This is a genomic window from Janthinobacterium sp. FW305-129 (assembly GCF_020858115.1).
GTDB lineage: Bacteria > Pseudomonadota > Gammaproteobacteria > Burkholderiales > Burkholderiaceae_D > Janthinobacterium.
On the sequence record NZ_JACYMM010000002.1, the window covers coordinates 1 to 55,736 of the forward strand.

Sequence of the window (55,736 nt, forward strand, 5' to 3'; positions counted from 1 at the left end):
CAATCCGAAGATCGGCGCTGCACTACATCAAATGTCCACACTTATCGACTGTTAATTGTTAAAGAACTGTATTCGGTTACTGCTTTCGCGCTATCGACAAAGCGTTGTGTTTGTCAGCTGCGAAGAAGGAAGAGTATGAAGCGTTTCGGCTAATTCGTCAACCTTCTTTTTTCACCCTGCTTTACTCGGCATTTACATGCGTCGTTCAGCGAGGGGGCGAATTATAGCCCTGCCCTGCGCGCGCCGCAAGGGCTATTTTGCAGCGCCATCCGAACAACTCTCCGCCCAGCAGGCAAAGCACTCACTTCAAGCGCCCTTTTGTGCAGCCTGTCGCAAGGGGCTGGCGTCGGGCCATGGCTTTAGGCACAGTGGCAACATCAGACTCTGACACGGCGCAACAACAGGTTAAACTTGTCCGCCGCGTCGATTAACTCTTGTATCTTGTATTTGAAAGCGTCCACATGCTCCCGATTTCCAGCCTGCCTCAACTGTTGAAGACCATCCTCGCCTGGTTGCAGCGGGCATTCGACGCGACGACGACCTGGGTCACCCAGCTGTCCTGGTGGAAATTTTTCCTGTTCGCTGCACTGGCCCTGATCGCCGGCTCCATTTTGCAAGATGAACTGTTCTCGTCCAGTCCGGACGAAGAAGTGGTCATCAAGTCGCACAAACGCAGCAATAAGGGCTCGGGGGAAACCAATATCCTGATCGACGATACGGGCATCCATTTTAATCCCCGCAACAGCAAGAATCGGCGTGGCAGCGCCACCGATGCGGCCAGCGAACCAGCCGATGCCGCTGAGGCGGACGAGCACGCAAACGCGGTGCCGCCGGCACCGCCCGAACCGCCAGCCGCCCCCGCCAAGCCCAGCTATCCGGTGACCACCAATGCTTCGGGAGAAGAAGTCCATATCGAACTGCCCCCGCAAATCGGCGAAGAGTTGTCGAATGCCATCGAAGAAGCGGTCGATGATGCTGCGGAGCAAAAGGTTTCGCGCTACCACCAGCAAGCTTCCACCTGGTTCAAGAGCTTCGTCTCGCTGCTGGTATTGGCCCTGTTCGCCATGAAAGCCCTGGTCGGCGGCAAGAAACGCGCCGAAGCGGAAACCGTCACGGCGAATGAAGCGGCCGAGCGCGAATCCATGCAGCGCCAGCTCAGCGAAGCGAAGATGCAGATGATGCAGGCGCAAGTCGAGCCGCACTTCCTGTTCAATACGCTTGCTTCCGTCGAGCACCTGATCCAGGTCGACCCGCCGCGCGCGGCCAAGATGCAACGCAGCCTGATCCAGTATCTGCGTGCGGTGCTGCCGCAAATGCGCGACAACGCCCTGATTACCAACCTGGGCCGCGAAGCGGACATGGTGCAAGCGTACCTGAACCTGCTGAAAATGCGCATGGAAGAACGCCTGACCGTCGACTTCCAGATTCCTGACGGCCTGCGCAGCGCAGCCTTCCCGCCCATGATGCTGCAATCGATGGTGGAAAATGCCATCAAACACGGCCTGGAAGTCAAGCCGGAAGGCGGCACCTTGCGCATCGTGGCTGAAGTGGCGCACAGCAAGCTGCGTGTCACCGTCACCGATGACGGCCTCGGCTTTGGCGTCGTGCCCAGCGATGGCACGGGCCTGGGCTTGCCCACCATCCGCGAACGCCTGAAACTGTTGCATGGTGACCAAGGCAGCCTGACCATTACGCCAAATCAACCCTCCGGCGTGTGCGCCGTGATCGAAGTGCCGTATCAGCTGTCCAAATAAGACAGTTGATAAAAACGCTAAATCATTGAATAATCAATCTTCGCCCGTTCACACTTGAGACTTATGCCTACCGCTATTATTGCCGACGACGAAAGACTGATGCGCGACCAGCTGCGCCTGCGCCTGGGCCAAACCTGGCCCGAACTGGAAATCATCGGCGAAGCCAAGAATGGCGACGAAGCGATCGAACTGGTGGAACAACTCAAGCCTGACTTTGCCTTCCTCGATATCCGCATGCCCGGCAAGACGGGAATGGAAGCGGCGCAGGTAATAGGCAGCAAGACCCATATCGTCTTCGTCACGGCCTATGATAGCCACGCCGTCGAAGCGTTCGAACGGGGCGCCGTCGACTACGTACTCAAGCCGCCCGAGCATGAGCGCCTGCTGGTGACGGTGGAACGCCTGAAAACGCACTTGAACAAGCCGGCGCTGGACGTCAACAGCAGCGTCACGGCCATGCTGTCGCAGCTGGCGGAGAAAATCACGGCCAAACCCACGTATTTGCAATGGATACAGGCCAGCATCGGCCAGGACTTGCGCATGATCCCCGTGGAAGAGATTTTATTTTTCCGTTCTGACGAGAAATACACCTGCGTGCAGACAGCCAAGTATGAGGCGCTGATCCGCAAGCCCGTGCGCGACCTGGCCGAAGAGCTCGACCCTTCGCTGTTCTGGCAAATCCACCGCGCCACCCTGGTCAACGTGAATGCCATCGAAGGCGTGACGCGCGACATCCGCGGCCGCCACCTGGTGCTCATCAAGGGCAAATCCGACAAGCTCGAAGTGAGCCGCAGTTTCCTGCACCTGTTCAAGCAAATGTAAATCGCCCGCCGCCGCCCGGCCTTGCCGGCGCGGCGTATTGATCTCTTCCGCTCCCCTTCCTGCGCCACATCAAGCCACGCCGCGCCAACAGGCATAGGCTAGATAGAGTCCTGCCCGCCATCCCTGTCTTGCCTGCCTTCGTACACATTGCAAGGAGAACCCCATGCCCGACCGAGGCAGTCCTGCACTGCTGCGCATCTTGCCGCTGGGCATGGCGGCGGCGCTTTTGCTGTGCTTGTTTCCTCCACTGAAGGCGCGCCGGCAACGGCAGGCGCGCGGACAAGCCATCATCGACAGCGCCAGCGACGCCATCATCAGCATCGACAGCCGGCAAATCATCCTGCATGCGAACGCGGCGGCAGCCAGGCTGTTCGACGACACGCCGGCCGGCATGCGCGGCATGCGCCTGGGCCACTATATCCTGCGCGACTTGCGCAGCCTGGGCAGGCATGAAGGCGATCCGCCGTTCGATGACATCAGCCAGGAGCTGCGCCTGACGGGCCGGCGCGCCACCGATTACACCTTGACGGGCCGGCGCAGCGATGGCGCCATGTTTCCCCTTGAAGGTTCGCTCTCGGCCATGCAGGAAAACGGCCAGAGCGTGTTTACCATCATCGTGCGCGACATTACCGCGCGCCAGCAGATGCATGAACAGCTGGCCCGCTCCTTTTCGCAACTGCGTGAATTGTCGAGCGCGCTGCAATCCATCCGCGAAGAAGAGCGCAAGCATATCGCGCGCGAGCTGCATGATGACCTGGGACAATTGCTGGCCACCTTGCGCGTCGACCTGACCCTGGTGCGCCAGCACACGGACACCACCGTGCCCCTGCAAGCGTTGCTGCAAAACATGGACGGCTTGCTGGTGACAGCCATCACCTCGCTGCGGCGCATCGCCAGCAACCTGCGTCCGCGCGCACTCGACGAAGGGGGCTTGTATTTTGCACTGCAAAAACTGCGCCACGACTTCCTGCTGCGCCGCGCCATCCATTTCGACTTGCTGGCCGACGAGGCCGACCTGGTGCTCGACGATGCGCGCAGCACGGCCATCTACCGCATCGTGCAGGAAGCACTGACGAATATCGCGCGCCATGCCGAAGCGAACCACATCACCATCGCCCTGCACCGCATCGATTCCTCGCTGGCCATCACCATCCAGGATGACGGCCGCGGCATTGCCGAGCAAGACCTGGAAAAAGCCACGGCACTGGGGTTGCTGGGCATGCGCGAACGGGTGTGGGGCTTGAACGGCAGCATCCATATCGGCGCCGATAGCGAACTGGGCGGCACACGCATCGACATCTCGCTGCCCATGCATAAGGAAGTGCCAGCAGCGGCGATGCAATAAAAAAGGCGCCCGCAGGCGCCTTTGCTTCGTTACAGCGAATGCTGCTTAGAACTTGTGTGCCAGACCGATCTGGTACGAGGTCAGCGACTTGACGCGCTCGCGGCCAGCGTAAGCGTACACGTCGGTGCGCTTCGACAGATGGTAGTCGTAACCGACGCCGAATTCCTTGATGGTGTCCTGATCCTTGAACTTGTTGTTGCTTTGCTCTTGCTTGCCATACGACACTTTGGCATCGCCGCCGCCAACCGTGTAGTTCAGGCCGATCAGGTAGGACTTGAATTCGCCAGTCGTGGCAACCTTGGTGTCGCCTTTCGAGTAAGCGGCCGTGATCTTGGCTGGGCCGAATTTATAGCCGCCACCGATGGACCACAGGTCAGGCTTGGCTGCCGTTGCCGTTGCCTGCACGGCTTTTTCGTAGCCGGCGTGCAAGCTGATCGGGCCATTGTCGTAGGTAGCCAGGCCAATCACGCCTGCGTCAGCGCTGTTGACTTCGCTCAACACGTATTGCAGGCTGCCCACGAAACCGTCAAAGCTTGGGCTGTTGTAGGTCACGGCATTGTTGACGCGCGACGTGCCGACGCCCGAACGCAGCAGGGTTTCATTGTTCTTGCCGACCACGCCGTAGGTGTTGAATGGGTCGACGCGGGCGATGGTGCCATCGACCAGATTCTTGGTGCGGCCCAGGATGGCGGTACCAAACGCGCCTTTCAAGCCCACATACGCTTGACGGTCGAACAACACGCCTTTTTGCGCGCCGGTGTCGGCCAGGAATTCACTTTCCAGGTTGAAAATTGCGGACAGGCCGCCACCCAGATCTTCCGTACCCTTGAAACCGAGGCGCGACGCATTGTTTTCGCGTTGTACCGTCGGCTGGCCAGTGGTCTTGGCAATGCCGAGGTCAACCAGGCCGTACACGGTGACGTTCGATTGTGCTTGTGCCGTAGCTGCTGCGAAGGTGCCGATGATCAATGCTGCCAGAGTAATTTTTTTCACTTGAGATTCTCTACATTAGGTTGGACAAGTTGAGCTGCTGCTGAGCTGCCTAGCTGCTGAACCGAATCATGCCCACGAAATACTTCAACAATATGACATCGACAAGATGTTGCTTTCTGGCACAACATCGTGTCAGATAAAAACAACAGACGAAAAAAAACCGCCCGCAGGCGGTTTGTCTTGCCGTGCCGGCCTTACTTCAGGCGGCAGCTCAGCAGCCAGTAGTATTCCAGGCGCTTCATGCGGATTTCACGGGCCGAGTGGGCGAACTTCTTGCGCAGATGACTATCCGATGGGAAGTTCTTCAACACTTCATAGCGCTCGCCCGCCTCCGTCGTGCGGAACTGGTGCGTATTGCCTTCCAGGTCGGTGCGCGCGATCACGGTGCTGCTGCCATCGACATAGGAATTGTCGATCAGTACCAGCAGGATGTCCTTGCCCAGCTTGCTGCGCAATTGCTTCAGGTATTTGTCCTGGTCTTCGCGCTTGACGTGCGACCACCAGAAGCCGGCGAACACGGCCGTGAACTTGCCCAGCAGGTCGTCGGGCAAGTTGAATGCGTCGAGCTTGGCAAACGTGACGTTGTCGGGCAAGCCACGGGCCTGGGCCAGCGCCAGCATTTCATCGTTGATATCGGTGGCCAGCACGGACTCGGCCGACTCGGCGACCACTTCCGTCCAGTAGCCCGTGCCGCAAGCCAGTTCCAGCACGGTGTGGCCTTCCAGCACGTCGGCGACCTTGTCGCGCAACACTTCCAGATCTTCCTGGCGTTCGGGCTTGTCATAGACGCGCTCGTACTGCTGCGCGATGGTGGCGTAATATTTGGCAAGCTGATCGGTAATCATTGTTTCTTCTCTTCTTAAATAATCTTGGCCAGGCACATCGCCCGGCCGACTTCATGCATTGTTATAGTTCGTAGTGCTCTTTATCACCGCTCATCGCCTGCTCGATGAGCTTGCGATTCAGGGTCGGCGTCAGCAACTCGATAAAGGTATAAATATAGCTGCGCAAATACGCGCCCTGCTTGACGGCCACGCGCGACACATTCATGCCGAACAGGTGGCCGACAGGGATGGCGCGCAAGCCTTTGTCGCGCTCGGCATCGAAGGCCATACCCGCTATGATACCAATCCCCATGCCCAACTCCACATAAGTCTTGATCACGTCCGCGTCGATGGCCTCCAGCAAGATGTCCGGTTTCAGGCCGCGCAGCACGAAAGCGTGGTCGATCTTGTTGCGTCCGGCAAACGCGCTGTCATAGGTAATCAGGGGGAAGGCGGCAATTTCTTCCAGGGTCACGGACTTCGACTTGAGCAGCGGATGGTCGACGGGCACCACCACCACGTGTTCCCATTGATAGCAGGGCAAGGTAATTAAACCATCGATGGCGGCGATCGATTCCGTGGCGATGGCGAGATCCGCCTGGTCGCGCTGCACCATTTCGGCGATCTGACGCGGATTTCCTTGCAGCAATGACAATCTGACCTTCGGGAACTTCAGCATGAAGGCTTGCACGACCTTGGGCAAGGTGTAGCGCGCCTGCGTATGCGTGGTGGCAATGGTAAAACTGCCGCTGTCCTGCGCCGCGAATTCCTTGCCGATGCGCTTCATGCTGTCGATTTCCTGCATGATCAGCTCGACGGACTCCAGCACCAGGCGGCCCGGCTCCGTCAAGCCGCGGATGCGCTTGCCGTGGCGCGTGAAAATATCCACGCCCAGTTCCTCTTCCAGCTCGATGATGGCTTTCGATACGCCCGGTTGCGACGTAAATAATGCCTTGGCGGCGTCCGTCAGGTTGTAGTTCTGCCGGACCGCTTCGCGCACGAAGCGCAGTTGATGGAGATTCATTGCTGGTTTGCCCTAGATTGCCGTGATTTGCCGAGTTTCCGCCCCACCCATGATTTTGCATGCATGCATATACGCATATCGCATATAAGCAAATGCGTACTTAGTAGTTTGGAATAAACACTAAGTTTATTACTATTGCGAGTACTTTGGGGGTGCAAGCATGACTTTGTCTTATATAGTCTCAGGATTTGCCGTAGGATTACTCGTAGGAATGACCGGCGTGGGCGGCGGTTCGCTGATGACGCCGCTGTTAACCTTGCTGTTTGGCGTGCCGCCCTCCGTGGCCGTGGGCACGGACCTGGCCTTCGCCTCGATCACCAAGAGCGCGGGCACCCTGACGCACCGCCTGCGCGGCACCATCCGCTGGGATATCGTCAAGCGCCTGTGCATGGGCGCCCTGCCCGCCGCCGTCATCGCGACCCTGGCGCTGAAATCGTTCGGCACCCTGTCGCCGGAAATCGGCCAGATCATCCGTTACTCGATCGCCGGCTCCGTGCTGCTGACCGTCGTGGCACTCATTTTCAAGGGCCGCATGCTGGCCTGGATCAATGCGCACCCCGAGAAACAATTGCAAGGCAACAAGCTTGCCGCCGCGACCATCATCGCCGGCGCCGTGCTGGGCGTGCTGGTGACGGTCTCGTCGATCGGCGCCGGCGCCATCGGCGCGACCCTGCTGGTGATGCTGTATCCACGCATGAGCTCGGCCGAAGTGGCGGGCACCGACATCGCCTACGCCGTGCCCCTGACGGCCATCGCTGCCCTCGGCCACTGGTGGCTCGGCTCCATCCACTGGGAATTGCTGGCTTCCTTGCTGGTCGGCTCTCTGCCTGGCATCACCCTCGGCTCCTGGGTCGCCCGCTCCGTGCCGGAAAAGTTTTTAAGAGTCTTGCTGGCGATGACCTTGACCGGCGTGGCAGTGAAGCTAATCTATTAATGACCGAACAAGTGACAAGAGCAGTATCAAGAACATAATCCCAGGCAATCTTCCAGCACCCCGGCTTTTTTAGGAATTGATATGTACCATTACGATCAGTACGACCACCTCATCATCAAAGAACGCATCGCCCAGTACCGAGACCAGGTTGCGCGCCGTATCGCCAATGAACTGACGGAAGAGGAATTCATTCCGCTGCGCCTGCAAAACGGCCTGTACATGCAACGCCACGCCTACATGCTGCGCATCGCCGTGCCGTACGGCTTGCTGTCGGCTAAGCAGATGCGCATGTTCGCGCACATCGCGCGCAAGTATGACCGCGGCTATGGCCACTTCACCACGCGCCAGAACATCCAGTTCAACTGGATCGAGCTGGAACAGACGCCCGATATCCTGACGGACCTGGCGTCCGTGGAAATGCACGCGATCCAAACTTCCGGCAACTGTATCCGTAATACAACATCGGACCCGTTCGCCGGCGTGGCCGCCGATGAAATCATCGATCCGCGCCCGTACGCGGAAGTATTGCGCCAGTGGAGCACCTTCCACCCCGAATTCATCGCCCTGCCACGTAAATTCAAGGTCGCCATCAATGGCGCCGAGGAAGACCGCGCCGCCATCGCCGTGCACGACATCGGCTTGACGGCCGTGCGCAACGCAGCTGGCGAAGTGGGCTTCAAGGTGATGGCGGGCGGCGGCATGGGCCGCACGCCTATCCTGGGCAGCGTCGTGCGCGACTTCCTGCCATGGCAGCATTTGCTGACGTACATCCAGGCCATCATGCGCGTGTACAACCTGCACGGCCGCCGCGACAACAAATACAAGGCGCGCATCAAGATCTTGCTGAAAGCCATCGGCGTGGAAGAATTCACGCGCCAGGTGGAAGCGGAATGGGTCGACCTGAAGGACGGTCCGGAAACCTTGACGGCCGAGGAAATGCAGCGCGTGGCGGACTTTTTCAATCCGCCCGCCTATCTGGCCCTGCCGGAACTCGACTACAAGACGGAACATGCGGACAACAAGGCCTATGTGAACTGGCTGGCGCGCAACGTCAAGCCGCACCAGCGCCCCGGCTACGTGGCCGTGGTACTGTCCCTGAAGAAAACGGGCGTGCCGCCAGGCGACGCGACGGCCGAGCAGATCGACTTCGTGGCCGACCTGGCCGACCGCTACAGCTTTGGCGAACTGCGCGTGACGCACGAGCAAAACCTGGTGCTGGCCGATGTGGAGCAGTCGAAACTGTTCGCACTGTGGCAGGAAGCCAAGGCGCATGGCCTGGCCACGCCGAACATCGGCTTGCTGACGGACATGATCTGCTGCCCGGGCGGCGATTTCTGCTCACTGGCGAACGCCAAGTCGCTGCCGATCGCGGCCGCCATCGCCGAGCGCTTCGACAGCATCGACTTCCAGCACGACATCGGCGAGATCGAACTGAATATTTCCGGCTGCATCAATGCCTGCGGCCACCATCACGTGGGCAGCATCGGCATCCTCGGCGTCGACAAGGATGGCAGCGAATGGTATCAAGTGTCGATCGGCGGCGCGCAAGGCAACAACGCGGCCATCGGCAAGATCATCGGACCATCGTTCTCTTCCCTGCAGATGCCTGAAGTCATCGGCCGCCTGCTGCACGTCTACGTGCGCGACCGCCATGAAGGCGAGCGCTTCGTCGACACGGCCCAGCGCCTGGGCCTGGCGCCGTTCAAGGAACACGTATATGCAACGCCGATCACGGTCGGCAACCTGGTGGGAGAAGACGAATATGTTTGAAGTACGCGAAGAAATCATCAAGAACGCCGCCGTGGTGCCAAATACCTGGGGCTTGCTGCGCCTCGATGAGACCGACACGCCGGAAACGGTCGTCGTGCCTGCAGGCAAGGTCATCGTCCCCTTGCTCGTTTGGCAAGCCCAGCGCGAGACTCTGGCCGCGCGCCTGCCCGATATCGGCGTCTGGCTGGCCAGCGACGAGCGCCCGGAAGAACTGGCGGCCGACGTGGATGTGTTACCCGTCATCGGCGTGGATTTTCCGAAATTCACGGATGGCCGCGGCTATTCCATCGCCTTCAACCTGCGCGCCCGCCTGGGTTTCCGCGGAGAATTACGCGCCATCGGCGACGTGCTGCGCGACCAGCTGTTTTCCATGCACCGGGTCGGCTTTGACGCGTATGCGACGCGCCCGGACCGCAGCATCCATGACGCCCTGAAAGGTTTGTCGGTCTTTTCGGAAACCTACCAGGCGTCGTGGGACCAGAAATCGCCGCTGTTCCGCCGCCACCACCGCGAAGGCCAGAATCCTGACCTCGACAACGCGGCCGGCATCTGAGGACCAATCATGAGCGATCTGACTTCTTTGATTCACGCCACCGAGCAAACGCTGACACGCATCGCCGCGGATTTTTCGCCGGCCGTGTTCGCGTCCAGCCTGGCAGCCGAAGACATGGTGCTGACCGACATGATTCTCAAGGCAAAGCTGCCCATCGGCATCTTTTCCCTGGAAACGGGCCGGCTGCACCAGGAAACCCTGGCCGTGCTCGACAAGGTCAAAACCCGCTACGGCCACGACATCACCCTGTACCGCCCGCAGCCGGAGCTTGTTGCCGCCTACGTGGAACAGAACGGCCTGAACGCTTTCTACAATAGTGTCGAGATGCGCCGCGAATGCTGCCGCATCCGCAAGGTCGAGCCGCTGGGCCGCGCCCTGGCCGGCAACAAGGCCTGGGTCACGGGCCAGCGCCGCGCCCAGTCCGCCACGCGCGCCGAATTGCACGTGCAGGAAGACGATGCGGCGCACGCGATGACGAAATTCAATCCGCTGGCCGACTGGTCGGAAGAAGACGTGTGGGACTATATCCGTGCCAACGACGTGCCCTACAATGCGCTGCACGACCAGGGCTACCCGTCCATCGGCTGCGAACCGTGCACGCGGGCCGTGCAGCCGGGCGAAGACGTGCGCGCCGGACGCTGGTGGTGGGAAAATCCCGATTCCAAGGAATGCGGCCTGCACATGGTGGACGGCAAGTTGATCCGCATCAAATCCGTGGCAGCCTGAACAGACACACAGAACAAGAAAGCATCCAATATGAGCAATATTTTGAACCAGCGTCACCTCGACAGCCTTGAATCGGAAGCCATCCACATCATGCGCGAAGTGGCGGCCGAATCGGCCAACCCCGCGCTGCTGTTTTCCGGCGGCAAGGATTCCGTCGTCCTGCTGCGTTTGGCCGAGAAGGCCTTCCGTCCAGGCAAGTTCCCGTTTCCCCTCGTGCATATCGACACGGGCCATAACTTTCCGGAAGTCATCACTTTCCGTGATAAAAAGGTGGCGCAACTGGGCGAACGCCTGATCGTCGGCTCCGTGGAAGATTCGATCAAGCGCGGCACCGTGCGCCTGCGCAACCCGGCCACGGATTCGCGCAATGCGGCCCAAGCCGTGACCTTGCTGGAAACCATCGCCGAACACGGTTTTGACGCCTGCATCGGCGGCGCCCGCCGCGACGAAGAGAAGGCCCGCGCCAAGGAACGCATCTTTTCCTTCCGCGACGAATTCGGCGCCTGGGACCCGAAAGCCCAGCGTCCCGAGCTGTGGGACTTGTATAACACCCGCGTGCATCCCGGTGAAAACATGCGCGTGTTTCCCATCTCGAACTGGACGGAGCTGGACGTGTGGCAATACATCGCCCGCGAGCAACTGGAATTGCCGCCGATCTACTTCGCGCACGAGCGCCAGGTGATCCCGCGCAATGGTTTATTGGTGCCGCTGACGGACTTGACGCCGCCGCGCGAAGGTGAAACGGTGGAAACGCAAGTCGTGCGCTTCCGCACGGTGGGCGATATTTCGTGCACCTGCCCCGTCTCGTCCGATGCGGCCACCGTCGACGCCATCATCGCTGAAACGGCAATCACGCAAATCACGGAACGGGGCGCCACCCGCATGGATGACCAGACTTCCGAAGCCTCGATGGAAAAACGCAAGAAAGCAGGGTATTTCTAATGAACGCAGCAATCCAGAACACCAACCTCACCGATAGCGTTGAACGCGGCATGTTGCGCTTCATCACGGCCGGTTCCGTCGATGACGGCAAGAGCACCCTGATCGGCCGTTTGCTGTTCGACAGCAAGGGCATCTTCGCCGACCAGCTCGACGCCATGTCACGCTCCAAGCACAAGCGCACGGTGGGCGACACGGTCGACCTGTCGCTGCTGACCGACGGCCTGGAAGCGGAACGCGAGCAAGGCATCACCATCGACGTGGCTTACCGCTACTTTGCCACGCCGAAACGCAAATTCATCATCGCCGACACGCCGGGCCATGAACAGTACACGCGCAACATGGTCACGGGGGCGTCCACGGCCGACGCCGTCATCATTTTGATCGACGTGTCGAAAGTTAAACTCGGTGACGATGGCAGCGTGGAACTGTTGATCCAGACCAAACGTCATTCGACGATTGCCCATTTGCTGCAGATCGAGCACGTGGTCGTCGCCGTCAACAAGATGGACCTGGTCGACTACGATGAGACGGTGTACAACCGCATCGTCGCCGCCTACCGCGAATTTGCCCAGTCGCTGGGTCTGAAGGACATCACGCCGATTCCATTGTCCGCCTTGACGGGCGACAACGTCGTCGAACGCGGCGACAAGCTGGGCTGGTACACGGGCCCGACCCTGATCGAGCTGCTGGAGTCCTTGTCCGTCTACGACGAATCGCACGACACGCCATTCCGCTTCCCCGTGCAACTGGTGGCGCGCCACAATGGCCACGAAGCGAACGACTTCCGCGGCTACATGGGCCGCATCGAGGCGGGCAAGGTCAGCATCGGCGACACCCTGGTGGTGCAGCCATCGGGCCAGACGGCAACAGTCAAAGATATCGTCACCCTGGACGGTTCGCTGCCGACGGCCGTGGTGGGCCAGTCCGTGACCTTGTTGCTGAATGAATACCTCGACATCTCGCGCGGCGACTTGCTGGCCAGCAGCGAGCGCCCTGCCACCCTGCTGAAACAGGTGGTGGCCGACGTGTGCTGGCTGTCGGAAGACGCGCTGGACCTGCGCCGCAAGTACTGGATCAAGCACGGCACGAAACAGACAGCGGCCAAGGTGACGGCGATCGAATCGATCCTCGACATCAATACGCAGCAGCGCCATCCGGCCGAAGGCTTGAAGCTGAACGACATCGCCCGCATCAGCCTGAACGTGCAGCAAGCGCTGGCGGCCGACGCGTATGCCGATATCCGCGCCACCGGTGCGTTTATCCTGATCGATGAAGTCACCCACCAGACGGTCGCGGCCGGCATGGTCCGGCTCTAACCCCGCTTCGTCCAGGAAAGGCAGCCACATGCACAGCTCCCCATCTCTCCCCGGCAAGGTCTACCTGATCGGCGCCGGCCCCGGCGCGCAAGACTTGATGACCTTGCGCGGCGCCCGCCTGCTGGCACAGGCTGACGTCGTGCTGCACGACGCGCTGGTCACCGAGGAAATGCTGGAGTTGTGCCCCCAGGCGCAAAAGATTCTGGTCGGCAAGCGCTGCGGCCAGCTGTCGACGGCGCAAGCGTTCATCAACAAGCAGCTGGTCGACAACGCCCGCAAGCACGCCGTCGTCGTGCGCCTGAAAGGGGGCGACCCCATGCTGTTCGGCCGCGCCGACGAGGAATTGCGGGCGCTGGAAGAAGCGGGCATCGCCGTGGAAGTGGTACCTGGCATTACCACGGCCCTGGCGGCGGCGGCGGCCACCTTGCAGCCGCTGACCAAGCGGGGCGTGTCGCGCAGCGTGGCCTTTTTCACCTCCAGCACGGCGCCGGGCGAACCGGAGCAGACGCGCATCCCGGACTGCGATACCCTGGTGCAATACATGGGCGGGCGCGAAGCCATCGCCACGGCGCAGCGCCTGCTGGCCCTGGGCCGCCGGGCCGATACCCCCGTGGTGGTGATTGAAAACTGCAGCCGCCCGGATCAGCGCATCGTGCGCCTGACGCTGAGCGCCCTGGCGCACGGCCTGGGCGACACCCATGGCCCCGTGCTGGTGATGCTGGGCGACGCCATGGCCGCGCGCGCGCACCAGGCCATTGCAGAAACGGCGGCCATGCTGGCGCGCCATGCCTGAATAAATACACCGTATTTTACCGACTTTAAAGTCAGTAACCGACGTCCTCAGAGAAAACATGATACGATGCTCACGCATCTTTTCTCGAGAAGTTGTTGCGTGATAGCAATAAAATCACACTACACCCCGCCATAATAGCGCTTGCCGCGCGGTCTTCCGGCTGACGGAGGCCACCCGGCGATCTCCCCGAAAAAAGCTGCGCCCGCAGGCTGCAATACCGCGCCGCGCAACTTTAGCCTTACGACCACACATGAATTTCACCTCCATGCGCGAAGCCCTGACTTCGCTCAGCCGCAGCAATGTCGGCGTCGCCAGCGCTGTGCTGTTCAGCATGCTCGCCTCCATCGCCCTGTGGACGGTGTTCCCGAATATCGACGATGAAAACCATTTATTGGAATGGCTGCAGGCGCTGTTCCTGGCCCTGGCCTGCACGGTGCACGGCGTGCGCGCGTGGCAGGAGCCGGACCGCCAGTCCCTGCGCTTTCTGATGCATGCGGGCTTGTCGGCCCTGCTGTTCGGTTTCCTGCTGCGCGAACTCGATATCGACCAGTTCGGCACGGCGCCCGCCTGGGCGCAGCTGGAAAAAGCCCTGCGCGTGGTGGAATTGCTGATCCTGATACGCGTGCTGATCTTTTTCGCGCCGCGTGCGCGCAAGGTGTTTGCCCATGCGGGCCTGATTTTCAGCATGCGCATCACCATCCTGACGGCCATTGGCGGCTTGCTGATGGTGGCCGGCTGGCCCTTCGACAAGAAGGTCTTCCATGGCATGCCGGACGCCTATGCGCTGCTGGGCGAGGAAGTCTTCGAACTGGGCGCCTATTTGCTGCTGTTCCTCGCTTCGCTGTCCGACAGCGCGGCCGCCGCCCGCATCAGCCTGGCGCCAAAAAAGAAATCGGCTTAAGCGTTTTCAAATGAAGATGGCAGCGGCAGCAGCCGCTGCAAGGTAGCGGCCACGCGCAGCAGGCGCGGATCGTCATCCTCGGCCTCGTCGCAGGTATCGTTGATGCAGAAAAACGGCAAGCTGCCGAAACGCGCCGCCAGCTCCTCCAGCTGCTGCGGCGCCTGCGCATCGCCGCTGGCGATATGCAGCGGGTCGAGCATGCGCGAGCGCGCAATCCCCTGATGCACCATCCAGCGCGGCACCAGGTCGGGCAGCAGTGCCGGCACCTGCCACGAGCGGAACACCGTCGCGCGCACGCCGGCAAACATGGCCGGCGCCAGCCTTTCCAGGTCATGCAGCGCGCTTTTCAGCATGGGCCGCGGCGCATGCGCATACAGGCGCGGTTCATGCAGGTAGTCAGCGTACTGCGCCGACAGCCATTGCCGCGACAGGGTGGCGCAATTGACGGGCGCCGCCACGTCGGCGCGCAAGCCCGGCATGTCGTCCTGCGGCGCACTTTCCGTAAACACGCTCAAACGCCGGTCCCCTTCCCCCCCGAACCAGAATGCGGACTCGAACGGCGCGCCAAAGAATACGTCGTCGTTCAAATACAAGAAGCGTTCGGACAGGCCCGGAATATGGTGCAGATACGATTCGATATGGCCGGAGTCGAACACTGGCAGCGATGCGCCGGGCATCAGGCTGGCATGGTCGATCACCGTCAGGCGCGGTGAAGCGCGCAGCCAGGACGGCACCTGGCGGTCCGTCAGCAGGTAGACATGGCCATGGCCGGGAAAGAAGCGCTCGAGCGCGCGCAGGTTGTAGCGCAGTTCGCCGTTGTCGCGGTAGCGGCCCGCCACGTTGCCGTGCAAGGCCAGCTCACCGGGATGCGCCTGCTCCCAGGCCGCATATGCGTGCTGCCGGCGCGCGCGCCAGGCGGGATCGGCGCCGTCTACCCACAGGTAGACGATGTCGATGCCGCTCAAGGCAGAGGACTGGAGCCTGGCGCCGCCACGCAATAGTCGGCCATGGCGGCCAGCACGCTGGCGTTCTCGCCGACCGCCTCGACCACTTTCAGGCGCAGTGCCGGATGCTGCTGGCGCAATTCTTCCAGCAGCAGCGGCAAATCGCGCAGCACATGCCCGCCCTGCCCCAGGAACACGGGCACCACGGTGATGTCCAGGATGGCGCCGGCGGGCAGCTCGGCCAGCAGGGTCGCCACCAGCTCGGGCAGGCGCGGCGTCATCAGCTCCAGGAACGCCAGGTGCACGCTGGTGCCGGGCATGCGCGCCTGGGTCAGGTCGCGCAGGCGCTCGAAGGGCGCAGCCCACGATGCGGCGCGCGCGCCATGGGCAAACAAGATCAGTGCCTGTTTCACGTTCGTCTCCATCAGTGCCGCTCCACCCACCACAGGGCGCCCAGCGCCAGCAGCAGATACAGGGCGCTCGGCGCCACTGCCGTCAGGAAGGCCGGCCAGGTACTGAGCAATCCAAGATGCGAGAACAGCGTATTGACCAGCATGAAGCTCACGCCGATCATGATGCCGATGAAGATCTTCAGGCTGATGCCGCCGCTGCGCGTATGCATGTAGGCGAACGGCAGCGCCAGCGCCATCAGCACGAAAATGGCCAGCGGATCGATCAGCTTTTTCCAGAAGGCGATGCGGAAGCGCTCCGTTTCCTGCTTGTTCTCGGCCAGGTGGCGCGTGTACACGGCCAGTTCGCTGGCCGACATGCGCTCGGGATCGGAAGCCGACACCGTCAGGATCTTCGGCGTCACTTCCGACGTCATGTCCTTGCTGGCGCTTTGCACCGTACGCACCATGCTCGTTTCCTGCGCATAGTAGTTTTCCAGCTTCGGCTCGAAGCCGGGCGAGGTCGCCGCGCTGTTCGAGAACGAGGTTTCCGTCACGTCGGTCAGGCGCCAGATATTATTGCCCTGATATGTCGCCCCTTTGGCCACGGTCAAGGTGCGCAAGCGCATATCGGTGTCAAATTCATACAGCTTGACGTTTTTCAGCTGGCCATCCGGACGCGCTTCGCCGACATTGAAAAAGCGCGAACCGGTGACGGTGCCCGTCAGCCCCTCGCTCTTGACCATGTCCTTGGTCCACAGGCCGGAGCGAAATTCGCTCGACACGGCCGCGCCGCGCGAGGTCAGCTTGAGGCGTTCAGCCAGCGGCTCCGTGCGCGGCGTGATCAACTCGCCGAAGATGAAGGTGATGACGACGAATACGATACCGATGCGGAACAGGAAACCGGCCGCCATCGCCGTCGACATGCTTGAAGCGCGCATGATGGTAAATTCGGAACTGGCGGCAAACTGCGCCATCGTGTAGATGGTGCCGATCAGCGCCGCGATCGGCATCACCTCGTACACGTGGCCCGGCACCAGCACCAGCACATACAGGAAGGCATACTGGATGGTGTAGCCGTTGCGGCCCACCTTGGGCAGCTCGCCCGTCAGGTCGATGAAGGCTTGCAAAGCCAGAAAGGCCAGCAGCACGAACAGCACCGCCTGGAATATCGAGACGGCAAAATAGCGCTGTAAAATCTTCATTTCGATACCGCTTTACTTGGTTTGCCGGCGCGGCGCGCGCGCTTGAAAGCCGCCAGCAGGACCAGCGGATGATAGCGGTGATTCACATTCAGGCGCCAGGCAAACAGCGCCACCACGGCCAGCGCCGCCAGCAGGTGCAGCGGCCACCAGGCCATGCCAAAACTCAGGCGCCCCTGTTTCACGCTCGCTTCGATGACCTTGATAAGGTTGCTGTACGTAAAGAAAATCAGCAGGGCGATGATCAGGTTGGTCGAACTGCCGGCACGCGGATTGACAAAGCCCAGCGGAATGGCCAGCAGGATCAGCATCAGGCCAATCAGGGGCGCACTGACCCGCCACAGTAATTCGGCCATGGTGTAGGGATTCGGCTCGGCGACCAGCGCCATGGTGCTCATGGCGCGCACGCCCAGTTCCGCACCCAGCGCCTGCTGCTTGCTCTCGATGCGCATGATGTACTGCTCGAATTCCATGGTCTGGAAGTCGGCCTGCGTGGGTATGCCCTGGTAGCGGCGGCCGCTCTTGAGCACCAGGAAGCGTTCGCCCTTGGCGTCGGTATTGATCACGCCTTCCCTGGCGACGACGACGACGGCGCTGCCTTTTTCATCGACGGTATTGACGAAGACGTTCTGCACCACGTTCTTTTCGCCGCTGACGCCCTCGACGAAGAAGATGCGGTTGCTGCCTGCCGATTCGCGGAACTGGCCCGGCGTGACTTTCTGCAGGTCTTCGCGCTTTTCGAAGCGCGCCACATATTCATCGCTTTTCTTTTGCGCCCACGGCGTGGCATACAGGCTCAGGATGCCGGTGGCCAGCACCAGCGGCAGGCCGAAGCTGAGCACGGGCCAGATCCAGCGCGACAGGCTCAGGCCGGAAGCGAACCACACCACCATCTCCGACTCCTTGTAGCTGCGCGTGACGACCATCAGCACCGAAATGAAACCGGTGAGGATGATGATGGTCGGCAGCTGCATCAGGGCGGAAAAGACCATCAGGGACATGACGTCGGACGACGCGATCTTGCCGCCCGCCGCCTTGCCGAGAATACCGATCAGCATCCAGGTGAGCAGGATGCTGAACAAAACAGTGAAGGTGGCCCCGGCGGCACTAGCCAATTCACGTCGAAGGGCGCGTTGAAAGATCATTCGGAGTTTATAATTCGGGTCAGTTAGTTGAGTAACACGTTACTAGTAAATGAAAACGGAGAACCAAATGGACTTTAGCATAAAAGCATTCGATACCAAGAGCACCCTCGGCACGGCCAAAAGCGGATGCATCGCGGTTGCGGTATTCGAAAACAAAAAACTGTCGCCAGCGGCAAAATCGCTGGACAGCAAGGGTGCGATTTCGGCTGCGCTGAAGTCCGGCGACATCAGCGGCAAGCCTGGCAGCACGTTGCTGCTGCGCGCAGTCGATGGCGTCGCCGCCGAACGTGTTCTGCTGGTAGGCATGGGCAGCGATGAAACTGTCAGCGAAAAAAGCTTCACGACCGGCGTACAGGCCGCACTCAAGGCCTTCGGCTCGCTGGGCGCTGCGGACGCCATTATCGCATTACCGCTGGCCGAAGTGAAAGAGCGCGACGTAAATTGGGCAATCCGTTGCGTGGTGCAAGCCGCCCACGACAGCGAATACCGCTGCGACTCGCAAAAAAGCAAAAAAGATCCGGCGCCAGCGGGCGTGCGCAAGATCGTCCTGTCGGCGCCAGCAACGGCAGCCACGCGCGGCGCGCTGGCGCAAGCCATCGCCATCGCCAACGGTTCCGACCTGACGCGCAACCTGGGCGACCTGCCGGCAAACATCGCCAATCCGACCTACCTGGCCAACACGGCCAAGCAGCTGGCCAAGGATTACAAGTTCGAAGTCGAAGTGCTGGACCGCAAACAGCTCGAAGCGCTGAAAATGGGCAGCTTCCTGTCCGTCACCAACGGCAGCGAGCAGCCGCCGAAGTTCATCGTCCTGAAGCACATGGGCGGCAAGGCCAAGGATGCGCCGGTGGTCCTGGTCGGCAAGGGCATCACCTTCGACACGGGCGGCATTTCGATCAAGGCCGGTCCCGGCATGGATGAAATGAAGTACGACATGTGCGGCGCCGCTTCGGTGCTGGGCACCTTCCGCGCCATCGGCGAAATGAACCTGAAGCTGAACGTCATCGGCGTCATCGCCGCATGCGAAAACATGCCGTCGGGCCGCGCCACCAAGCCGGGCGACATCGTCACCTCGATGAACGGCCTGACCATCGAAGTGCTGAATACGGACGCCGAAGGCCGCCTGGTACTGTGCGACGCGCTGACCTACGCCGAACGCTTCAAGCCGGCAGCCGTGGTCGACATCGCCACGCTGACGGGCGCTTGCGTCGTCGCCCTGGGCCACCACAACAGCGGCCTGTTTACGCGCAGCGATGCGGCGCATGACCAGCTGGCCAATGAACTGCTGGCAGCGGGCAAGCAATCGAGCGACACGGCATGGCGCATGCCGATCGAAGAGGCATACAACGAGCAGCTGAAGTCGAATTTCGCCGACCTGGCCAACATCGGCACGCCGGGCGGCGGTTCGGTGACGGCAGCGGCCTTCCTGGAAAACTTCACCAAGAAGTACACCTGGGCGCATCTGGACATCGCCGGCACGGCATGGAAATCGGGCGGCTCGAAGGGCGCGACCGGCCGTCCGGTGCCCTTGCTGACGACGTTCCTGATCAACCGCGTGTAAGAGAACGCCAGACCAAACCTGCTGCGCGGGGCTATTGGCGGCCGGCGATGCTCGCTGTACATAAAGTACAGCTGCGCTTCTCGGCCACCACTAGCTCCCGCTCGCTACGGTTTTGTCAGGCGTCGCTACGTAAGAAGGCAGCCGCCACGGTCACTGACCCTGGCGGTTTTTTCATGCGTGGGATATTAATCAGTAGACGACAGGATTGGGCAACGGCGACGGCGCCACCTTCGGCTGCACCACCGTTTCCGCCACGGCGGCCGGGGGCGCCGGCGCGGCAACCGGTGCGGGCGGAGGCGCCAGGCGCGCGGGGTCCTGCATGACGATGGTCAAAATGGACGGGTAGTCGAAGCCGGCGCCCGTATTGCGGTCGACGAAATAGCCGACGCCCAGGGTCAGGATGACATTGCCCCAGACGCTGCCATTGAGCTTGGGATCGATGTGGTCGTCCGTCGCGATGGCAGGCGAACCGTGCTTGCGGCAGTCGACTTTCAACGGTTCCTGGCTCTTGCGGATGGTGATGCGCCCGGGCGTGGTGACGAACCACTTGCCCACGTCGTTGCTGAGGATGCAGCCGGCGCCAGTCAGTTCGCGGTTGTCCTGGATGGTCTGCACCAGCACCATCTGCTCGGTATTGCCCGTCAGGGTGGCGCAGCCGCCCAGGCCGAACAGCAGCAGCGTCCCGGCGGCAAAGGCGGCAAGGGGGGCAGACAGCGGCACGCGCATGGGAAGCTCGCTTAACGGACGGGAATCGGCTGGTCGCCAGGCACGGCGACGGCGGTGACGCTGTTTTTCGGGCTGCCTTCGATCAGGCGGTCGGAATATACGAGGTAGACGAGCGCATTGCGCTTGCTGTCGACCATGCGCACGACGCGCACGTGCTTGAAGAAGATCGAGGCGCGCTCGGTAAACACTTCTTCCTGGCGCGGCAGCTTGCCCTTGAATTGCAGCGGCCCCACCTGGCGGCAAGCCACGGCCGCATCGGCCTTGTCTTCGGCCAGGCCGACGGCACCCTTGATGCCGCCCGTCTTGGCGCGCGACAGATAGCAGCTGACGCCGGCGACGCGCGGGTCGTCATACGCTTCGACGACGATTTTATGGTCAGGGCCGATCAGTTTGAACACCGTGTCGACCGAACCGATGGTTTCGGCATGCGCCGCGGCGCAGGCAAAGGCCAGCACCAGGGCGGCAGGCAGCAATTTACGCATGAAGAAAATCCCGGGCACGCACGCAGGCGGCCATCAGTTGATGGGGGCGAAACGCTGGACCATGACGCCTTCGACCTCGATCAGCTGAAAGAACACGTCTTTCGGCCGGGTCCAGATGGAACCGTCGGCGGCGCGATACACGATCATCGGCGTCAGATCCGCTTCCAGCGTGGCTTCGCACACCAGTTCATAAATGCCGCCCTTGTAGTGCCGATAACGCATCGCCGCCCCCTCAAGCCGTGGAATCTTCGCTCTTGTCGTCGGCCAGCGCCTTCTGCTTCATCTTCAGGCCCTGGATCACTTTCAGTATGCCTTCCATGCCGGCAGCGCCATCGGCGCCGCTGAAGGCGTCGAGCACCTCATTGAGCACCTTGTTGCGCACGGTTGCCTCGTCGGACGACATTTCCAGCGCGCGCTGGGCTTTCGCCGCCTTTTCGGCCGCGCTCACGCGCGGCTTGGCAGCCGTCTTGCCATGCGTCAGAGCCGCCTGCCAGATAACCCAGCGGCGCTGGGTCTCGAAAATCAGGTACTCATCCGGTTTATCTTCTCTTCGCCGCACAATGTGGCCGTCACGCTGCGCCCACGCTTCAAATGCAGTTCGCATTTTCTTCCTTTGCAAATGCTACGCGCAAGTCTCACTATTAAAACTGCAACATTTCAAAATAGTACCATCTATTGATGTCGCAAAACAGTCTCATAGATATAGTACTGCAATTTATATAACAAGTCTGGCGGCGCCAGGGACGGAATTGACGTTCCGCCCCGGGCACAGTGGTCATGTAATCGGAATAGCAATTACAACTAATTACAACTGCTTCCTGTTCGGTTCTTAACTTGGCTGTAACAAAGCCGTGTGACACAGTTGTTACATTGTGCCATTTTAGTAGTTTTTATCGCGTTTTAGCGAGAAACTTTACACCTTTGTCGCGTTAAACGGCGAGACGCAGCCTGCCATGCCAGCCACTTATGCCAAATCAAACATAGGGGTTGATCAATGATACACAAAAACATAATATTCATGCGCCACGATTGGTTAAATATAAATACTTTATTAATATCTTTTTCCCTGTGAGCAAATAAAGGCGGTGCGCAACAAGCGCGACAGGACGCCGTCGACGCGCATGCGGTAAGATTCGCGCCTATCGACACCCCATCGTCACCTATTCAAGCAAGGATTTTTCCCATGAAACTCGCCACCTGGAACGTCAACTCGCTCAAAGTGCGCCTGCCGCAAGTGCTGCAGTGGCTGACCGACAACCCGGTCGACATACTCTGCCTGCAAGAGACCAAGCTCACGGACGACAAGTTCCCCGTCGCCGAGATCGAGGCGGCCGGCTACCAGGTGGTCTTCAGCGGCCAGAAAACGTATAACGGCGTAGCCATCCTGTCGAAGCTGCCGATCACCGACGTAGTGAAAAACAACCCGCGCTATGAGGATGCGCAGCAGCGCATCCTGGCCGCCACCATCGGTGGCGTGCGCGTCGTCTGCGCCTACGTGCCGAACGGCCAGAGCGTCGACTCGGACAAATACGAATACAAGCTGGGCTGGCTGTCCGCCCTGCACGACTGGCTGGCCGAAGAAGCGCAGCAGCACCCGCAACTGGCAGTCGTCGGCGACTATAATATCGCGCCCGACGACCGCGACGTGCACGACCCCGTCGCCTGGGAAGGCCAGGTACTGGTCTCGGACAAGGAACGCGCCGCCCTGCAGCGCCTGTTCGACATCGGCCTGACGGACGCCTTCCGCCTGTTCGAGCAGGCGGAAAAATCGTTCAGCTGGTGGGATTACCGCCAGCTGGGCTTCCGCCTGAACAAGGGCCTGCGCATCGACCATATTCTGCTCTCGCCCGCCCTCGCCGCCCGCTGTACGGCCTGCGTGATCGACCGCGTGCCCCGCAAGTGGGAGCAGCCGTCCGACCATGCGCCGGTTGTCGCCACCATCGACTAACCAGATACGCGTTCCAATAACACCTGCGCATTCGCTGCAGGTACCGGCGCGGAAAACAGATAGCCCTGCGCATAGCGGCAGCCATGCGCCTGCAGCAGGGCGAACTGCTCCTCCGTCTCCACGCCCTCTGCCACGGCCGACAATTGCAGGCTATCGGCCAGGGCGATGATGGCGGCCACGATGGCGCGGTCTTCCGCGCTGTGTTCCAGGTCCTTGATGAAGGCGCGGTCGATCTTGACCTTCTTCACGGGGAAGCGCTTCAGGTAGGCCAGGCTGGAATAGCCGGTGCCGAAATCGTCGATCGACAGGCGCAAGCCCATGCCATTGATCTGGCGCAAAATCTCCAGGGTATGCTCGCCGTGCTGCATCAGCGCCGTCTCGGTGATCTCGAACTCCAGCAGCGCCGGATCGATGCCCGTTTCCCGCACCACGGCGCCAATGGCCGCCACCAGACCCTTGTGCATGAACTGGCGCGGCGACAGATTCACCGCCAGCGGCACCGGCTGCAAGCCCTGGCGCTGCCAGGCCATGCTTTGCTCGCACGCCTGGCGCATGACCCACTCGCCCACCGGCACGATCAAGCCGTTTTCCTCCATGATGGGAATGAAGCGGTCGGGCAGCACCAGGCCGTGGCCCGGGCGGCGCCAGCGCAGCAGCACTTCCATGCCGTGCAGGCGGCGCGTGGCGATATCGATGATCGGCTGGTAAAACAGTTCGAACTGCTGCAGCGCCAGCGCCGTGCGCAAGCTGCTTTCCAGGTCGAAGTGCAGGGCCGCCGCCTGGTTCATCGTCTGCGTGAAGAACTGGTAGTTGTTGCGGCCATTGCCCTTGGCGTGGTACATGGCCGCATCGGCATGGCGCATCAGGGCGTCGACGTCGCCGCCATCGTCCGGATACACGCAGATGCCGATCGATGGCGTCACATGCAGCACATGGCCGTCGAGCGGAAAGGCGGGCGTCAGCGCCTCGATGATCTTCTCGGCCACGCGCGCCGCTTCCTCGCCGCCGCGGATGCCCGGCACCAGCACGACGAATTCATCGCCGCCCAGGCGCGCCACCGTGTCGCTGGCGCGCACGGCGCCGCACAGCCGCGCGGCGACTTCCTTGAGCAGCAGATCGCCCGTCATGTGGCCCAGCGAATCGTTGATGGTCTTGAAGCGGTCCAGGTCGATGAACATCACGGCCAGCTTGCGCCCGGAGCGCTGCGCGGCCAGCATGGCCCGTTCCAGCCGGTCCGACAGCAGCGCGCGGTTCGGCAAGCCCGTCAGGTTGTCGTGGTAGGCCATGTGGTGCACCCGCGCCTCGGCCTGGCGCCGCTCGGCGATCTCGCCCTGCAGCAGCAGATTGGCGCCGGCCAGTTCGGCCGTGCGTTCCTGCACCCGCAATTCCAGCTCGTCGCGCGCGCGGCGCACCGCCTCGGCCGCCTCGCGGCGCGCCGTCACGTCGTCGACCAGCCACACGGAACGGCCATGCGCATGCGCCAGATCAAACGGCCGGCCCGACAGGCGCGCCCAGAAGCGGCTGCCATCCTTGCGCACCAGCTGGTACTCCGACATGTGCACCCTGCCCGCCTCGAAATCGCGCGCCGTTTCGCCGCGCGCCGCCTTCCATGCCGCCACGTCCGGGTACAGGGCCCGCACCGACAGGCCGTTGATCTCGCCGGGCCCATAGCCGAACAGCTCTTCCATCTTGCTGTTGGCGCGCAAATTGTGGCCGCCCTCCACCACCGAGATGCCCAGCACGGCGCTGTCGAGGATGGCCTGGTTTTCCAGCAGCGCGTTGCGCAGCGATTCTTCGGCGCGCTTCGCTTCCGTGCGGTCCTCGATGATCCAGATGGTGCCGGCGGCGGGATCGTCCGGATTGACGACGTAGGCGATCAGCTGCGCCCACAGGGTGCTGCCGTCGCGGCGCTGCATTTCCACCTCCGTCTGGAAGGGCTTGGCCACCGACAGGAAGGGGAAGGCCGCCGCGCCCAGCAGCTCGTAGGATTGCTGCGACACGTACAGCGCGCGCCCGGGCAAGCCCAGCGCCTCGTCGCCGCTATAGCCGAACATCGCGGCAAAGCCCAGGTTGTAGCGCGTGATCTGGCGGTTCTTGGTATACAGGATGCTCACCGAGGCATTCGTCATGATGGCCGCCACTTCCATCTGCGCCTGGCGGCTGGCGGTGATGTCTTCGAGGATCCAGATGGCGCCCTGCTCGCTGTGCGTCTGGTCGACGGCCTTGGCGCGGATGCGGCACCAGAACAGGCTGCCGTCGCGGCGGCGGAACAGCGATTCGTCCTGCTCGTACGGCAAGCCCTGTCCCAGCAGCGGCGTGGCCTGCACGCCAAACTCCTCGTAGGCGGCGGGCGAGGGAAACAGCCCGGCGGCGGGCATGCCCGTCATCTCGTCCTGCGCGTAGCCGAACATTTCGGCGAAGCGGGGATTGCAGCGCAGGATCAGGCGCGAACGCGAAAACAGGATGCCGACGGAGGCATTGTCGAGGATGGCCTGCTGCTCCAGCATCAGCTGGCGCGTGGCCTCCTCGGCCGCCTTCTGCGCGCTGCGGTCGTCGAACAGCCAGATCGTGTCGCGCAGGCCGCGGTCGGTCTGGTTCTCCGGATTGAGGACATAGCCATACGCCAGCGCCCAGAACGTCGAGCCGTCGCGCCGGCGCATCTCCATCTCGCCCTGGAACGGCAGGCCGCGCCGCAGCAGGGGCGCGGCCTGCCGCACGACATTGTCATACGCCGCGCGCGACGGGTACAGGTCGGCGACGGCCATGCCCACGCCGCTGTCGCCGTCGAAGCCGAAGCATTCGGCAAAGCGCCGGTTGTAGCGCAGCACGCCCTTGTCGCGCTGAAAACCGATGGCCAGGGGCGCGTTGTCCATCACGGCCTGCATTTCCAGCATGGCGCGGCGCAATTGATCTTCGTCACGCCGGTGGTCGCTGATATCTTCGATAATCCATACCGTGCCGTCATGCGTATTCAAGGGATCGACGGCGCGCCCGTGCAGGCGGCTCCAGAACAGGGTGCCATCCTGGCGCCGCAATTCCAGCTCCGTGCGGTAGGGCTTGCCCTTCGAGAGCAGCGGCGCCGCTTCCAGCCCCAGGGCGCGGCAATGTTCGGCCGAGCGGTACAGCACCGCGCCCGGCATGCCCGTCAGCTGGTGGCGCGCATAGCCGAGCATTTCGGCGGCGCGGATATTGCACTCTTCGATGAAGCCGCCCTTGGAAAACACGATGCCGACGGCGGCGCTTTCCAGGATGGCCTGCTGTTCCAGCAAGGTCTTGCGCAAGGCTTGCTGGTCGCGCTGCTGCACGCTGATGTCGGCAAACACGAGGGTCGCGCCCGGCAAGCCGTCGCCGACCAGCAGGGGCCTGGCCCACACCTGCACGGCGATGGCGCCCGTGTCCCCTTCGAGGCTGCTGTCCCACTGCCGCTCGCGCCCGGCCGCACCGAGCGCGCCGCGCAGCATGCTGCTGCTCGACGCGCGGTAGGCGTCCGTAAAACAGTCGGCCAGCAGGCGGCCCGACACGTCCCTGCCCAGCAAGGCGCCCAGGGCGCCATTTGCGGCCACCACCATGCCGCAGGCATCGCAGGCGCAAGCGGGCAAGGCGATCAGCTGCAAGGCATCGGCGATGAAATCGGGACTGGTTGGTACGCGGTTCATGGACACCATGGATGGTTAACGGCAAAGTGAACATGCGCCTGGGAAACATATTCTTCCAAGCATCATGGTGCTGCTAGATCATAAACCAGTTTCCGGCGGTTTTTTCATATTCCTTATTGGCAATATCTGAAACACCACAGAGCACGTGCAACACGCCCGTTGCAACGGCGTTGCATGGCAAGAAAATGAAACAAATCGTTTAGAATAAAGCATGCGCCGCCCTCCCCAACCTCCGCTCGACCACCGCGACAAACCCGTCATCTGGACCGTCTCCGTCTCGCGGCTGTTCGACCTGTTCCGCGACATCACGCTCGAATATGACGACCTGGCGACGATCGAACCGATCAACCTGGGCTTCGACGACGCCGTGCGCCACATCCGCGAACGCATGGCCACGGAGCGCTGCGACGCCGTCATCGCGGCCGGCTCGAACGGCGCCTACCTGAAAGGCCGGCTGTCGGTGCCCGTCATCATCGCCAAGGCCAGCGGCTACGACGTGATGCAGGCGCTGGCGCGCGCGCGGCGCATCTCGCCGCACATCGGCGTCGTCACCTACCAGGACCCGATGCCTGAACTGGGCGAATTTGCCGCCACCTTCGGCTTCCAGATCGCGCAGCGCACCTACGCCACCGAGGAAGACGCGCGCGCGCAGATCAATGAACTGAAGGCGGCCGGCGTCAAAGCCGTCGTCGGCGCGGGGCTCGTCACCGACCTGGCCGAAGAGGCGGGCCTGTCCGCCGTCTTCGTGTATTCGGCCACGGCCATCCGGCGCGCCTTCGACGACGCGCTGGAGCTGGCGCGCCTGACGCAGATCGAATCGAACCGGGGACGGCGCGCGGTGGTGGCCGACACCCTGCGCGCGCGCCACGGCCTGCACGATTTGCGCGGCGAATCGGAGGTGATGGAATCGCTGCGCCAGTCGGTGGTGCTGTATGCCCGCTCGCCGGCGACGGTGCTGATCCAGGGCGAGACGGGCAGCGGCAAGGAACTCGTGGCGCAGGCCATTCACCGCGAAAGCCCGCGCAGCCTGGGCGCGAACCGGCCCTTCATCGCCATCAATTGCGGCGCCATCGCCGAGTCCCTGCTGGAATCGGAGCTGTTCGGCCACGAGGACGGGGCGTTTACGGGGGCACGCCGGGGCGGCCATGCGGGCCTGTTCGAAGCGGCCAACCACGGCACCCTGTTCCTTGACGAAATCGGCGAAATGCCGCTGGCCCTGCAAACGCGGCTGCTGCGCGTGCTGGAAGAGCGCGAAGTGGTGCGCGTGGGCGGCACGCGGCCCATCGCCATCAACGTGCGCATCATCAGCGCCACGCACTGCGACCTGGAGCAGCGCATCCGCGAAGGACGCTTCCGCGCCGACCTGTTCTACCGCCTGGCCGTGCTGCGCCTGCATTTGCCCGCCTTGCGCGAACGCGCCAGCGACATTCCGGGCCTGGCCGAATGGTCGCTGAAAAACGCGCTGGCCGCGCTGGGCGCCCGTCCGCACCCCAACCTGCACGCGGAAATCATCGCCTGCGCGCCGCTGCTGCGCCGCTACGACTGGCCCGGCAACGTGCGCGAGCTGCGCAACCTGGCCGAGCGCCTGGCGCTGTTCCTGGCCGCCGAGCCGCTGCAGGCGCTCACCCCCGCCTTCGTGCTGGGCGTGGCGCCGGAACTGGGCAACGCTGCCGGCACGGCGGCGCTGCCGCCGGCGCCGGCCGTCGCCATCGCGCCGCGCCCGGAAGACGAAAGCGCCAGCGCGGTGCTGGCGCGCTTCGGCGGGCGCCGCGACGCCGCCGCCCAATACCTCGGCATCAGCCGCACCACGCTATGGCGCCGCCTGCGCGCCGGCTGATTTTTTCACCCGGACGAAAACACCATGGACGACTGGCCTCACCTGCACGACTTATGGCAACGCTGCACGGGACACGCTGGCGCGACGGGCAAGCAGGGGCTGGCGCGCGACCACGGGGACCTCCAGGCGCTGTACGCGCGCGGCATTTCCATGGAAGACACGCTGCACTTCCTGTATCAGCAACGCCCGACCCTGCAAGCCTACACGGACTGGATCGCCGCGCGCACGCGCCCACGCCCGGCGCATGCCGCCAGCGCGCACCAGGACGTGCTGTCCGCCGCCGAGCTGCGCCATTTCGAAGAACACGGCTATCTGGTGCTGCGCGGCGCCGTGCCGCGCGCGCAGTGCGCCGCCGCCCGAACGGCCATCTGGGACTACCTGGGCGCCTCGCCCGACGAGCCGGCGTCGTGGTACCAGCCGCACCCTGGCAAGCGGGGCCTGATGCTGCAGTTTTCCGACCATCCGGCCCTCGAGGAAAACCGCCACAGCACGCACGTGCGCCACGCCTGCCAGCAGCTATATGACAGCGGCACAGGCGCCGGCACCGGCATCTACGCCAGCATCGACAAGGTGAGCTTCAACCCGCCGGAAACGCCGCAGCACCGCTTCCTCGGCAGCGCACTGCACTGGGACGTCAGCCTGCAACAGCCGATTCCGTTCAAGCTGCAAGGCATGCTGTACCTGAGCGACTGTCCCGCGCAGCACGGCGCCTTTCACTGCGTGCCCGGCTTCCAGCGGCACGTGGCCGGCTGGCTGCGGCAAGTGCCGCCGGGCCGCCAGCCGCGCGAATGGGCCGTCGAGGCCTTGCGGCCCGTGCCCGTCGACGGCATGGCCGGCGATTTCATCATCTGGCACCAGGCCCTGCCCCACTGCGCCACGCCCAACCGCGGCCCGGCGCCGCGCATGGTGCAATACCTGACCTACCTTCCCGAGCACAGCCAGGACCAGGATGAATGGATCTGAACCGCTCATCCCGCCCTGGCGCCGCTCATCCCGCGGCGCTGGCTGCGGGGCGCCCGCGCCGCTAGCATGGTCGTCAAGGAGGAGTACCCCATGAAACGAACACTGCAAACATTGATCTTGCTCAGTACCGCGCTGCTGGCCAGCGCCAGCCAGGCCGCTGCACCTGCCGCATTCACGGTCGAGGTCACCGGACAAGGCCGCCCCCTGATCCTGATTCCCGGCCTGGCGTCGTCGGGCGAAGTCTGGCAAGGCACGGTGGCGCGCCTGTGCGCGCCGCACACCGCGCGTCAATGCCACGTGCTGACCCTGGCCGGCTTTGCCGGCGTGGCGCCCGTCGATGGCGACTTGCTGGCGCAGGCGGAGCAGCAGCTGGCCGACTACATCACAGTGAATAAACTGGGACAACCGGCCATCATCGGGCATAGCCTGGGCGGCTTTCTGGCCCTGAAAATGGCCATCGACCATCCGGCCCGGACGGGCAAGCTGGTGATCGTCGACTCGCTGCCCGCGCTGGGCGCGACGCAACTGCCGTCCATTACGCCGCCGCAGCTGCAAGCCATGGCAACGCAGATGCAATCGGCCATGCGCGCGCAGGATGACGCCACCTACGCCGCCAGCCAGCGCCGCGCGGTCACCAGCATGGCCAGCGCGCCAGCCGACGTGGAGCGCATCATCGGCTGGGGCCAGCGCTCCGACCGCGAGACGGTGATCAAGGCCATGGGCACGCTGATGGCCAGCGACCTGCGCCAGGACGTGGCGAAAGTGCAGTCGCCCGCCCTGGTGCTGGGCACCTGGATCGCCTACAAGGACTATACGCCGCGCGCCGCCATCGAAGCCACCTTCCAGCAGCAGTACGCGCAGCTGCCGGGCGTGCAGATCGCGCTGGCCGACACGGCGCGCCATTTCATCATGTACGACCAGCCGGACTGGATGCTCGGCCGCATCGGGCAATTCCTCGACTGACAGGCAGCCATGACACAAGCGCCCCGTTCCTGGCTGACCCGTTTGAACTGGTACTGGACCTTCCAGCTGGCCGGCTGGAATGGGGCCGCCCTGCTGGCGCTGCTGAGCCTGAGCCGCGCCCCCATGAGCTGGCCCATTCTTGGCGTCTGCTGGTGGGGCGGCGCCAGCGGCCTGCTGCTGTCCATGGCGTGGCGGCGCCTCCTGCGGCGGCGCGGCTGGATCGACGGCCGCTTCGCCTGGCAGCGCATCCTCCCCGTGCTTCCTCTGCTGGGCCTGATCCAGAGCCTGAGCGCGGGCGCCGGCTACGCCTTGCTGCAGCCGTTCGGCCCCGTCACCAGCCTGGCCTGGCTGCCGCCGGCGCTCGTCACCTGGAGCGCCATCTTCCTGATCTGGACCGTGCTGTACTCGATGGTGCAGTCGCTGCGCCGCGCCAGCCGCTTCGAGGCCGAGGCGCTGCGCCTGGAAGTACTGGCCAAGGACGCCCAGTTGCGCGCCTTGCAGGCGCAGGTGAACCCGCATTTCTTCTTCAACAGCCTCAATAGCGTGCGCGCGCTGATCTTCGAAGACCGCGAGGCGGCCGCGCACATGATCGACCAGCTGGCCGGCCTGATGCGCCATGCGCTGCAGTCTGGCCAGCATGCGACGGTGCCGCTGGCGGCCGAACTGGACGCCGTGCGCGCCTACCTGGCGATCGAACAGATACGCTTCGAGGAGCGCCTGCGCGTCAACTTTGCGATCGGGATCAGCGCCCCCGGCCTGGAACAGGTGCGCGTGCCGCCCATGGCCCTGCAAACGCTGGTGGAAAACGCCGTCAAGTATGGCGTGGAAACGAGCGCCGACGGCGGCGACATTCGCATCGCGGCGCGGCGCCACAGCGGCGCGGATGGCGCGGCCATGCTGCAGATCGAGGTCGCCAACACGGGCGCCTTGCGCGCACCGGGCAACTCCACCTGCGTCGGCCTGCGCAATGCGCGCCAGCGCTTGCAGCTGGCCTGCGGCGAGCGCGCCAGCCTGGAATTGCGCCAGCAGGCGGGCTGGGTATTTGCCACCATCGACCTGCCGGAGCAGGCATGAACGCTCGGCCGCTCAAGGTACTGCTGGTCGACGACGAACGCCTGGCGCGCGCCGAGCTGCGGCGCCTGCTGGCGCCGCATGTGCGGCAAGGTGCCGTCGACATCATCGGCGAGGCGGCCAGCGCGGCCGACGCCGTCGCGCAGATCGCCAAGCTGCGCCCCGACCTGCTGCTGCTCGACGTGCAGATGCCGGGCGGCTCCGGCTTCGACCTGCTGGCGTCGCTCGACGACGCGCCCGACGTCATCTTTTGCACGGCCTTCGACCAGTACGCACTGCAGGCCTTCGAGGTCAGCGCCCTCGACTACCTGCAAAAACCCGTGCAGGCGGCGCGCCTGGCCACGGCCCTGGCACGCGCCGGCGCGCGGGCGCAAGCCGTGCCGCCGCCCGCGCCGCGCAAGGTCTTCATCAAGGATGGGGAGCGCTGCTGGTTCGTGGCGTTTGCCGATATCCGCCTGCTGGAGTCGGAAGGCAACTACACGCGCGTGCATTTCGCGGCGCAGCAGCCGCTGATGCTGCGCTCATTGAGCCAGCTGGAAGAACGGCTTGATCCTGCGCAATTCTTCCGCGCCAACCGGCGCCAGATCGTCAACCTGGCGCAGGTGGCGCAAGTGGCGCCGAATGCGGCCGACGGCCTCGACCTGCGCCTGCTGGACGGCAGCGTGGTCGAGGTGTCGCGCCGCCGCGCACTGCAATTCAAGGCCGCCACCGGCCTGTAGCCAGATTACTTGAGCGCGGGGATAGGCTGCGCCTGGAAGGCGGGGCGCGGCTGCTCTTTGAGTTTTTTCGCCAGCATGTCGAGCGCCACGTCCAGCTGGCGGTCGCCGCCATTGAAGGTGGCGTGCGGCGGATTGTCCACCTCGACGTCCGGCACCACGCCCACGCCTTCGATCAGCCACTGGCCATCGATGCCGAACTGGCCGTTTTCCGCCACGCGCGCCATGCCGTTGTCGGCCAGACGCGTATTGTCGCTGAGCCAGACGCCGGCGCCTGCCGTGCGCTTGCCCACCAGCGGCGCCAGTTTCAATGCCTTGATGCCTGCGGCGAAGGTCTCGCCATCGGAATACGTCAGTTCATCGACCAGCACCACCAGGTGGCCGCGGAAGGTGTTCTGCATGTTCGTCGACGGCTGCACGCCCGGCGGCGCCCAGTAGGCCCAGGCCTTGCGCAGCAGTTTTTCGATGATCCAGCTGTCGATATTGCCGCCGTTGTTGCGCCGCACGTCGATGATCAGGCCTTCGCGGTTGATGTTCGCATAAAAATCGCGCGCGAACGAGGCGATGTCGTTGGCCCCCATGGCGCGCAGGTGCAGGTAGCCGATGCGTCCCTGCGAGACGGTGGCCACCTGCTCGGCGCGGCTCAGTTCCCAGTCGCCATAGCGCAGCGCCGTCTGTTTCGCCATGTTGACGGGCGTGACGATGACGGCGCGCGGCGCGCCCTTGCCATGACCGCGTTTGACCTGCAACAAGACCTGCTTGTCGGCCTGGTTCAGCAGCAAATCGCTGATGTCGCGCGCGGCCAGGACGTCTTTGCCGTTGACGGCCGTGATCACGTCGCCCGCGTTGACGTCCACTTCGGGGCGCGCCAGCGGCGCGCGCGCCGACGGCAATTCCGCCTCGCTGCGGTAGACGTGTTCGACCCGGTAGCCCTCGCTGGTGCGCGCCAGCACGGCACCGAGGCCGGCCGGCGCGCCTTCCTGCTCCGTGCGGCGCAATTCGCCGGGACGGATCTGCGAATGCAGGGCGCCCACTTCGGCCACCATCATGCCGAGTAAATCATTGAGTTCGGCGCGGTCCGTGACCCGCTCGACCAGCGGCGCATATTTGTCGCGCGCCGCCTTCCAGTCCACGCCGCGCATCTTCGCGTCGTACAGGAAGTCGCGGTGCAAGCGCCACGCGTCGTTGAACATCTGCTTCCATTCCAGGCGCGGGTTCGACACAAACGTCCAGTCGTCGACTTTTACTTTCGCCTTCGACAAGTCGGACGGCAGCTTGGCGCCCGCCTCGATCACCAGCATCTCGCCCGGCCCCGTGGCCGCTGCGCTGGTTGCTGTCCTGTAGTACAAATGCTTTTTATCCTGCGCCAGGTCGAATTCGCGCACATTGGCCACCAGCAATTCCGGCTTGGAGCCGGTATTGCCTATGGCCAGCGTTTTCAGACTGAACTTGTTCTCGCCGCTGTCGCGCTCGAGAAAATACAGGCGCTTGTCGTCCATGGCCAGCGCGCCGTAATTGCCCGCCGCCAGCGGTACTTCATACAGGCGCCCGGCCAGGCCCTTGAAGACGACGTCCGGCAGCGCGGCCGGCGCCTTTTTCACGGCCGTCTTGCCGCCGGCCTTTTCCAATGCCTTTTCCGCCGCCGATTCGGCCGCCTTTTCATCATCGGTCTCGGCCGGCTTCACTCCCGGGCGGCTCAGCTCATCATCGGGCTGGAACGGGAAGCGGTTGCCCGGCTGCAGCGCCAGCGCATACACGCCGATGCGCTTGTCGAACACGGGCCCCATGTTGCGGTCGCCCCACGGCGACCCATTGGCCAGCTGGAAATTGCGTGCCGACATGAAATACAGCCAGCGCCCGTCCGGCGAAAACACGGGCGAAGCGGAGGTATAACGGTCGCTGGTAACGAATTGCAACTGCTTCGACGCCAGGTTGTACAGGCCGATCTGCTCGCGCTGCTCGTTGCTGGCCACGCGCACGATGGCCAGGTTGCGGCTGTCGGGCGACCATTGCACTTCGTCGTGCTTGTCCACGCCCGCCTTGCCCGCGTCGTCGATCAGCTGGTTGCCCCTGGTCGCCAGGTCCAGCAGCCAGAAGCGGCCCTTCTTATCCGTGTGCGCCAGCCAGCGTCCGTCCGGCGACGGGTACAGCTTCCAGCGGTGATTATCTCCCTGCGTCGTCAGCTGCTCGCCCTTGCCCGAACCGTCGGCCGCGTACTTCCAGATTTCGTTCTCTCCGCTCGTGTCGACGATGGCGAACACGGATTTCTCGTCGCTGGAAAAGACGGCGTCGCGCGCCCGCGCCCCTTCGGGAATGGCGATGTCGACGCGGCGCAAGCTGCCCGTGCCGGCGATGCTCACGCGGCCCCTGGCAGTGAGAATGATGCGCTCATCCTTGCCGGACACCTGGACATTGCTCAAGGTATCGAGCGGCGAGCGGATCTGGCGCGCGCGCTGCTGGTCGAAATCGGAGACAAGGCTGATCGGCAATGGCGATGAGTCCGTCCCTGCGGCCAGGTCCAGTACCCGCAGGTCTGCGCCCAATTGATACACAATCTTGCCGTCGCCCAGCTGCGCATTGCGCACATCCCACTGCGTGTGGCGGGTCAGGGCGCGGCGGTCCGAACCGTCGGGCAGCATGCTCCACAGATTGTCGCTGCCGCCCGCGTCGCTGATGTAGTAGACGCGGCCCTGCCACCACATGGGGCGCTTGTTGTTGCCCGCCAACACACCAGCATCCGTATGCATGGGCACGGCCTCGCCCTTGCCATCGAGATCATAGCGCCACAAGGTGGCATGCGCGCCGCCCCGGTAGTTGCGCACATTGTCGTTCGTCATGGCCAGGCCGAAACGCGTGAAGAACAGCGTCTTGCCAGCGTCGTCGAGCACGGCGTCGTTGGCGTCGGCCACGGGAAACACGCGCCGCGTCTGTTTCACGGGATCGATGGCGGCGACGATGCGGCGCGAGGCGGGACCGTCCGTATTTTGCGTGCTGACCAGCACTTCGCCCTGCGCCGTCCAGCCCAGCACCAGCACGCCGCCATTGTCAAAGGAAATACGGCGCGGCAAACCGCCCGCCAGCGGCATCACATACGCTTCCTGCGCCCCTTCGTAGGCGGCGGAAAACGCCAGCCACTGGCCGTCGCGCGAAATTGCCGCGTTCGTTTCATAGCCGGGATGCGTGGTCAGCCGCTGCGCCGCGCCGCCGCGTAGATTGCTTTTCCACAAGTCGCCTTCTGCCGTGAAGACGACGGTATCGCCGCGCACGGCGGGAAAACGGAAATAACTGCCAGCGGACGCGGCAGCGGCGGCGTTGCCCAGCAGGCCGGCGGACAACAGGAGGAAGGCGAGAGTGCGGGAAATTTTCATTAAGCAATCTTTCAAGAGCCAGGGAAGCGGAACGATGCGGGGCATGGCCGGCATCGGGATCCTGATTCTTGCATAGCTTTCGCAAAAGCAATACTTATTTTTAAACAAGGATATTTACACAACAGTTTCCATTCCTGCGGCCAGGACGTAAAAAAACCCGCGCCACTTGTGTGGGCGGGTTTTTTGATCGCGCGGAAGCGAAGGGGCCGATTACTCGACTTCCACCGTTTCCGGTGCTGCCGTCGGCGCCGCGTCTGGCGGTTCCGGGAATTCCAGCAAGACCTGGTCCTTGTCGTCGAGGTCGACGGTGACCCGTCCACCCGTGACCAGGCGGCCGAACAGCAGTTCGTCGGCCAGGGCCTTGCGGATCATGTCCTGGATCAAACGCGCCATCGGCCGCGCGCCCATGAGCGGATCGAAACCTTTCTTGCCGAGGAAAGCACGCAGCTTCTCGGTAAACACGGCTTCGACCTTTTTCTCGTGCAACTGCTCTTCCAGCTGCATCAGGAACTTGTCGACCACGCGCAGGATGATTTCCTGGTCCAGCGCGCGGAAGCTGATGGTCGCGTCGATGCGGTTGCGGAACTCCGGCGTGAACATGCGCTTGATGTCGGCCATCTCGTCGCCGGCCTGCTTCGAATTGGTGAAGCCGATCGACGTCTTTTGCAGGCTTTCCGCGCCCGCATTGGTCGTCATGATGATGATCACGTTGCGGAAATCGGCTTTGCGGCCATTGTTGTCCGTCAAGGTGCCATGGTCCATGACTTGCAGCAGGATATTGAAAATGTCCGGATGGGCTTTTTCAATTTCATCGAGCAGCAAGACCGCATGCGGCTTCTTGGTGATCGCTTCCGTCAGCAAGCCGCCCTGGTCGAAACCGACGTAGCCCGGCGGCGCGCCGATCAGGCGGCTGACGGCGTGGCGTTCCATGTATTCCGACATGTCGAAACGGATCAGCTCGATACCGAGGATGAAGGCCAGCTGTTTCGCCACCTCGGTCTTGCCGACGCCGGTAGGACCGGAGAACAGGAAGGAGCCGATCGGCTTGTCCGTCTTGCCCAGGCCGGCACGGGCCATCTTGATGGCCGAGGCCAGCGCGTCGATGGCGGGATCTTGCCCAAACACAACATTGCGCAAGTCGCGGTCGATCGTCTGCAGCTTGCTGCGGTCGTCCTGGTTGACCGTTTGCGGCGGGATGCGCGCGATCTTGGCGATAATGTCCTCGATCTCGGCTTTGCCGATGGTTTTCTTTTGCTTCGACTTCGGCAGGATGCGCTGCGCCGCGCCCGCTTCATCGATGACGTCGATCGCCTTGTCGGGCAGATGGCGGTCGTTGATGAAGCGCGCCGCCAGTTCGGCCGCCGTCGACAGGGCCGAGGCCGAGTATTTCACGCCGTGGTGCTCTTCGAAGCGCGACTTGAGGCCGCGCAAGATCTGCACGGTTTGCTCGACGGTCGGCTCGTTGACGTCCACTTTCTGGAAACGGCGGCTCAAGGCATGATCTTTCTCAAACACGCCGCGGAATTCCGTGTACGTGGTCGCGCCGATGCATTTCAGCTGACCATTCGCCAGTGCCGGTTTCAGCAGGTTGGATGCATCCAGCGTGCCGCCCGACGCCGAGCCCGCACCGATGATGGTGTGGATCTCGTCGATGAATAGGATGCCGTTCGGATTGTCCTTCAATTGCTTGAGCACGGCTTTCAGGCGCTGTTCGAAGTCGCCGCGGTACTTGGTACCGGCCAGCAAGGCGCCCATGTCCAGCGAATACACGACGGCATTCTGCAGGATTTCCGGCACATCGCTTTGCGTGATGCGGTAAGCCAGGCCTTCGGCGATGGCCGTCTTGCCCACGCCCGCCTCGCCGACCAGCAGCGGATTGTTCTTGCGGCGGCGGCACAGGATCTGGATCACGCGGTCGACTTCTTCCTCGCGGCCGATCAGCGGGTCGATCTTGCCTTCGGCAGCGGCCTTGTTCAGGTTTTGCGTGAACTGGTCGAGCGGGCTTTCCTTCGGCTGGCCGTCGACTGGCGCTTCTTCCACGCCTTCGGAGGCTTTCGCGCTTTCCGTCGACTGGTCCTTGCGCACGCCGTGCGAAATGAAATTGACCACGTCCAGGCGCGTCACGCCCTGCTGATGCAGGTAGTAGACGGCATGCGAATCCTTTTCGCCGAAGATGGCCACGAGCACATTGGCGCCCGTGACTTCCTTCTTGCCATTCGAGGCGGACTGGACGTGCATGATGGCGCGCTGGATCACGCGCTGGAAACCAAGCGTCGGCTGGGTGTCGACTTCGCCCGTGCCAGGCACGGTCGGCGTGTTATCGCCGATGAAATTGGTGAGGGTCTTGCGCAGGTCTTCAATATTGACCGCGCAGGCACGCAACACCTCGGCAGCGGAGGGATTGTCCAGCAGTGCCAGCAATAAATGCTCAACCGTGATGAATTCGTGCCGTGCCTGCCGAGCTTCGACAAACGCCATGTGCAAACTTACTTCTAATTCCTGCGCAATCATACTTCCTCCATCACGCACTGCAGGGGGTGCCCCGCCTTGCGCGCATGCGTTAAAACGAACTCCACTTTGGTACACGCTATATCTTTAGAGAACACGCCGCACACTCCTTTGCCGTAGCGATGAACACTGAGCATGATTTGCGTCGCCGTTTCACGGTCCTTGTTGAAATACTCCTGAATGATGGCCACCACAAATTCCATCGGGGTGTAGTCGTCATTGAGCAAGGCCACCTGGTAGAGCGGTGGCGGCTTCAGCACTTGCCGCTCCAGCAGGGTTTCTGTGTCGTGCTTGGTTGCCATACGCTTATTCTAATGCTTTCACAGTGGTTGTCATGCGCAATATCTACGCCTTTCCAATTGTTTTCAATCTTACGCGTTTTCTTAATATTGCGCAGATGGCGACCTTGCTGTCAAAATCAAGAGTTGCTTTTTTGGTTGTCGTGAAGAATTTGGCAATATCGATGGAAAAGCGCTTGACTTCATTATTTATTCCGCCAACAATGCTGTATCGACTGTTGCAGTAATGTACAGCTTGATAAGAAGTGAGACGTCGAGGAGGGGGCAAGAAGCTTCTTGCTTTTATGGCTCGTGTGATTTGTTTTAATTTTGAAAGTTCTTTTTATGGCAACAGGTACAGTTAAGTGGTTCAATGATTCCAAAGGTTTTGGCTTCATCACTCCAGATGATGGCGGCGAAGATTTGTTTGCTCATTTCTCCGCAATCAACATGAACGGTTTCAAGACCCTCAAAGAAGGTCAAAAAGTTCAATTCGAAGTCACGCAAGGCCCTAAAGGCAAGCAAGCTTCCAACATCCAAGCAGCCTAAGCATCGCCGGCCCTCAGATGTGAAAAACCCCGTTTCCTTGAAGCGGGGTTTTTTTTCGTCCGCAGGGTGCGCTGCACCCTGCCCCACCGCTCTTGTTACATGTGCTCGATCATGACCTCGCCGAAACCGGAGCACGACACTTGCGTGGCGCCTTCCATCAGACGGGCGAAATCGTAGGTGACGCGCTTCGAGGCGATCGACTTTTGCATCGAAGAAATAATCAGGTCGGCCGCTTCCAGCCAGCCCATGTGGCGCAGCATCATTTCCGCCGACAGGATCAGCGAACCGGGGTTCACGTAATCCTTGCCCGCGTACTTCGGCGCCGTGCCGTGCGTCGCTTCGAACATGGCGACGGAATCGGACAGGTTGGCGCCCGGCGCGATGCCGATGCCGCCCACTTGCGCCGCCAGCGCGTCGGAAATGTAATCGCCGTTCAGATTCAGGGTGGCGATGACACTGTATTCGGCCGGACGCAGCAAGATCTGTTGCAGGAACGCGTCAGCGATGGAATCCTTGACGATGATGTCGCGGCCCGTCTTCGGATTCTTGAACTTGCACCAGGGGCCGCCATCGATCAGCTCGGCGCCGAATTCCTTTTGCGCCAGCGCATACGCCCAGTCGCGGAAGCCGCCTTCCGTGTACTTCATGATGTTGCCTTTGTGCACAATCGTCACGGAAGGCTTGTCATTGTCGATCGCGTACTGGATGGCCTTGCGCACCAGGCGCTGCGTGCCTTCGATGGACACGGGCTTGATGCCCAGGCCCGAGGTGGCCGGGAAGCGGATTTTCGTCACGCCCATTTCATTGATCAGGAAATCCATCAATTTCCTGGCTTCGGGCGAGCCTTGCTGGTATTCGATGCCGGCGTAGATGTCTTCCGAGTTTTCGCGGAAAATCACCATATCCGTCTTTTCCGGCTCTTTCACGGGCGACGGCACGCCCGTGAAATAGCGCACGGGACGCAGGCAGACGTACAGGTCGAGCTGCTGGCGCAGTGCCACGTTCAGCGAGCGGATGCCGCCGCCGACGGGCGTCGTCAGCGGGCCCTTGATGGAGACCACGTAATCTTTCAGCACTTGCAAGGTTTCTTCCGGCAACCACACATCGGGGCCGTACACATTCGTCGATTTTTCGCCCGCGTAGATTTCCATCCAGCTGATCTTGCGCGCGCCGCCGTAGGCCTTGGCCACGGCCGCGTCGATCACCTTGATCATGACCGGGCTGATATCGATGCCCGTGCCATCGCCTTCAATGAAGGGAACGATGGGATTATCTGGTACATTCAGCGAAAAATCGGCGTTGACGGTGATTTTTTGGCCGTCAGCAGGTACAGTGATATGTTGATACATCGTGATCTCCGAAGTGGGACACACCGCTGGCGGGCAACACGGGCCGGCGACGCGCTCTGCGGTTGCAGAGTTTACAAAAACAAGTCCGAACATGGCGGCAACAACGCACTTTAGCAGGGAAAGAACACCCGGGCCATTCACGGCGCCAAAGAACCTCGTTGCCATACCGCCTATGTCTTCTATAAGACATAAGACTTACGTTTCACATTATGCACCAGTATCTTACAGGGCGCCACGCTTTTGCGGCGCCAACCAGCAGCCACCATCGTTTGCATCAATTCCTCTACCAGCATGCCACTCATCCTCTTCAATAAACCGTTCCAGGTCCTGTGCCAGTTTTCGCCGCAGGACGGCCGCACCACTCTGGCCGACCACCTCACCATTCCCGGCATCTACCCGGCCGGCCGGCTCGACGCCGACAGCGAAGGCTTGCTGCTGCTGACGGACGACGGCCGCCTGCAGCACGAGATCAGCCACCCGGACCGCAAGGAAGCGAAAACCTATCTGGTGCAGGTCGATGGCGTGCCCGATGCGGCCAGCCTGGCGCGCCTGCAGGCGCCGCTGGACCTGGGCGACTTCATCACCAAACCGTGCAAGGCCGTGCGCATCGCCGAGCCGGACTGGCTGTGGCCGCGCAATCCGCCCATCCGCGCGCGCGCCGACAAGCCCACCTCGTGGCTGGCGATCACCTTAAAAGAGGGAAAAAACCGGCAAGTGCGGCGCATGACGGCCGCCGTCGGCCTGCCCACCCTGCGCCTGGTGCGCAGCGCCATCGGCCCGTTCTCGCTGGCCAGCCACCCCTTGCTGCCAGGAGAATGGTGCGAAGTGCCGGCCGAGAACATCGGAAAAACGTGAGCGGGACAAGAAAAAACAGCCTCGGCATTGAATTTTGCCAATAAGCACTATTTATTTTTAGATAATGCATTAAAATCATCCCACCTTAACATGACTGAAAAGGAAAGATGATGACAAAAGTAATCCTGGCCCTGGCCGCTTCCCTGCTCGCTGGCGCTGCACTGGCGCAATCGGGCGCCAAGGTGCACGCTTCCGCCGCGACCGATGCCGTCAAGCCGCCACCCGCCTCGGCCGCCAGCCACGCCTCGGCCGCCACCGACGCCGTCAAGCCGGTGCCGCCGGCGTCGGCCACCGTCAACGCGTCGGCCGCGACGGATGCGGCACGTTCGGGCGCATCAACCAAGGCCTCGGCCGCCACCGATGCGCCGCGCCTGGTTCCCCAGTCCCGCAAGTCGAAGCAGCCGGCCGCTGAAGCAGGCAAGCCCGTGAAGTAAGCGCAATCCCCGGGGTTACGGCAGCGACTATGTTGCTGTAACCCCACGCTTTCGGCGCGGACAGGCAGCATGCTTGACCAGGCAGCCGCCAGCATGGCTTAATCGCCGCTTCGCAGCCACCATCCCGCCCCATGAAAAATTCCCTACGCCGTCTCGGCCTGTCCATCGCCTTGTTATCTTGCGCCAGCATGGCCCAGGCGCAAACCAGGGGCGTGCAACTGTCGGCCGGCATGCATCTGATCCAGGCGGAAGTGGCCGCCACGGAAGCACAACGCGAGCAGGGCTTGATGTACCGTGAAAAGATGGAGGCGAATGCGGGCATGCTGTTCGTCTTTGGCAATCCGTCCACGCAATGCATGTGGATGAAGAACACGCCGCTGCCCCTGTCGGTGGCCTTTATCGATGCCAGCGGCAAGATCGTCAACATCGAAGACATGCAGCCGCATACGCTCGACAGCCATTGCTCCACGAAGACCGTGCCCGTGCGCTATGCGCTGGAAATGCACCTGGGCTGGTTCAAGCAAAAGAATATCAAGCCGGGCATGAGCATCGGCAACCTGCCGGCGGCACGCTAGGCCGTGGCGGCCGGCCGCTGGCGGACGCGGCCTTAAAAATCCGGATAAAAACGCGAAAAAACCCGCCAGAACGAATCTGCGGGTTTTTGCTTTTCAACCAGTGCCAGCGTACCGGCACAGACAAGGCCACCGTGGTGGCTTGCCTGCTGGCGAATATTAAGCGGACAGTGCTTTCAAAGCAGCTGCCAGACGGCTCTTATGGCGAGCTGCCTTGTTTTTGTGGATGATCTTCTTGTCAGCGATACGGTCGATGGTCGACACGGATGCCTGGAAGATTGCAGCAGCAGCTGCCTTGTCGCCGCCCTGGATCGCTTTGCGAGCAGCTTTGATAGCCGTGCGCAAGGTCGAACGTTGGGACGAATTGTGTGCGTTTTGCTTAACTGCTTGACGAGCGCGTTTGCGCGCTTGTGCGGTATTTGCCATGGAATTTCCTAAAACAGGGTCAAAGTGCGTTTGCAAACATTAGTGTTTGCCAACCGGTGCGTTCTGTGCGTCTGCCGAACCATGTGTGCCAAACCAGTGCCTGTCAAACATTAGTGTCTGCGTAACAGAATTCTGTACAGCCTTCGATTATAGCGATATTTTCAAGCGGGAGCAAATCAAAAAACCGTGTGTGACGCCAAAAACACCTGAAAATGGGGCTGGCAAGGGCGAATCGGCAGCGGATCGGCGGCAATTGTTACCATATTTTAAGCGTTTTCCGGCACTGCGCCCGGCTATAATCTGCCCCCATGAACTTGCTTAAAACCCTCGCCGCCATTTCCAGCATGACCATGCTGTCCCGTGTAACCGGATTATTGCGCGAAAGCCTGTTCGCGCGCGCCTTTGGCGCCGGCGCCTACACGGACGCCTTCATCGTTGCCTTCCGCATCCCCAACCTGTTGCGCCGCTTGTTTGCCGAGGGCGCGTTCTCGCAAGCCTTCGTGCCGATCTTGTCTGAATACAAGAACCAGCATGGCCAGGAAGCGAGCAAGCAACTGGCCGACCATGTGGCCACCACCCTCGTCTGGGCCACCTTGCTCGTGTCCGCCATCGGCATCGTCGGCGCGCCGTGGTTCGTGTATGCGATCGCCACGGGCCTGTCCAAGGACCCGGGCGCCTTCGACGCGGCCGTGTGGATGACGCGGCTGATGTTCCCTTATATTACTTGCATGTCCTTCGTGGCCCTGGCCGGCGGCATCTTGAATACCTGGCGCGAATTCAAGATACCCGCGTTTACGCCGGTGCTGCTGAACCTGTCCTTCATCGCCGCCTCGCTGTTCCTCGCGCCCTATTTAAAACAGCCGATCTACGCCATGGCCATTGCCGTGTTCGCCGGCGGCCTGCTGCAGGTGGCCATCCAGATTCCCGCGCTGATCAAGATCGGCATGCTGCCGCGCCTGTCGCTCAATCCCGCCATCGGCCTGTCCGACGGCGGCGTGCGCCGCGTGCTGAAAAAGATGGGACCGGCCGTGTTTGCCGTCTCGGCGGCGCAGATCAGCCTGATGATCAACACCAGCATCGCCTCGCGCCTGGCCGAGGGCAGCATTTCCTGGCTGTCGTACGCGGACCGCCTGATGGAGTTTCCGACCGCCATGCTGGGCGTGGCCCTGGGCACCATCTTGCTGCCCAGCCTGTCGAAAGCCAACGTGGATGGCGACAAGACGGAATACTCGGCCCTGCTGGACTGGGGCTTGCGCCTGACCTTTTTGCTGGCCCTGCCCGCCGCCGTCGGCATGGCGACCCTGGCCACGCCCCTGATCGCGACATTATTTCACTACGGCAAGTTTACGGCCGAATCCGTCACCATGTCGACGCAGCCGCTGGTGGCCTACAGCCTGGGCTTGATCGGCATTATCTTGGTAAAAACCCTGGCGCCCGCGTTCTATGCGCGCCAGGACATCCGCACGCCCGTGAAAATCGCCATCGGCGTGCTGATCGCCACGCAGCTGATGAATCTGCTGTTCGTGCCCTACATCGCCGTGGCCGGCCTGGCCCTGTCGATCGGCCTGGGCGCCTGCCTGAACGCCAGTTTCCTGTACTGGGGCTTGCGCAAGCGCGGCATTTACCAGCCGAAACCGGGCTGGGCCAAATTCTTCGCGCGCCTGCTGCCGGCCCTCATCGTGATGGGCGGCGTGGCGTATGCTGGCGCCCTGCGCATCGACTGGATCGCCATGCAAGCCCATCCGCTGCTGCGGGCCGGCGCGCTGGCCCTGGTGGTGGCCGTGTGCGGCGTGGCGTACTTTGCGACGTTATTTGCGGTTGGCTTCCGCTTCCGCGACTTCAAGCGCCACGCGTGACAACATGCGCAGGACGTTGTAGAAACAAAAAAACCCGCCTCGGCGGGTTTTGTCATTCTGGCCAGGAAAAAATCAAACAGCCTTGCGGGCGCGGCGGCGGAGCGCGAAGCCGACCAGCGCCAGGCCGCCCAGCAGCATGCCGTAGGTTTCCGGTTCCGGCACGGGCCGGGCCGATACCGTCCCCATATACTGGGCCCGTGTCAGGCTGGTCACGCCGGTCACGCGCACAGTGTACTCACCGGCGTCCAATTCCCATGGACCAGCCCAACTCAGGCTTTGCATGCCTATCGCCGTGCGCTTGACGAAGCCGCCTTTGTCATTGCGATATCCAAGCAAGGTGGCCGTAATATCCTGGACTGCCCCTTCCGGCGAGGTAAACGTTTGCAGGAAGGCCAGCGAGGTCCACGATGGCGTCAGCAATTTAAAGGTCCAGGAATCATCGACCTGGAAAAACGTCGGGATTTTGGTGCTAATTCCCGACAGCGTATCGGTTGTATCAGGATCCAGGACACCCAGCTCATACGTTGCAGCCGATGCGCTGAACGAAGCTGCAGCCAGAATGCCTGCCGCGATAAATTTCAATTTCATAAATTATCCCTTAAAAGTAATTTATGGCCGCCAGATGGGCCAGCCATCGCTTGAGTACTGAAAGTACCAAACAAAATGGTATCATAAAGACATCAAATTACTTGTAATTATTTTATTTAAATTTCATTTGAAATAAGTATTTCCTCTATGGAATGGTTACGCATGCCGGAGGATTTCCCAGTGAAAATAGTTCTCTCTGTATCGCGCTCCATTGACTTATGGTTACAACGGGTTTGCCGCTTCCTGCTGCGCGCCGGCCTCTTCCTCCGGCGGCACCACCTCGGGCACGGCGGACGCTGGCGCGGCAGGAGGAAACAAGGCGGGCGGCTTGCCCGTGTCCACCTCAGCCGGCACGAGAGCCAGCCCTGCCGGCGGCACGGGGCCGCCGGCGACAAACTGCCACTCGGACAGGTGCGCCTTGCCTTCGAAACCAGTGAATCGGGCGTCGAAATTGCCCACTTTTAAGGGCGCGGACGACGACAGGCTATGCACGCCGATGATGCCGCGGCTGCCCGGCTGGTACAGCAAGCCCCATTCGGCGCGCCCCGTGATGGGGTCGACATACAGCTTGCGCAAATGGCGGCGCACTTGCGGAAAGCGGGGATCGCGCAGCAAGGCGGAAAGCGTCGCCGGCTGCTGCGGCTGGCCGGCGGGCGTGGCACCCGCGTAGCTTTGCAACGCATCGGCAAACTGCGCGCCGATATCGAGCAACTCCTGCTCGGCCGCCTGGCGCTGCAGCAGGGAACCCATCTTCAGCCCGGCCGCCCCCACCAGGCCCAGGATGGCCACCAGGATGATCAGGCCCAGGTAAGTGAAACCGCGCTGGCGGCGCGCAGAACGATGCATGGCCGCTACCAGTCGGCAAACGGCGTGCCGCTGCGGTCCTTGCCGGGCGCACCGCTTTTCACGTCATACACCTGGCCCGGCGTGTCGTCGGGCGGCGGCACGATGAGCCAGCTGGCGTCGCTGTCCGTGATGGGATCGACGGGCATGGCGCGCAGGTATTTCTTTTCCACAAGTTGCTCCAGGGAATCGGGATAACGGCCCGTATCGCCGTGGAACTGGTCGATGGTGGCGCGCAGGTTGCGTAGATTATCCGCCAGCACGGTTTCCTTCGCCTTGTCGAGGCTGGGAAAGTAGCGGGGCACGGCCAGGGTCAGCAGCAGCGCCACGATGCCTAGCACCACCAGCAATTCGATCAGGGTAAAGCCGCGCCTGCGGGCAGCAAGGATGTCAGCAGCCATGGTTCACCATAGACGGTAAGGCACGTTGTTCAAGCCGGTCTTGCTGGACGTGGAGTACACATCGTAGACGTCATCGCCTTCGCGCGGTTCAGCCGCCTCGCTGGCGTAGCTGCGCTTGCCCCAGGTCTGCGCATCGCTCAGGCCCGCGTCTGCGTTGAACGGGTCGCGCGGCACGCGGCGCAGGAAAAACAGTTTGCCGCGCTTCGGGTTGCGCTGGTCCGGCACGCCTTCGACCAGCAGTTCCAGGCTTTTCGGATAACCGCTGGCGTCGGGCGCCCGCACGATGCGCCCTTCGTCGCCGGCCCGTTTATAGGCGTCGAGCCCCTGGCGGATCTCGCGCAGCGCGCGCCGCAAGTCCTGCTCCTGACGCCGCTGCATGGCCACCTGCGTGACGGGCACCACCAGGGTGCCCAGCACGCCGAGGATGGCCAGGGTCACCAGCAGCTCGATCAGGGTAAAACCGCCGGGCGTGCGCGCCAGCCTCATTTGGCGACCGGCACCGGCTGGCTCGACGACAGCGGCAAGGGCGACGCCTGCAGCGGCACGGGCTGGCCCGACGATATCGGCAGCGGCGAGGCGGCCGGTTCGGGCGACGGCGCCACTTCCGGCGCGGGCACGCTCTGCGGCAATGCCGGTGGCACGATCGGCGGCACCTGTCCCGGCGCCATCAGCGGCTGCGCCGGCGCCGGCTGCATGCCGACGGCCGACGGGCCGGAACGCACGATCACCGTGCCCGGCATCTGCGTGGGCGCCCTGGCCGCCATGTCGGGACGGCGGCGGAAGCTGCCTTCCGTGCCGGCCGAGAATTCCGATTCCTTCGCTTCCGGACGCTGCACCGTGCGCACCAGGTGCGGCGTGACCGACAGCACGATCTCCGTCTTCTGGCTGTCGTCCTTGCTGCTGCCGAACAAACGCCCCAGCACGGGAATATCGCCCAGGCCAGGCACCTTGTTGCCCGAGCTGCGCTCTTCATTGTTGATCAGGCCCGCCAGCACCTGGTTTTCGCCATCCTTCAATTGCAGCATGGTCGAGGCCTGGCGCGTGCCGATCTGGTACAGGGTCGAGCCGCTGCGGGTGGTGGTGGCCGCCCCCAGGTTGCTCACTTCGAGCGAAATGCGGATGCCCACCTCGTTATTCAGGTAAATGGTCGGCTCGGCGTTCACCGTCAGCCCCACGTCCAGGTAGCTGATCGACTCGGAAGCGAAGCCGCCCGTGCCCGGCGAAATCGTGGTGGTCACCACGGGCACCCGGTCGCCGATGACGAACTTCGCCTTTTCGCGGTTGCGCACGCGGATGCGCGGGTTGGCCAGGATGTTCGCATCGCCATCCGTCTTCTTGGCGTTCGCCGTCACGGACAGGTCGCTCACGCCGATGGTGCGCTGGTTCAGATTATTCAGGTCGTTGATGGTCAGCCCTATCCCGCCCGAGGTGGAAAGTGGCGTCAGGGTCAGGCTCGATGGCCAGGCCACGCCCAGTTCCAGCAGGCGGCTGCGCTTGACTTCGAGGATTTCCAGCTCCAGCACCACTTCCGCCTCAGGCACGTCCTGCAGCGCGATCAGGCGCTCGGCCAGGCGGATCGCCTCGGGCGTGTCGCGCACGATGACAAGGTTGAGCTTTTCATCGGCCACCACGTCGCGCATCTTCAAGATGGTCTTGAGCGTGTTGGCCACCTGCCTGGCGTCCGCGTTCGCCAGGAAGAAGGTCTTGACCAGCACTTCCTGGTATTCCTTCACTTTCGCCGCCACATTGGGATAGATCAAAATGGTGTTCGCATCCATCACCTGCTGCTCCAGCTGGTTCGTCACCAGCAGGAAGTACACGGCCGATTCCACCGTGCTGTTCTTCAGGAAGATCGACGTTTTCGCGTCCGCCTTGACGTCCTTGTCGAAGACGAAATTGAGGCCCGAGCGGCGCGCGATCAGCTCGAACACCTGTTTTAACGGCGCGTCGCGGAACTCGATGGTGATCGGCTGCTTGTACGACTTGGCCAGGCCCGATTCGACGATGGGCGGCGCCGTTTTTTCATCGACCTCGCGCAGCAGCGCGCGCGCGCCCGCATGGTTCGGCTGCTCGGTGAGGATGGCGTTCAGGCGCTGGCGCGCCGGGTCGTATTGTTTTGCATCAAACGCCGTGCGCGCATCGGCCAGCAATTTCCCCTGGCGCTGTTCGCGTTCGAGCGCGCGCAAGCCGCTGCTGGCGCGCTCGTTCTGCGCATCGATTTCCAGCACGCCGAGGAAGGACGCGCGCGCCAGCTCGCCCTGCCCCGCCTGCGCCTGGCGCTCGGCCTGCAGCAAGCGGCTGCTGGTGGCCCGTTCGCGCGCCTGCAGATACGCGCTGCGGTACTGCGCGTTGCCGGGGTCTTGCTGCAGCGCCTCCTGCAGCTTTTGCAGGCCGGCCGGGATGTGATCTTGCGCAATCAGCTCGCGCCCGTCGCGGTAGGCTTGCTGCCCTGCGCAGCCGGACAGCAGCGCCAGCAGTACCGGCAGCAGCGCCGATGAAAAGGAACGAGACATCACTCGGAAACTCCAATGTTGAGCTGCTGAACCTGGTTCAACGGCAGATAAGTGAGCGTCATGACGGGCGGCGCGATCGCCGCGACCTTGTAGGCGCCATCGATGACGGTATTGGCGCGCACGATATACGTCTTGTCGGCGCGCGACAAAAACACTTCCCAGGCGCCGTCGGCGGCTGCCTTGCCCAGGTAGACGAAGGGCAGCGGCGGCGCCATCGGCGGCGGTGGCGGAGGTGGCGCGACGGCGGCCACCTTCGGCGGCGGCGGTGTCCAGTCCTGGCTGTGGAAGACGGCGCCGGCGCCGCCAAAGGTGTCGCCATCCTCGCCCGCCACTTCGCTGCGCGGCAGCAAGGCCAGGATGGCCGGCTGCGCGGCCGGCGGCCTGGCGGCGGCATGGCGCGCGGGGGCGACGGCGCGCTCGACCGCCTCGGCCACCTCGGCCACGGGCTGGCGCTCGCCGAACAGCAGCAAGGCGCCCGCGCCCAGCACGCCGGCCAGCATGAGCCAGTGGCGCGGGGTCATGGCGCCGCTCCCACGCTGTCAGCTAAATAAAACGTCAGGCGCATACGCGCTTCGAGCTGCGTGTCGGCGATCTGCTCGCGGCGAAAACTCAGTTCGTCGAGCGAAGCGAAGGGCATGGCGCGCAGCGCCTGCAGCGCGAACTGCCACACGGCCGCATAACTGCCTTTCAGCGGCAGGGTCACCTGGTATGTGGCGACACGGCTGGCCTTGTCGTAGCCGCTCTTGTATTCGCCCTGCGCCAGCAGCAAGCCGTTTTTCGCGGCCAGGTCGAACAGCTGCTTGACCTGCTGCTCCGCGTGGCGCTGCTGTCCCAGGGTGGCATAAAAGCGCGCCAGGTTCTCGCTGGCCGTGGCCGGCGGCGCCAGGGCCGCCACAGCCAGCGCTGGCTGCGGCAAGGGGCGCGCTTCCAGCTGCGCCGCCACGGCCCGCTGTTGCCATGCCCACGCCCAGGCGGCCACGCCCAGTGCGAGCAAGGCCACGGCGATGCAGGCGGGCGCGCCCAGGCGGCGCAGCAGCAGTTGCGCGCGCAGGCGCAAGATATTGATGTCGATGGCCATCATGGCGTGCCCCAGCGCGCTTCAAGCTGGAAGCGCAAGGGTTTGTTCGGGTCGAGCGCATTGATTTCATGGCGCAGCAGCTGCACCCTGGCGCCGAACAGCTCCTGCCGCTTCAATTGCGCCACATACGCCACCATGGCGTCGCTACTGGTGGTTTCGGCGGTGATCTTCAATACCCGCTTGCGCGCGTCCGGCTCCAGCGCCAGCAGCGCGATGGCGGGCGGCGTGGCGCTGGCCAGCGCATCCTGCACGTCGCGCCACGGCAGGTTCAATTGCAGGATGGCCGCATTCACGGCCGCCGCCTGCGCGGGCGCGATCGGCACTGGCGGCGCAGGCGCCGGTCCCTGCATGGCGGCCGCCACGCGCTGTTGCGCGCGCTGCCATTGCGCCTCGCTTGCCTGCTGGCGCCGCAGCGCGGCGCTGCCGCTGCAGGCCGCCGTGACGATCAAGGCCACGCCCAGCGCGCCCGCGCACCACGCCCAGGCGGGCACGCGCCGCAGGCTGCGGCGCCAGCCTGGCGGCGCGAAATCGATATCGAGGCGCGTCATGCCACGCCTCCGCTGCGGGCCAGGCAGGCGGCCGGCGACAGGGCGGCTTCGCCGTCCGGCGTGGAGAAAATCTGGCAATGGAACGCTTGCGCCGGTGCCAGCCAGCCCGCCGGCGGCGCGCCGCACAGCTGCAGCAGCGCGGGTGCCGATACGCCTTGCAGCAGCGCCTCGCGCGCCAGCGTCTGCGCCAGCCAGTCGCGGCCTGCATCCTGCGCGTCCCGTGGCAGGGGCAGCGCGCGCACGGCAAGCAGGCGGCCAGCGTGCCGCACGCCCAGGGTCAAGGCGTTTTCCTGCAACTGGCCGAACCAGGCGCCCGGCTTCAAGGCGCCGTGCCAGCGGTTCCAGTGGCGCGCGAATTGCGGCGTAATAAAAATCAGGGCCAGCTTGCGTTCGGCCGCCACGCGCGTCAGTTGCGCCAGCAGCGCACGGGGCACGGCGCAAAAAAACGGCGCGCGCGCATCCCAGGCACTGCTGCTGTGCCACAGGCCGGGAGGATCGCCATACAGCGACTGGAAGCGCAGCGCGGCGGCCGCCTCGATGTCGGCCAGGCGCGCCGCGCCTTGCGGCATGTCCACTTGCCACAGGCGCGCCAGCGCATCGTCGAGCACCACGGACAAGGGCCAGCCCGCGTATTGGCCGGCCGGCAGCAGCTGCGCCAGCGCCTGGCCCAGGGCGGCAAAGTCGCCATGCAGCGACTCGTCCCGCGCATACGCGGCTTCGCCCAGCGGCGTCCAGGCGGGCGCGCGCCAGCGGCTGCTGCGCCACAAGCTGACGCTGCCCGCCGCCACGCCCAGGCGCAGTCCAATTCCCAAACCTCTACGCATGCAGGGTGACCCTCTTGATTTCCGTGATGGTGGTGGCGCCCCGCTTGACCAGTTCCAGCGCCGCCAGGCGCAGGCTGCGCGTGCCGTTCGCATACGCGGCCGCCTTGATCTGGCGGATCGGCTTCTTATCGACGATGAGTTCGCGGATTTCATCGGTCAGCACGAGGATCTCGGCGATCGAGCGGCGCCCCTTGTAGCCCGTGCCGCGGCAATCGCCGCAACCCTTGCCCTGCTTGAATTGATATGCATCAACGTCGGTGCGCGCCAGGCCCACGCTGGCCAGCTCTGCGTCGTCCGGCGTGTACTCCACCGCGCAATGGGGACAGTTGGTGCGGATCAGGCGCTGCGCCCAGATGCCGTTCAGGGCCGAAACAAACGCATACGGGTCGATGCCCATGTGGGTAAAACGGCCGAACACGTCGAACACATTATTCGCGTGCACGGTGGTGAGCACCAGATGGCCCGTGAGGGCCGACTGCACGGCGATTTCCGCCGTCTCGCGGTCGCGGATCTCGCCCACCATGATTTTATCGGGGTCGTGGCGCAGGATGGAGCGCAAGCCCTTGGCAAAGGTCAGCCCCTTCTTTTCATTCACGGGGATTTGCAAGATGCCGGGCAGCTGGTATTCGACGGGGTCTTCGATGGTGATGATCTTTTCGCGCCCGTTGTGGATTTCCGTCAGCGCCGCGTACAGGGTGGTCGTCTTGCCCGAGCCCGTGGGGCCGGTGACGAGCAGCATGCCGTAGGCTTCCTGCGCCAGCGCGCGCAGGGCTTCCAGCGAGGGCGCGTCAAAACCCAGCGCTTCCAGGGTCAGCGCGCCGTAGGCCTCGATCATGGCGCGCTTGTCGAGGATGCGGATGACGGCATCCTCGCCATGGATGCTGGGCATGATGGAGACGCGCAAATCGATTTCGCGCCCGCCCGACTCCACGCGGAAGCTGCCGTCCTGCGGCACGCGGCGCTCGGCGATATCGAGTTCGGCCAGCACCTTCAGGCGCGAGATGATGTGTTCCGCCACTTCGATGCCGTTGACGGCCGTGGCGTGATCGAGCACGCCGTCGACCCGGTACTTGACGGCCAGGCCGCCGGCCGTGCTTTCCAGGTGGATGTCCGAGGCGCCCGCCTTCAGCGCATCGTACAAGGTCGAGTTGACCAGCTTGACGGCGGGGCTGGCCGCTTCCGACACGCTGGCGAACGACAGCACGGCCGCCGTCTTGCCGTCGCGCCGCGCGTCAGTGGCGGCGCCGGGCAGCAGGCTGTCGACGGCGCGCGCCGATTCTTCCTGCTTCGACAGATAGGCATCGATATCGGCCTGCAGCGCCAGATGCACGTTCAAGGCGCCCTGCCCGGCGCGCGCCCCGAGCCAGGTTTGCAGATCCAGATCAAAAGGGTCGGCGATCACGCCCGCCAGCTGGCCATCGGCGGCGCGCAGCAGCACGCAGTGGCGCGCCAGCGCCTGCGACAGGGGCAGCCGGTCGAAGGCGGGAGACAACGCCAGCATGTCCGCCGTTTCCAGCACGCCCAGGCCGAAGGGGCGCGCCAGTGCGCGCACCACGGCGCGCGCGTCGATGCCGCTCAATTGCTGCAATTGCTCGACCAGGCTGCGCTTCGATTGCCGGCTCAGGAGGCGCGCGCGCTGCAGCAGCGCAGGGTCGATGGCCACGGTGGATCCGGCTGCGCTCTGCATCATGAAATGTCGCCGGCCAGGTCGAAGATGGGCATGTACAGCAGGATCACGATGGCGCCCACGACCAGGCCGATGGCGGCCATCAGCAAGGGTTCGAAGGTGCGCGTAAAACGGTCGATCCAGCGGCTGATTTCGCCATCATAAAAGGCTGCCGACTGCGTCAGCATGGGGCCCATGTCGCCCGTGCGCTCGCCCACGCGCAGCATGCGCAGCGAGATCGGCGTGGTCAGCTGATATTGCTCAAACGCGGATGACAGGGGCTGGCCCGCCTCGATGGCGCCGCGCGCGCCCTGCAGGGAAGCCTGCATGCCGGGCGAGACCATCGCCTGCACCGTGGAAATGGCTTGCACGATGGTGATGCCCCCTTCGGCCAGCATGCCCAGGGTCAGGTACAAACGCGACAGTTCATAGATGCGCACGCGCTCGCCGATGCCGGGCAATTTGGCCAGCAGGCGCGCCACGCCGCCATGGCGCAGAGCGCGCCGCACGGCAGTGAACACGACGCTGCCGGTGATCAGCAGCCCGAGCAACAGCAGCACGCCATGCTGCGTAACGAACTGGCCCCAGCTGAGCATCACTTGCGACATCCACGGCAGATTGCGCCCGGCGCCCTGGTAGACCTCGGCAAAACGGGGCACCACATAGCTGATCAGGAAGGCGCTGACGCCGCCGCCCACGGCCAGCAAAATAGTGGGATAGATGGCGGCGCTGACGATTTTACTGCGCACCGTATCGATGCGCTGCTGGTAGTCGATATAGCGCGACAAGGCACGCGGCAAGTCGCTCGTGCCTTCGGCCGCCTTGACGATGCCGATGTACAAGGGCGGGAACAGTTCGGCTTGCTCTGCCAGCACGGCGGAAAAGCGCTTGCCTTCGCGCAAGCCTTCCAGCAGGCGCGTGAGCACGCTGCGCGTGGCTGGCGACGCTTCCTTTTCCAGCAAGGCTTCCAGCGCCTCGACGATGCCCAGGCCCGCTTGCAGCAGCGCCAGCAATTCCTGGCTGAACAGCAGCAGGGGCAGGGCCCGCGCGCGCTGGCGCCCGGCCGCGCTGAACGGCGTGGCCCGCAAGGGACGGATGGCGCTGACGAACAAGCCGCGCGCCTCGGCCTGGCGGCGCGCGTCGGCCTCGTCGCGGCCGTCGATCACGCACGTGTGCAAGGTAGCGATGGCCTGGTCCGTGGAAAGCGCGCGCACTTCAAACTGCATGATGGCGTGTCCGTGAGGGAGGCGTGGCGCTGGCCCTATTGCGAGCTGATGTCGGCATTCTCGCCGCTGCCGCCCGGCTGGCCATCCTTGCCCATCGAGACGATGTCATACTCGCCCTTGCTGCCCGGGGCGCGGTATTGATAGGCATGGCCCCACGGGTCGAGAGGCACGGCTTTTTTCAGGTAGGGGCCATTCCAGCGCGTGCCGGCGGCGGGCGGCGCGGCCAGCAGCGCGGCCAGGCCTTCTTCCGTGGTCGGATAGCGGCCCACGTCGAGGCGGTAGGTGTCGAGCGATTTTTCAAACGCCTCGATCTGCGCCTTGGCCACCGTCACTTCCGATTTGCCCAGCTGGGCGAAGTATTTGGGACCGACATAGGCCGCCAGCAAGCCGATGATCACGATGACGACCAGCAATTCGAGCAAGGTAAAGCCGCGCGCATGGCGCGTTGCCGCAAGGTTCTGCCTGTGTGCTGCATGCATCCGGTAACTCCTTCTTGCCTACCTTCAATACATTGCCGCCATGTGCGCCGCTGGTGGCTGCGCACAGGCGGCGCGCGCCTGCCTGATGCCTAAGTAAGCCCCAATAAATTATTGTGATTTCCTGAGGATTGCTTAGCAGGCTACCATGCCGCTTATGCTTAATACAATCTTTTATTTGTACTGAAAACAACAAAATACCAAGGGAAACCATCACGTTTGCACTAGCGCAAATTGCGCACCGCCTGCCCCGCCCCGTGGCGCGGGTACAATCGGCGCGTGGGCGGCCGTGCCGCCACCACGCACCGAGGAGCCTCCATGCCAGCCTTCCGCCTGAGCGTTGCCATCCTGGCCAGCGCCTGTATCCTGCCGGCCGCACCGGCCGCGCCCCCGCGCCAGGCCTACATTGTGCAATTGACAGCCGCACCGCAGGCGGATGGCGATGCGGCCCGGCGCGCAGAGCGGCGGCGCGCCGTACTGGCGCTGGTGCCTGACGCCACAGTGCAATACCGCTACACGAACGCGCTGGACGGCTTTGCCGCCCTGCTCACCCCGGCCGAGGTCAAGCGCCTGCGCGCCAGCCCCCTCGTCGCGCGCGTCTCGCCCGATAGCGAAGAGCATGTCAACGACGACGGCACGCACCGCGGCACCGGAACCGCCCCGCAATCTTAAGCCCGCGCAACACGCACCGGCGCGCGCCGCGCCGAAAGGCTCACACGCTCTGGCGGCGGCGCAGGGCCAGACCGATCAGCGCCAGGCCGCCCGTCAGCATCATCCATTCCGACGCTTCCGGCACGGCCGAGATCGTCGCCATGCTGGCGTAGCTGCTGCCGGTAATGCTGCCGGGCAAGCTGCCGTTCAGCGGGGTCAGTTCGAATTGCACAAGGTTGCCATTCGCATTGCCCAGGTAAGCCATGCCGGTATAGTCGAGCAAGCCCACGCCAAACGTCGTGCCCGCGTTGCCGGGCGTGGTCAGGAAGTCGCCGCCGAAGACGACGTTGAAACCGAACTTGCCGCCCAGGGTCACGTTGTGAAACCAGTCGTTGTAGGCACCGCTATTGCCGAAGGTCAAGGTGCC

General features: G+C 63.2%; 53 protein-coding genes and 1 pseudogene (1 of these 54 running past the window's edge). 24 read left to right on the forward strand and 30 right to left on the reverse strand.

Going from position 1 to position 55,736, the window contains the following annotated elements; all coding sequences use genetic code 11:
• Positions 1-461 precede the first annotated feature (461 nt).
• The 3 genes from IGS61_RS03590 (at position 462) to IGS61_RS03600 (ending at position 3,921) form a co-directional block, all read left to right on the forward strand.
• Positions 462-1,754 carry a sensor histidine kinase gene (locus IGS61_RS03590; RefSeq protein WP_230538363.1) on the forward strand — a complete coding sequence of 431 codons (1,293 nt, stop codon included), beginning with the start codon at positions 462-464 and terminating at the stop codon, positions 1,752-1,754.
• A gap of 63 nt (positions 1,755-1,817) precedes the next feature.
• Positions 1,818-2,576, forward strand: coding sequence for a LytR/AlgR family response regulator transcription factor (locus IGS61_RS03595; protein WP_230538364.1), 759 nt, complete (start codon positions 1,818-1,820; stop codon positions 2,574-2,576).
• 163 nt (positions 2,577-2,739) lie between these two features.
• Positions 2,740-3,921 carry a PAS domain-containing sensor histidine kinase gene (locus IGS61_RS03600; protein WP_230538365.1) on the forward strand — a complete coding sequence of 394 codons (1,182 nt, stop codon included), beginning with the start codon at positions 2,740-2,742 and terminating at the stop codon, positions 3,919-3,921.
• Positions 3,922-3,966: 45 nt separating this feature from the next.
• On the opposite strand, the gene IGS61_RS03605 is transcribed toward IGS61_RS03600, so the two are convergent.
• From IGS61_RS03605 to IGS61_RS03615, 3 genes are all read right to left on the reverse strand, one after another.
• Positions 3,967-4,914, reverse strand: a complete 948-nt coding sequence (locus IGS61_RS03605) for a porin (RefSeq protein WP_051991189.1) — start codon at positions 4,912-4,914, stop codon at positions 3,967-3,969.
• 194 nt (positions 4,915-5,108) lie between these two features.
• Complete coding sequence (locus IGS61_RS03610) at positions 5,109-5,759, reverse strand: class I SAM-dependent methyltransferase (RefSeq protein WP_230538366.1); 651 nt, start codon at positions 5,757-5,759, stop codon at positions 5,109-5,111.
• 61 nt (positions 5,760-5,820) lie between these two features.
• On the reverse strand, positions 5,821-6,762 hold the full coding sequence (locus IGS61_RS03615) for a CysB family HTH-type transcriptional regulator (protein WP_034751505.1): 942 nt from the start codon (positions 6,760-6,762) through the stop codon (positions 5,821-5,823).
• Between the two features lie 160 nt (positions 6,763-6,922).
• Here IGS61_RS03615 and IGS61_RS03620 point away from each other — a divergent pair, with 160 nt between their 5' ends.
• The 8 genes and pseudogenes from IGS61_RS03620 (at position 6,923) to IGS61_RS03655 (ending at position 14,697) form a co-directional block, all read left to right on the forward strand.
• Entirely contained in the window at positions 6,923-7,696 is a 774-nt protein-coding gene (locus IGS61_RS03620; protein ID WP_230538367.1) for a sulfite exporter TauE/SafE family protein, read from the forward strand.
• An 81-nt stretch (positions 7,697-7,777) separates the two neighbouring features.
• Entirely contained in the window at positions 7,778-9,466 is a 1,689-nt protein-coding gene (locus tag IGS61_RS03625) for a nitrite/sulfite reductase (RefSeq protein WP_230538368.1), read from the forward strand.
• A complete protein-coding gene (locus IGS61_RS03630) occupies positions 9,459-10,019 on the forward strand; it encodes a DUF934 domain-containing protein (RefSeq protein ID WP_230538369.1) in 561 nt (186 codons plus the stop codon). Before IGS61_RS03625 ends, IGS61_RS03630 begins: the two co-directional genes overlap by 8 nt.
• A gap of 9 nt (positions 10,020-10,028) precedes the next feature.
• Positions 10,029-10,745: a phosphoadenylyl-sulfate reductase gene (locus IGS61_RS03635; protein ID WP_230538370.1), complete on the forward strand. Its 717-nt coding sequence runs from the start codon at positions 10,029-10,031 to the stop codon at positions 10,743-10,745.
• Between the two features lie 27 nt (positions 10,746-10,772).
• Positions 10,773-11,687, forward strand: a pseudogene (gene cysD, locus IGS61_RS03640) (sulfate adenylyltransferase subunit CysD); the annotation flags it as partial.
• A complete protein-coding gene (locus tag IGS61_RS03645) occupies positions 11,687-13,003 on the forward strand; it encodes a sulfate adenylyltransferase subunit 1 (RefSeq protein WP_099665035.1) in 1,317 nt (438 codons plus the stop codon). The pseudogene cysD and the gene IGS61_RS03645, both read left to right, overlap by 1 nt.
• Positions 13,004-13,031: 28 nt before the next feature.
• Positions 13,032-13,796, forward strand: a complete 765-nt coding sequence (gene cobA, locus IGS61_RS03650; protein ID WP_230538371.1) for a uroporphyrinogen-III C-methyltransferase — start codon at positions 13,032-13,034, stop codon at positions 13,794-13,796.
• Positions 13,797-14,046: 250 nt separating this feature from the next.
• Entirely contained in the window at positions 14,047-14,697 is a 651-nt protein-coding gene (locus tag IGS61_RS03655; protein WP_230538372.1) for a hypothetical protein, read from the forward strand.
• Here IGS61_RS03655 and IGS61_RS03660 read toward each other — a convergent pair.
• Genes IGS61_RS03660 through lptF form a run of 4 tightly spaced genes read right to left on the reverse strand, consistent with a single transcriptional unit; the run spans position 14,694 to position 18,377 of the window.
• Complete coding sequence (locus tag IGS61_RS03660) at positions 14,694-15,662, reverse strand: Stealth CR1 domain-containing protein (protein ID WP_230538373.1); 969 nt, start codon at positions 15,660-15,662, stop codon at positions 14,694-14,696. The two genes, IGS61_RS03655 and IGS61_RS03660, sit on opposite strands and share 4 nt — an antisense overlap.
• Positions 15,659-16,066, reverse strand: a complete 408-nt coding sequence (locus tag IGS61_RS03665) for a sirohydrochlorin chelatase (protein ID WP_230538374.1) — start codon at positions 16,064-16,066, stop codon at positions 15,659-15,661. Before IGS61_RS03665 ends, IGS61_RS03660 begins: the two co-directional genes overlap by 4 nt.
• Positions 16,066-17,235: an LPS export ABC transporter permease LptG gene (lptG, locus tag IGS61_RS03670; protein WP_230538375.1), complete on the reverse strand. Its 1,170-nt coding sequence runs from the start codon at positions 17,233-17,235 to the stop codon at positions 16,066-16,068. Before lptG ends, IGS61_RS03665 begins: the two co-directional genes overlap by 1 nt.
• Entirely contained in the window at positions 17,232-18,377 is a 1,146-nt protein-coding gene (gene lptF / locus IGS61_RS03675; protein ID WP_230538376.1) for an LPS export ABC transporter permease LptF, read from the reverse strand. The genes lptG and lptF overlap by 4 nt, the downstream gene beginning before the upstream one ends.
• A gap of 67 nt (positions 18,378-18,444) precedes the next feature.
• Here lptF and IGS61_RS03680 point away from each other — a divergent pair, with 67 nt between their 5' ends.
• Positions 18,445-19,938, forward strand: coding sequence for a leucyl aminopeptidase (locus tag IGS61_RS03680; protein WP_230538377.1), 1,494 nt, complete (start codon positions 18,445-18,447; stop codon positions 19,936-19,938).
• 189 nt (positions 19,939-20,127) lie between these two features.
• On the opposite strand, the gene IGS61_RS03685 is transcribed toward IGS61_RS03680, so the two are convergent.
• Genes IGS61_RS03685 through IGS61_RS03700 form a run of 4 tightly spaced genes read right to left on the reverse strand, consistent with a single transcriptional unit; the run spans position 20,128 to position 21,750 of the window.
• Positions 20,128-20,664 (reverse strand): hypothetical protein, encoded by a 537-nt coding sequence (locus tag IGS61_RS03685; protein WP_230538378.1) that lies wholly within the window; start codon positions 20,662-20,664, stop codon positions 20,128-20,130.
• Between the two features lie 11 nt (positions 20,665-20,675).
• On the reverse strand, positions 20,676-21,146 hold the full coding sequence (locus tag IGS61_RS03690; RefSeq protein ID WP_230538379.1) for a CreA family protein: 471 nt from the start codon (positions 21,144-21,146) through the stop codon (positions 20,676-20,678).
• A gap of 33 nt (positions 21,147-21,179) precedes the next feature.
• Complete coding sequence (locus IGS61_RS03695) at positions 21,180-21,368, reverse strand: DUF1653 domain-containing protein (protein WP_034782199.1); 189 nt, start codon at positions 21,366-21,368, stop codon at positions 21,180-21,182.
• A gap of 10 nt (positions 21,369-21,378) precedes the next feature.
• The gene (locus IGS61_RS03700) at positions 21,379-21,750 is read right to left on the reverse strand and encodes a hypothetical protein (RefSeq protein ID WP_096234395.1); all 372 of its coding nucleotides are present in this window, start codon (positions 21,748-21,750) and stop codon (positions 21,379-21,381) included.
• Between the two features lie 579 nt (positions 21,751-22,329).
• Between IGS61_RS03700 and xth the strand changes: the two genes are divergently transcribed.
• Positions 22,330-23,094 carry an exodeoxyribonuclease III gene (gene xth, locus IGS61_RS03705; protein WP_230538380.1) on the forward strand — a complete coding sequence of 255 codons (765 nt, stop codon included), beginning with the start codon at positions 22,330-22,332 and terminating at the stop codon, positions 23,092-23,094.
• Here xth and IGS61_RS03710 read toward each other — a convergent pair.
• A complete protein-coding gene (locus IGS61_RS03710; protein ID WP_230538381.1) occupies positions 23,091-26,750 on the reverse strand; it encodes a sensor domain-containing protein in 3,660 nt (1,219 codons plus the stop codon). The genes xth and IGS61_RS03710 overlap by 4 nt on opposite strands.
• Positions 26,751-26,961: 211 nt before the next feature.
• Between IGS61_RS03710 and prpR the strand changes: the two genes are divergently transcribed.
• From prpR to IGS61_RS03735, 5 genes are all read left to right on the forward strand, one after another.
• The gene (gene prpR, locus IGS61_RS03715; RefSeq protein WP_230538382.1) at positions 26,962-28,587 is read left to right on the forward strand and encodes a propionate catabolism operon regulatory protein PrpR; all 1,626 of its coding nucleotides are present in this window, start codon (positions 26,962-26,964) and stop codon (positions 28,585-28,587) included.
• 24 nt (positions 28,588-28,611) lie between these two features.
• Entirely contained in the window at positions 28,612-29,550 is a 939-nt protein-coding gene (locus IGS61_RS03720; protein WP_230538383.1) for a phytanoyl-CoA dioxygenase family protein, read from the forward strand.
• A gap of 90 nt (positions 29,551-29,640) precedes the next feature.
• Complete coding sequence (locus IGS61_RS03725; RefSeq protein ID WP_230538384.1) at positions 29,641-30,513, forward strand: alpha/beta fold hydrolase; 873 nt, start codon at positions 29,641-29,643, stop codon at positions 30,511-30,513.
• Between the two features lie 9 nt (positions 30,514-30,522).
• Positions 30,523-31,587, forward strand: a complete 1,065-nt coding sequence (locus IGS61_RS03730; RefSeq protein ID WP_230538385.1) for a sensor histidine kinase — start codon at positions 30,523-30,525, stop codon at positions 31,585-31,587.
• Complete coding sequence (locus tag IGS61_RS03735) at positions 31,584-32,303, forward strand: LytR/AlgR family response regulator transcription factor (RefSeq protein ID WP_230538386.1); 720 nt, start codon at positions 31,584-31,586, stop codon at positions 32,301-32,303. Before IGS61_RS03730 ends, IGS61_RS03735 begins: the two co-directional genes overlap by 4 nt.
• Positions 32,304-32,308: 5 nt before the next feature.
• Here IGS61_RS03735 and IGS61_RS03740 read toward each other — a convergent pair whose 3' ends face one another.
• The 3 genes from IGS61_RS03740 to clpS all read right to left on the reverse strand — a co-directional run bounded on the left by IGS61_RS03740 (position 32,309) and on the right by clpS (position 38,478).
• Positions 32,309-35,668: a S41 family peptidase gene (locus IGS61_RS03740; protein WP_230538387.1), complete on the reverse strand. Its 3,360-nt coding sequence runs from the start codon at positions 35,666-35,668 to the stop codon at positions 32,309-32,311.
• 210 nt (positions 35,669-35,878) lie between these two features.
• The gene (gene clpA, locus IGS61_RS03745) at positions 35,879-38,179 is read right to left on the reverse strand and encodes an ATP-dependent Clp protease ATP-binding subunit ClpA (RefSeq protein WP_034751575.1); all 2,301 of its coding nucleotides are present in this window, start codon (positions 38,177-38,179) and stop codon (positions 35,879-35,881) included.
• A complete protein-coding gene (clpS, locus tag IGS61_RS03750; protein ID WP_034751577.1) occupies positions 38,176-38,478 on the reverse strand; it encodes an ATP-dependent Clp protease adapter ClpS in 303 nt (100 codons plus the stop codon). The genes clpA and clpS overlap by 4 nt, the downstream gene beginning before the upstream one ends.
• Before the next feature lie 321 nt (positions 38,479-38,799).
• Between clpS and cspE the strand changes: the two genes are divergently transcribed.
• A complete protein-coding gene (gene cspE / locus IGS61_RS03755; RefSeq protein ID WP_010395943.1) occupies positions 38,800-39,003 on the forward strand; it encodes a transcription antiterminator/RNA stability regulator CspE in 204 nt (67 codons plus the stop codon).
• A gap of 95 nt (positions 39,004-39,098) precedes the next feature.
• Here cspE and icd read toward each other — a convergent pair whose 3' ends face one another.
• Positions 39,099-40,352: an NADP-dependent isocitrate dehydrogenase gene (gene icd / locus IGS61_RS03760; RefSeq protein ID WP_230538388.1), complete on the reverse strand. Its 1,254-nt coding sequence runs from the start codon at positions 40,350-40,352 to the stop codon at positions 39,099-39,101.
• Positions 40,353-40,643: 291 nt separating this feature from the next.
• On the opposite strand from icd, the gene IGS61_RS03765 reads away from it, so the two are divergent.
• From IGS61_RS03765 to IGS61_RS03775, 3 genes are all read left to right on the forward strand, one after another.
• A complete protein-coding gene (locus IGS61_RS03765) occupies positions 40,644-41,207 on the forward strand; it encodes a pseudouridine synthase (protein WP_230538389.1) in 564 nt (187 codons plus the stop codon).
• Between the two features lie 110 nt (positions 41,208-41,317).
• Entirely contained in the window at positions 41,318-41,641 is a 324-nt protein-coding gene (locus IGS61_RS03770) for a hypothetical protein (RefSeq protein ID WP_230538390.1), read from the forward strand.
• Positions 41,642-41,772: 131 nt separating this feature from the next.
• Entirely contained in the window at positions 41,773-42,216 is a 444-nt protein-coding gene (locus IGS61_RS03775; protein ID WP_230538391.1) for a DUF192 domain-containing protein, read from the forward strand.
• Positions 42,217-42,372: 156 nt separating this feature from the next.
• On the opposite strand, the gene rpsT is transcribed toward IGS61_RS03775, so the two are convergent.
• Complete coding sequence (rpsT, locus tag IGS61_RS03780; RefSeq protein WP_010395935.1) at positions 42,373-42,639, reverse strand: 30S ribosomal protein S20; 267 nt, start codon at positions 42,637-42,639, stop codon at positions 42,373-42,375.
• 308 nt (positions 42,640-42,947) lie between these two features.
• Between rpsT and murJ the strand changes: the two genes are divergently transcribed.
• Positions 42,948-44,495 carry a murein biosynthesis integral membrane protein MurJ gene (gene murJ, locus IGS61_RS03785; RefSeq protein ID WP_230538392.1) on the forward strand — a complete coding sequence of 516 codons (1,548 nt, stop codon included), beginning with the start codon at positions 42,948-42,950 and terminating at the stop codon, positions 44,493-44,495.
• Between the two features lie 72 nt (positions 44,496-44,567).
• On the opposite strand, the gene IGS61_RS03790 is transcribed toward murJ, so the two are convergent.
• The 12 genes from IGS61_RS03790 to gspG all read right to left on the reverse strand — a co-directional run bounded on the left by IGS61_RS03790 (position 44,568) and on the right by gspG (position 54,661).
• On the reverse strand, positions 44,568-45,083 hold the full coding sequence (locus IGS61_RS03790; RefSeq protein WP_230538393.1) for an FxDxF family PEP-CTERM protein: 516 nt from the start codon (positions 45,081-45,083) through the stop codon (positions 44,568-44,570).
• Between the two features lie 222 nt (positions 45,084-45,305).
• Positions 45,306-45,929 carry a type II secretion system protein gene (locus IGS61_RS03795; protein ID WP_230538394.1) on the reverse strand — a complete coding sequence of 208 codons (624 nt, stop codon included), beginning with the start codon at positions 45,927-45,929 and terminating at the stop codon, positions 45,306-45,308.
• A 5-nt stretch (positions 45,930-45,934) separates the two neighbouring features.
• Entirely contained in the window at positions 45,935-46,327 is a 393-nt protein-coding gene (locus IGS61_RS03800; RefSeq protein ID WP_230538395.1) for a type II secretion system protein, read from the reverse strand.
• 3 nt (positions 46,328-46,330) lie between these two features.
• Complete coding sequence (locus tag IGS61_RS03805; RefSeq protein ID WP_230538396.1) at positions 46,331-46,813, reverse strand: type II secretion system protein; 483 nt, start codon at positions 46,811-46,813, stop codon at positions 46,331-46,333.
• Positions 46,810-48,840: a secretin N-terminal domain-containing protein gene (locus IGS61_RS03810; RefSeq protein WP_230538818.1), complete on the reverse strand. Its 2,031-nt coding sequence runs from the start codon at positions 48,838-48,840 to the stop codon at positions 46,810-46,812. Before IGS61_RS03810 ends, IGS61_RS03805 begins: the two co-directional genes overlap by 4 nt.
• Positions 48,840-49,361: a hypothetical protein gene (locus tag IGS61_RS03815; RefSeq protein ID WP_230538397.1), complete on the reverse strand. Its 522-nt coding sequence runs from the start codon at positions 49,359-49,361 to the stop codon at positions 48,840-48,842. The genes IGS61_RS03810 and IGS61_RS03815 overlap by 1 nt, the downstream gene beginning before the upstream one ends.
• Positions 49,358-49,921 carry a hypothetical protein gene (locus IGS61_RS03820; protein WP_230538398.1) on the reverse strand — a complete coding sequence of 188 codons (564 nt, stop codon included), beginning with the start codon at positions 49,919-49,921 and terminating at the stop codon, positions 49,358-49,360. The genes IGS61_RS03815 and IGS61_RS03820 overlap by 4 nt, the downstream gene beginning before the upstream one ends.
• Positions 49,918-50,466, reverse strand: coding sequence for a hypothetical protein (locus tag IGS61_RS03825; protein WP_230538399.1), 549 nt, complete (start codon positions 50,464-50,466; stop codon positions 49,918-49,920). The genes IGS61_RS03820 and IGS61_RS03825 overlap by 4 nt, the downstream gene beginning before the upstream one ends.
• Positions 50,463-51,290 carry a hypothetical protein gene (locus tag IGS61_RS03830; protein ID WP_230538400.1) on the reverse strand — a complete coding sequence of 276 codons (828 nt, stop codon included), beginning with the start codon at positions 51,288-51,290 and terminating at the stop codon, positions 50,463-50,465. The genes IGS61_RS03825 and IGS61_RS03830 overlap by 4 nt, the downstream gene beginning before the upstream one ends.
• Entirely contained in the window at positions 51,283-52,977 is a 1,695-nt protein-coding gene (locus IGS61_RS03835) for a GspE/PulE family protein (RefSeq protein ID WP_230538819.1), read from the reverse strand. Before IGS61_RS03835 ends, IGS61_RS03830 begins: the two co-directional genes overlap by 8 nt.
• Entirely contained in the window at positions 52,977-54,182 is a 1,206-nt protein-coding gene (locus tag IGS61_RS03840; RefSeq protein WP_230538401.1) for a type II secretion system F family protein, read from the reverse strand. The genes IGS61_RS03835 and IGS61_RS03840 overlap by 1 nt, the downstream gene beginning before the upstream one ends.
• A 35-nt stretch (positions 54,183-54,217) precedes the next feature.
• Positions 54,218-54,661 (reverse strand): type II secretion system major pseudopilin GspG, encoded by a 444-nt coding sequence (gene gspG / locus IGS61_RS03845; RefSeq protein WP_034782166.1) that lies wholly within the window; start codon positions 54,659-54,661, stop codon positions 54,218-54,220.
• A 315-nt stretch (positions 54,662-54,976) separates the two neighbouring features.
• On the opposite strand from gspG, the gene IGS61_RS03850 reads away from it, so the two are divergent.
• Positions 54,977-55,330 carry a protease inhibitor I9 family protein gene (locus IGS61_RS03850; protein WP_230538402.1) on the forward strand — a complete coding sequence of 118 codons (354 nt, stop codon included), beginning with the start codon at positions 54,977-54,979 and terminating at the stop codon, positions 55,328-55,330.
• Positions 55,331-55,370: 40 nt separating this feature from the next.
• Here the strand turns inward: IGS61_RS03850 and IGS61_RS03855 are convergent, their stop codons facing one another.
• On the reverse strand, positions 55,371-55,736 hold the 3' portion of the coding sequence (locus IGS61_RS03855; protein WP_230538403.1) for an NF038129 family PEP-CTERM protein. Its footprint extends 264 nt past the window's final position; 366 of the gene's 630 nt are visible here — the last part of the coding sequence; its start codon lies beyond the right edge, outside the window — the gene reads right to left on this strand; it ends in the stop codon at positions 55,371-55,373.

What these genes read in the sequence shown, in the direction of transcription:
- IGS61_RS03590 (WP_230538363.1), top strand. Translation starts at nt 462, where the DNA reads ATGCTCCCGATTTCCAGCCTGCCTCAACTGTTGAAGACCATCCTCGCC.
- IGS61_RS03595 (WP_230538364.1), top strand. Translation starts at nt 1,818, where the DNA reads ATGCCTACCGCTATTATTGCCGACGACGAAAGACTGATGCGCGACCAG.
- IGS61_RS03600 (WP_230538365.1), top strand. Translation starts at nt 2,740, where the DNA reads ATGCCCGACCGAGGCAGTCCTGCACTGCTGCGCATCTTGCCGCTGGGC.
- IGS61_RS03610 (WP_230538366.1), bottom strand. Translation starts at nt 5,759, where the DNA reads ATGATTACCGATCAGCTTGCCAAATATTACGCCACCATCGCGCAGCAG.
- IGS61_RS03615 (WP_034751505.1), bottom strand. Translation starts at nt 6,762, where the DNA reads ATGAATCTCCATCAACTGCGCTTCGTGCGCGAAGCGGTCCGGCAGAAC.
- IGS61_RS03620 (WP_230538367.1), top strand. Translation starts at nt 6,923, where the DNA reads ATGACTTTGTCTTATATAGTCTCAGGATTTGCCGTAGGATTACTCGTA.
- IGS61_RS03625 (WP_230538368.1), top strand. Translation starts at nt 7,778, where the DNA reads ATGTACCATTACGATCAGTACGACCACCTCATCATCAAAGAACGCATC.
- IGS61_RS03630 (WP_230538369.1), top strand. Translation starts at nt 9,459, where the DNA reads ATGTTTGAAGTACGCGAAGAAATCATCAAGAACGCCGCCGTGGTGCCA.
- IGS61_RS03635 (WP_230538370.1), top strand. Translation starts at nt 10,029, where the DNA reads ATGAGCGATCTGACTTCTTTGATTCACGCCACCGAGCAAACGCTGACA.
- IGS61_RS03645 (WP_099665035.1), top strand. Translation starts at nt 11,687, where the DNA reads ATGAACGCAGCAATCCAGAACACCAACCTCACCGATAGCGTTGAACGC.
- cobA (WP_230538371.1), top strand. Translation starts at nt 13,032, where the DNA reads ATGCACAGCTCCCCATCTCTCCCCGGCAAGGTCTACCTGATCGGCGCC.
- IGS61_RS03655 (WP_230538372.1), top strand. Translation starts at nt 14,047, where the DNA reads ATGAATTTCACCTCCATGCGCGAAGCCCTGACTTCGCTCAGCCGCAGC.
- IGS61_RS03665 (WP_230538374.1), bottom strand. Translation starts at nt 16,066, where the DNA reads ATGGAGACGAACGTGAAACAGGCACTGATCTTGTTTGCCCATGGCGCG.
- lptG (WP_230538375.1), bottom strand. Translation starts at nt 17,235, where the DNA reads ATGAAGATTTTACAGCGCTATTTTGCCGTCTCGATATTCCAGGCGGTG.
- lptF (WP_230538376.1), bottom strand. Translation starts at nt 18,377, where the DNA reads ATGATCTTTCAACGCGCCCTTCGACGTGAATTGGCTAGTGCCGCCGGG.
- IGS61_RS03680 (WP_230538377.1), top strand. Translation starts at nt 18,445, where the DNA reads ATGGACTTTAGCATAAAAGCATTCGATACCAAGAGCACCCTCGGCACG.
- IGS61_RS03685 (WP_230538378.1), bottom strand. Translation starts at nt 20,664, where the DNA reads ATGCGCGTGCCGCTGTCTGCCCCCCTTGCCGCCTTTGCCGCCGGGACG.
- IGS61_RS03690 (WP_230538379.1), bottom strand. Translation starts at nt 21,146, where the DNA reads ATGCGTAAATTGCTGCCTGCCGCCCTGGTGCTGGCCTTTGCCTGCGCC.
- IGS61_RS03695 (WP_034782199.1), bottom strand. Translation starts at nt 21,368, where the DNA reads ATGCGTTATCGGCACTACAAGGGCGGCATTTATGAACTGGTGTGCGAA.
- IGS61_RS03700 (WP_096234395.1), bottom strand. Translation starts at nt 21,750, where the DNA reads ATGCGAACTGCATTTGAAGCGTGGGCGCAGCGTGACGGCCACATTGTG.
- xth (WP_230538380.1), top strand. Translation starts at nt 22,330, where the DNA reads ATGAAACTCGCCACCTGGAACGTCAACTCGCTCAAAGTGCGCCTGCCG.
- IGS61_RS03710 (WP_230538381.1), bottom strand. Translation starts at nt 26,750, where the DNA reads ATGAACCGCGTACCAACCAGTCCCGATTTCATCGCCGATGCCTTGCAG.
- prpR (WP_230538382.1), top strand. Translation starts at nt 26,962, where the DNA reads ATGCGCCGCCCTCCCCAACCTCCGCTCGACCACCGCGACAAACCCGTC.
- IGS61_RS03720 (WP_230538383.1), top strand. Translation starts at nt 28,612, where the DNA reads ATGGACGACTGGCCTCACCTGCACGACTTATGGCAACGCTGCACGGGA.
- IGS61_RS03725 (WP_230538384.1), top strand. Translation starts at nt 29,641, where the DNA reads ATGAAACGAACACTGCAAACATTGATCTTGCTCAGTACCGCGCTGCTG.
- IGS61_RS03730 (WP_230538385.1), top strand. Translation starts at nt 30,523, where the DNA reads ATGACACAAGCGCCCCGTTCCTGGCTGACCCGTTTGAACTGGTACTGG.
- IGS61_RS03735 (WP_230538386.1), top strand. Translation starts at nt 31,584, where the DNA reads ATGAACGCTCGGCCGCTCAAGGTACTGCTGGTCGACGACGAACGCCTG.
- IGS61_RS03740 (WP_230538387.1), bottom strand. Translation starts at nt 35,668, where the DNA reads ATGAAAATTTCCCGCACTCTCGCCTTCCTCCTGTTGTCCGCCGGCCTG.
- clpA (WP_034751575.1), bottom strand. Translation starts at nt 38,179, where the DNA reads ATGATTGCGCAGGAATTAGAAGTAAGTTTGCACATGGCGTTTGTCGAA.
- clpS (WP_034751577.1), bottom strand. Translation starts at nt 38,478, where the DNA reads ATGGCAACCAAGCACGACACAGAAACCCTGCTGGAGCGGCAAGTGCTG.
- cspE (WP_010395943.1), top strand. Translation starts at nt 38,800, where the DNA reads ATGGCAACAGGTACAGTTAAGTGGTTCAATGATTCCAAAGGTTTTGGC.
- icd (WP_230538388.1), bottom strand. Translation starts at nt 40,352, where the DNA reads ATGTATCAACATATCACTGTACCTGCTGACGGCCAAAAAATCACCGTC.
- IGS61_RS03765 (WP_230538389.1), top strand. Translation starts at nt 40,644, where the DNA reads ATGCCACTCATCCTCTTCAATAAACCGTTCCAGGTCCTGTGCCAGTTT.
- IGS61_RS03770 (WP_230538390.1), top strand. Translation starts at nt 41,318, where the DNA reads ATGACAAAAGTAATCCTGGCCCTGGCCGCTTCCCTGCTCGCTGGCGCT.
- IGS61_RS03775 (WP_230538391.1), top strand. Translation starts at nt 41,773, where the DNA reads ATGAAAAATTCCCTACGCCGTCTCGGCCTGTCCATCGCCTTGTTATCT.
- rpsT (WP_010395935.1), bottom strand. Translation starts at nt 42,639, where the DNA reads ATGGCAAATACCGCACAAGCGCGCAAACGCGCTCGTCAAGCAGTTAAG.
- murJ (WP_230538392.1), top strand. Translation starts at nt 42,948, where the DNA reads ATGAACTTGCTTAAAACCCTCGCCGCCATTTCCAGCATGACCATGCTG.
- IGS61_RS03790 (WP_230538393.1), bottom strand. Translation starts at nt 45,083, where the DNA reads ATGAAATTGAAATTTATCGCGGCAGGCATTCTGGCTGCAGCTTCGTTC.
- IGS61_RS03795 (WP_230538394.1), bottom strand. Translation starts at nt 45,929, where the DNA reads ATGCATCGTTCTGCGCGCCGCCAGCGCGGTTTCACTTACCTGGGCCTG.
- IGS61_RS03800 (WP_230538395.1), bottom strand. Translation starts at nt 46,327, where the DNA reads ATGGCTGCTGACATCCTTGCTGCCCGCAGGCGCGGCTTTACCCTGATC.
- IGS61_RS03805 (WP_230538396.1), bottom strand. Translation starts at nt 46,813, where the DNA reads ATGAGGCTGGCGCGCACGCCCGGCGGTTTTACCCTGATCGAGCTGCTG.
- IGS61_RS03810 (WP_230538818.1), bottom strand. Translation starts at nt 48,840, where the DNA reads ATGTCTCGTTCCTTTTCATCGGCGCTGCTGCCGGTACTGCTGGCGCTG.
- IGS61_RS03815 (WP_230538397.1), bottom strand. Translation starts at nt 49,361, where the DNA reads ATGACCCCGCGCCACTGGCTCATGCTGGCCGGCGTGCTGGGCGCGGGC.
- IGS61_RS03820 (WP_230538398.1), bottom strand. Translation starts at nt 49,921, where the DNA reads ATGATGGCCATCGACATCAATATCTTGCGCCTGCGCGCGCAACTGCTG.
- IGS61_RS03825 (WP_230538399.1), bottom strand. Translation starts at nt 50,466, where the DNA reads ATGACGCGCCTCGATATCGATTTCGCGCCGCCAGGCTGGCGCCGCAGC.
- IGS61_RS03830 (WP_230538400.1), bottom strand. Translation starts at nt 51,290, where the DNA reads ATGCGTAGAGGTTTGGGAATTGGACTGCGCCTGGGCGTGGCGGCGGGC.
- IGS61_RS03835 (WP_230538819.1), bottom strand. Translation starts at nt 52,977, where the DNA reads ATGCAGAGCGCAGCCGGATCCACCGTGGCCATCGACCCTGCGCTGCTG.
- IGS61_RS03840 (WP_230538401.1), bottom strand. Translation starts at nt 54,182, where the DNA reads ATGCAGTTTGAAGTGCGCGCGCTTTCCACGGACCAGGCCATCGCTACC.
- gspG (WP_034782166.1), bottom strand. Translation starts at nt 54,661, where the DNA reads ATGCATGCAGCACACAGGCAGAACCTTGCGGCAACGCGCCATGCGCGC.
- IGS61_RS03850 (WP_230538402.1), top strand. Translation starts at nt 54,977, where the DNA reads ATGCCAGCCTTCCGCCTGAGCGTTGCCATCCTGGCCAGCGCCTGTATC.